Origin of the sequence: Streptomyces sp. NPDC042638 (genome assembly GCF_040647235.1) — a bacterium.
GTDB lineage: Bacteria > Actinomycetota > Actinomycetes > Streptomycetales > Streptomycetaceae > Streptomyces > Streptomyces rameus.
In genome coordinates this window covers 1-57,671 of the sequence record NZ_JBEZBT010000024.1, presented here as the reverse complement: position 1 = coordinate 57,671, position 57,671 = coordinate 1, and the positions used below count along the sequence as shown (strand labels likewise).

General features: G+C 72.5%; 41 protein-coding genes (1 of these 41 running past the window's edge). 26 read left to right on the top strand and 15 right to left on the bottom strand.

What is annotated here, in order from left to right:
- From AB0B40_RS20505 to AB0B40_RS20475, 7 genes are all read left to right on the top strand, one after another.
- A protein-coding gene (locus tag AB0B40_RS20505; RefSeq protein ID WP_362264847.1) for an FtsK/SpoIIIE domain-containing protein crosses the window boundary here: on the top strand, nt 1-1,006 show its 3' portion. It extends 3,062 nt beyond the left edge of the window; only the last 1,006 of its 4,068 coding nucleotides appear in the window; its start codon lies beyond the left edge, outside the window; its stop codon occupies nt 1,004-1,006.
- A 232-nt stretch (nt 1,007-1,238) separates the two neighbouring features.
- Nucleotides 1,239-2,615, top strand: coding sequence for an ABC transporter substrate-binding protein (locus AB0B40_RS20500; protein ID WP_362264845.1), 1,377 nt, complete (start codon nt 1,239-1,241; stop codon nt 2,613-2,615).
- 7 nt (nt 2,616-2,622) lie between these two features.
- The gene (locus tag AB0B40_RS20495; protein ID WP_345058279.1) at nt 2,623-3,966 is read left to right on the top strand and encodes a sugar ABC transporter permease; all 1,344 of its coding nucleotides are present in this window, start codon (nt 2,623-2,625) and stop codon (nt 3,964-3,966) included.
- 91 nt (nt 3,967-4,057) lie between these two features.
- Entirely contained in the window at nt 4,058-4,966 is a 909-nt protein-coding gene (locus AB0B40_RS20490) for a carbohydrate ABC transporter permease (RefSeq protein WP_345058281.1), read from the top strand.
- 154 nt (nt 4,967-5,120) lie between these two features.
- Entirely contained in the window at nt 5,121-7,334 is a 2,214-nt protein-coding gene (locus AB0B40_RS20485) for a bifunctional glycosyltransferase family 2 protein/CDP-glycerol:glycerophosphate glycerophosphotransferase (protein ID WP_362264843.1), read from the top strand.
- A gap of 125 nt (nt 7,335-7,459) precedes the next feature.
- The gene (locus AB0B40_RS20480; protein WP_362264841.1) at nt 7,460-9,661 is read left to right on the top strand and encodes a CDP-glycerol glycerophosphotransferase family protein; all 2,202 of its coding nucleotides are present in this window, start codon (nt 7,460-7,462) and stop codon (nt 9,659-9,661) included.
- 6 nt (nt 9,662-9,667) lie between these two features.
- Nucleotides 9,668-11,872: a CDP-glycerol glycerophosphotransferase family protein gene (locus AB0B40_RS20475; protein ID WP_362264839.1), complete on the top strand. Its 2,205-nt coding sequence runs from the start codon at nt 9,668-9,670 to the stop codon at nt 11,870-11,872.
- A gap of 57 nt (nt 11,873-11,929) precedes the next feature.
- Here the strand turns inward: AB0B40_RS20475 and AB0B40_RS20470 are convergent, their stop codons facing one another.
- Entirely contained in the window at nt 11,930-12,343 is a 414-nt protein-coding gene (locus AB0B40_RS20470) for an organic hydroperoxide resistance protein (RefSeq protein WP_345058289.1), read from the bottom strand.
- Nucleotides 12,344-12,467: 124 nt separating this feature from the next.
- On the opposite strand from AB0B40_RS20470, the gene AB0B40_RS20465 reads away from it, so the two are divergent.
- Nucleotides 12,468-12,950, top strand: coding sequence for a MarR family transcriptional regulator (locus AB0B40_RS20465; protein WP_345058291.1), 483 nt, complete (start codon nt 12,468-12,470; stop codon nt 12,948-12,950).
- On the opposite strand, the gene AB0B40_RS20460 is transcribed toward AB0B40_RS20465, so the two are convergent.
- Nucleotides 12,898-14,808, bottom strand: a complete 1,911-nt coding sequence (locus tag AB0B40_RS20460; RefSeq protein ID WP_362264836.1) for a glycosyltransferase family 39 protein — start codon at nt 14,806-14,808, stop codon at nt 12,898-12,900. The two genes, AB0B40_RS20465 and AB0B40_RS20460, sit on opposite strands and share 53 nt — an antisense overlap.
- A 228-nt stretch (nt 14,809-15,036) precedes the next feature.
- On the opposite strand from AB0B40_RS20460, the gene AB0B40_RS20455 reads away from it, so the two are divergent.
- The 4 genes from AB0B40_RS20455 to AB0B40_RS20440 all read left to right on the top strand — a co-directional run bounded on the left by AB0B40_RS20455 (nt 15,037) and on the right by AB0B40_RS20440 (nt 20,098).
- Complete coding sequence (locus AB0B40_RS20455) at nt 15,037-16,308, top strand: glycosyltransferase family 87 protein (RefSeq protein ID WP_345058295.1); 1,272 nt, start codon at nt 15,037-15,039, stop codon at nt 16,306-16,308.
- 44 nt (nt 16,309-16,352) lie between these two features.
- Nucleotides 16,353-17,987, top strand: a complete 1,635-nt coding sequence (locus AB0B40_RS20450) for a glycosyltransferase family 2 protein (protein WP_345058347.1) — start codon at nt 16,353-16,355, stop codon at nt 17,985-17,987.
- Nucleotides 17,988-18,070: 83 nt separating this feature from the next.
- Entirely contained in the window at nt 18,071-19,051 is a 981-nt protein-coding gene (galE, locus tag AB0B40_RS20445) for a UDP-glucose 4-epimerase GalE (RefSeq protein WP_362264834.1), read from the top strand.
- Between the two features lie 93 nt (nt 19,052-19,144).
- Nucleotides 19,145-20,098: an ADP-ribosylglycohydrolase family protein gene (locus tag AB0B40_RS20440; RefSeq protein WP_362264832.1), complete on the top strand. Its 954-nt coding sequence runs from the start codon at nt 19,145-19,147 to the stop codon at nt 20,096-20,098.
- Here AB0B40_RS20440 and AB0B40_RS20435 read toward each other — a convergent pair.
- Nucleotides 20,085-20,723, bottom strand: a complete 639-nt coding sequence (locus AB0B40_RS20435) for a TetR/AcrR family transcriptional regulator (RefSeq protein WP_345058301.1) — start codon at nt 20,721-20,723, stop codon at nt 20,085-20,087. The genes AB0B40_RS20440 and AB0B40_RS20435 overlap by 14 nt on opposite strands.
- A gap of 202 nt (nt 20,724-20,925) precedes the next feature.
- Here AB0B40_RS20435 and AB0B40_RS20430 point away from each other — a divergent pair, with 202 nt between their 5' ends.
- From AB0B40_RS20430 to AB0B40_RS20415, 4 genes are all read left to right on the top strand, one after another.
- Entirely contained in the window at nt 20,926-21,840 is a 915-nt protein-coding gene (locus AB0B40_RS20430; RefSeq protein ID WP_345058303.1) for an ABC transporter permease, read from the top strand.
- Nucleotides 21,833-22,729: an ABC transporter ATP-binding protein gene (locus tag AB0B40_RS20425; protein WP_362264830.1), complete on the top strand. Its 897-nt coding sequence runs from the start codon at nt 21,833-21,835 to the stop codon at nt 22,727-22,729. The genes AB0B40_RS20430 and AB0B40_RS20425 overlap by 8 nt, the downstream gene beginning before the upstream one ends.
- A 120-nt stretch (nt 22,730-22,849) precedes the next feature.
- On the top strand, nt 22,850-25,072 hold the full coding sequence (locus tag AB0B40_RS20420) for a CDP-glycerol glycerophosphotransferase family protein (RefSeq protein ID WP_345058307.1): 2,223 nt from the start codon (nt 22,850-22,852) through the stop codon (nt 25,070-25,072).
- The gene (locus AB0B40_RS20415) at nt 25,069-26,715 is read left to right on the top strand and encodes a glycosyltransferase family 2 protein (RefSeq protein ID WP_345058309.1); all 1,647 of its coding nucleotides are present in this window, start codon (nt 25,069-25,071) and stop codon (nt 26,713-26,715) included. Before AB0B40_RS20420 ends, AB0B40_RS20415 begins: the two co-directional genes overlap by 4 nt.
- A gap of 364 nt (nt 26,716-27,079) precedes the next feature.
- Here AB0B40_RS20415 and AB0B40_RS20410 read toward each other — a convergent pair whose 3' ends face one another.
- Together AB0B40_RS20410 and AB0B40_RS20405 are read right to left on the bottom strand one after the other, a co-directional pair.
- Nucleotides 27,080-28,549: a hypothetical protein gene (locus tag AB0B40_RS20410; RefSeq protein ID WP_345058349.1), complete on the bottom strand. Its 1,470-nt coding sequence runs from the start codon at nt 28,547-28,549 to the stop codon at nt 27,080-27,082.
- Nucleotides 28,550-28,677: 128 nt separating this feature from the next.
- Nucleotides 28,678-33,621 carry an NAD-glutamate dehydrogenase gene (locus tag AB0B40_RS20405; RefSeq protein WP_345058311.1) on the bottom strand — a complete coding sequence of 1,648 codons (4,944 nt, stop codon included), beginning with the start codon at nt 33,619-33,621 and terminating at the stop codon, nt 28,678-28,680.
- A 644-nt stretch (nt 33,622-34,265) separates the two neighbouring features.
- On the opposite strand from AB0B40_RS20405, the gene AB0B40_RS20400 reads away from it, so the two are divergent.
- Nucleotides 34,266-34,832: a DJ-1/PfpI family protein gene (locus AB0B40_RS20400; protein ID WP_345058313.1), complete on the top strand. Its 567-nt coding sequence runs from the start codon at nt 34,266-34,268 to the stop codon at nt 34,830-34,832.
- Between the two features lie 30 nt (nt 34,833-34,862).
- Here AB0B40_RS20400 and AB0B40_RS20395 read toward each other — a convergent pair whose 3' ends face one another.
- A complete protein-coding gene (locus AB0B40_RS20395) occupies nt 34,863-35,531 on the bottom strand; it encodes an HAD family hydrolase (protein WP_345058315.1) in 669 nt (222 codons plus the stop codon).
- 55 nt (nt 35,532-35,586) lie between these two features.
- Nucleotides 35,587-36,099: a hypothetical protein gene (locus tag AB0B40_RS20390; protein ID WP_345058317.1), complete on the bottom strand. Its 513-nt coding sequence runs from the start codon at nt 36,097-36,099 to the stop codon at nt 35,587-35,589.
- 332 nt (nt 36,100-36,431) lie between these two features.
- On the opposite strand from AB0B40_RS20390, the gene AB0B40_RS20385 reads away from it, so the two are divergent.
- Nucleotides 36,432-36,953 (top strand): Rv3235 family protein, encoded by a 522-nt coding sequence (locus tag AB0B40_RS20385; RefSeq protein ID WP_362264827.1) that lies wholly within the window; start codon nt 36,432-36,434, stop codon nt 36,951-36,953.
- Between the two features lie 133 nt (nt 36,954-37,086).
- Here the strand turns inward: AB0B40_RS20385 and secA are convergent, their stop codons facing one another.
- The gene (gene secA, locus AB0B40_RS20380) at nt 37,087-39,897 is read right to left on the bottom strand and encodes a preprotein translocase subunit SecA (RefSeq protein ID WP_345058321.1); all 2,811 of its coding nucleotides are present in this window, start codon (nt 39,895-39,897) and stop codon (nt 37,087-37,089) included.
- A gap of 254 nt (nt 39,898-40,151) precedes the next feature.
- Between secA and AB0B40_RS20375 the strand changes: the two genes are divergently transcribed.
- Both AB0B40_RS20375 and AB0B40_RS20370 read left to right on the top strand, forming a co-directional pair.
- Nucleotides 40,152-40,718 carry a GNAT family N-acetyltransferase gene (locus AB0B40_RS20375; protein WP_345058323.1) on the top strand — a complete coding sequence of 189 codons (567 nt, stop codon included), beginning with the start codon at nt 40,152-40,154 and terminating at the stop codon, nt 40,716-40,718.
- 220 nt (nt 40,719-40,938) lie between these two features.
- Entirely contained in the window at nt 40,939-42,114 is a 1,176-nt protein-coding gene (locus AB0B40_RS20370) for a crosslink repair DNA glycosylase YcaQ family protein (protein WP_362264824.1), read from the top strand.
- Between the two features lie 19 nt (nt 42,115-42,133).
- Here AB0B40_RS20370 and AB0B40_RS20365 read toward each other — a convergent pair whose 3' ends face one another.
- The 6 genes from AB0B40_RS20365 to mtrA form a co-directional block, all read right to left on the bottom strand.
- Nucleotides 42,134-42,880 carry a response regulator transcription factor gene (locus AB0B40_RS20365; RefSeq protein WP_345058327.1) on the bottom strand — a complete coding sequence of 249 codons (747 nt, stop codon included), beginning with the start codon at nt 42,878-42,880 and terminating at the stop codon, nt 42,134-42,136.
- Nucleotides 42,881-43,083: 203 nt separating this feature from the next.
- Nucleotides 43,084-43,809, bottom strand: coding sequence for a ribosome-associated translation inhibitor RaiA (gene raiA / locus AB0B40_RS20360; RefSeq protein WP_345058329.1), 726 nt, complete (start codon nt 43,807-43,809; stop codon nt 43,084-43,086).
- Between the two features lie 279 nt (nt 43,810-44,088).
- Nucleotides 44,089-45,009, bottom strand: a complete 921-nt coding sequence (locus AB0B40_RS20355) for a ComF family protein (protein WP_362264822.1) — start codon at nt 45,007-45,009, stop codon at nt 44,089-44,091.
- Between the two features lie 300 nt (nt 45,010-45,309).
- Nucleotides 45,310-47,142 carry an LpqB family beta-propeller domain-containing protein gene (locus tag AB0B40_RS20350; protein WP_362264820.1) on the bottom strand — a complete coding sequence of 611 codons (1,833 nt, stop codon included), beginning with the start codon at nt 47,140-47,142 and terminating at the stop codon, nt 45,310-45,312.
- Nucleotides 47,132-49,243, bottom strand: a complete 2,112-nt coding sequence (gene mtrB, locus AB0B40_RS20345; RefSeq protein WP_345058335.1) for an MtrAB system histidine kinase MtrB — start codon at nt 49,241-49,243, stop codon at nt 47,132-47,134. The genes AB0B40_RS20350 and mtrB overlap by 11 nt, the downstream gene beginning before the upstream one ends.
- A 1-nt stretch (nt 49,244) precedes the next feature.
- A complete protein-coding gene (gene mtrA, locus AB0B40_RS20340; protein ID WP_187279108.1) occupies nt 49,245-49,934 on the bottom strand; it encodes a two-component system response regulator MtrA in 690 nt (229 codons plus the stop codon).
- Nucleotides 49,935-50,177: 243 nt separating this feature from the next.
- Here mtrA and AB0B40_RS20335 point away from each other — a divergent pair, with 243 nt between their 5' ends.
- Nucleotides 50,178-50,489: a DUF6234 family protein gene (locus tag AB0B40_RS20335; RefSeq protein ID WP_345058337.1), complete on the top strand. Its 312-nt coding sequence runs from the start codon at nt 50,178-50,180 to the stop codon at nt 50,487-50,489.
- Nucleotides 50,490-50,600: 111 nt separating this feature from the next.
- Here the strand turns inward: AB0B40_RS20335 and mtnA are convergent, their stop codons facing one another.
- Nucleotides 50,601-51,743, bottom strand: a complete 1,143-nt coding sequence (mtnA, locus tag AB0B40_RS20330) for an S-methyl-5-thioribose-1-phosphate isomerase (protein WP_345058339.1) — start codon at nt 51,741-51,743, stop codon at nt 50,601-50,603.
- Nucleotides 51,744-51,883: 140 nt separating this feature from the next.
- Here mtnA and AB0B40_RS20325 point away from each other — a divergent pair, with 140 nt between their 5' ends.
- The 5 genes from AB0B40_RS20325 (at nt 51,884) to AB0B40_RS20305 (ending at nt 57,542) form a co-directional block, all read left to right on the top strand.
- Entirely contained in the window at nt 51,884-53,251 is a 1,368-nt protein-coding gene (locus AB0B40_RS20325) for a glycerophosphoryl diester phosphodiesterase membrane domain-containing protein (protein WP_345058341.1), read from the top strand.
- 73 nt (nt 53,252-53,324) lie between these two features.
- Nucleotides 53,325-54,035: a DUF4129 domain-containing protein gene (locus AB0B40_RS20320; protein WP_345058351.1), complete on the top strand. Its 711-nt coding sequence runs from the start codon at nt 53,325-53,327 to the stop codon at nt 54,033-54,035.
- Nucleotides 54,032-55,243 carry a DUF4350 domain-containing protein gene (locus AB0B40_RS20315; protein WP_345058343.1) on the top strand — a complete coding sequence of 404 codons (1,212 nt, stop codon included), beginning with the start codon at nt 54,032-54,034 and terminating at the stop codon, nt 55,241-55,243. Before AB0B40_RS20320 ends, AB0B40_RS20315 begins: the two co-directional genes overlap by 4 nt.
- Complete coding sequence (locus AB0B40_RS20310) at nt 55,243-56,232, top strand: MoxR family ATPase (protein WP_362264877.1); 990 nt, start codon at nt 55,243-55,245, stop codon at nt 56,230-56,232. Before AB0B40_RS20315 ends, AB0B40_RS20310 begins: the two co-directional genes overlap by 1 nt.
- The gene (locus AB0B40_RS20305; protein WP_362264817.1) at nt 56,232-57,542 is read left to right on the top strand and encodes a DUF58 domain-containing protein; all 1,311 of its coding nucleotides are present in this window, start codon (nt 56,232-56,234) and stop codon (nt 57,540-57,542) included. Before AB0B40_RS20310 ends, AB0B40_RS20305 begins: the two co-directional genes overlap by 1 nt.
- Nucleotides 57,543-57,671 lie beyond the last annotated feature (129 nt).

The following is a 57,671-nucleotide window of genomic DNA, read 5'->3' as shown; positions in this document are numbered from 1 at the left end:
CCTCGTGGCCGACGGGCCGCACCTGCTGATCGAGGGACCGGCCGGCAGCGGCCGGACCGAGCTGCTGCGGGCCGTGGTCGCCTCGCTCGCCGCCGCCGAGCGGCCGGACCGGCTGGCCGTGGTGCTGCTCGACGGCCGGGACGGAGTCGGCACGGGCGCCGGGCACGGTGAGGGCCTGCGCGTGTGCACGGACATACCGCATGTGACCACCCACCTGATCGCCAACGACCCGGTGCGCATGCGGGAGTTCGCCCAGTCGCTGGCGGCCGAGCTGAAGCGGCGCGCGGAGTTGCTGGGCCGCACGGACTTCGCCCGGTGGCACGCGGGGCGGGAGGTGTCCGGCCGGATGGTGGCGCAGCGTACGCCCGGCGCCGGGGACCCGCTCGCGCAGCGCGCCTCCGCTGCCGCCTCCGGTGACATAGAGACGCCGCCCAGCTCCACCCTGCGGCTGCGGCCGGGGGCGGCGGCCCGGCAGCGTGCCGGGGCGGCACCGCCGTTGCCCCGGCTCGTGGTGGTCGTCGACGACCTGGACGCGCTGGTCTCCCCCGCGCTCGGTTCGCCGGGCCGGCCCGCCGCGGGCTCGGTGATACGGGCGCTGGAGGCGGTGGCCCGGGAGGGTGAGCGGCTCGGGGTGCACCTGGTGGCGGCGACCGGGACCGGTGGCCGTACCGCGGAGTCGGAGCCGGCGCGCCTGGCGGCCCTGCGGGTCGTGCTGGACGCCCCGCAGCCGGGGCCGGAGCAGCCGGCGCCGGGGCGGGGACGGCTGGCGTCCGCGGACGGGCGGACCGTGGGCTTCCAGGGCGGCCGGGTGACCGGCCGCATCCCGCGTACCGCGACCCAGCGGCCCACGGTGGTCCCGCTGGACTGGCAGCGCATGGGCGACCCGCCGGCCCGCCGGCCCGTGCGGGAGCTGGGCAACGGCCCGACCGACCTGGCGCTGTTGGCGAGCGCGGTGGAGCGGGCGGCCCGGGAGGTCGCGGCGGCGGAGGTGCCGTCGCTCCTCTAGGCGGGCCGGTGCCAGGCGGACCGTGCCAGGCGGACGGGTGCCAGGCGGACCGGTCGTCCCCGAGCGTCGGAAACCCGCGCGCATGCAGCCCTGGTCACGAGCCGGTCACGATGCGCCGGTTGACACCGCAGGCGCTCTTGCCCGCCCGGAGCGGCCCGGCGTACACCGGACCGCACGGGACAGAGTTCTGACGTTCAACGACGTTCAACGGAGAACGACGAACGGGGAAGTGATGCACAGCAAAAGCAGCACGTTCCACAGCCACAGGGCCGTCACCACACTCGCCGCCCTGCTCGCCGGAGCCCTCGCGCTCACCGCCTGCTCCGGCAGTGACGACAAGAAGGACAACGGGGAGAAGAGCGGCGGGCCCACCGGCTCCACCGTCACCCTGCCGAAACTGAACGGCGCCCGTCTGGAGGTGGCCGCCGTCTGGACCGGCGCCGAGCAGGCCAACTTCAAGAAGGTGCTGGCCGAGTTCGAGAAGCGCACCGGCGCGCAGGTCACGTTCGTGCCCGCGCAGGACCCGATCATCAACTTCCTCGGTTCGAAGATCGCGGGTGGCCAGCCGCCGGACGTCGCGCTGCTGCCGCAGCCCGGCGCCATCAAGCAGGCCGTGCAGAAGGGCTGGGCCAAGCCGGTCGGGCCGGAGGGACAGAAGGAGCTGGCGAAGAACTACTCGCAGGGCTGGCAGGACATCGGCAAGGTCGGCGGCAAGCAGTACGGCGTCTACTACAAGGCCGCCAACAAGTCGCTGATCTGGTACAACGCCAAGGCCTTCGAGAACGCGGGCGCCAAGGAGCCGAAGACCTGGCAGGACCTGCTGACCGCGTCGCAGGCGGTGTACGACTCCGGGGTCACGCCCTTCTCGGTGGCCGGCGCGGACGGCTGGCCGCTGACCGACTGGTTCGAGAACGTCTATCTGTCCCAGGCCGGCCCGGAGAAGTACGACCAGCTCGCCCAGCACAAGATCAAGTGGACCGATCCGTCGGTGAAGCAGGCGCTGACCACACTCGCCCAGATCTGGGGCAAGAAGGACTACGTGGCGGGCGGCCAGGACGGCGCGCTGCAGACGGAGTTCCCGCAGTCGGTCACCCAGACCTTCACCGGGGGCGACCAGCCGAAGTCCGCGATGGTCTACGAGGGCGACTTCGTGCAGGTCAACATCGGTGAGACCCAGGCGAAGGTGGGCACGGACGCGAAGGTGTTCCCGTTCCCGGCCGTCGGTTCGGCCGCGCCGGTGGTCTCCGGCGGTGACGCGGCCGTGGTCCTGAAGGACTCCAAGGCGGCGCAGGCGCTGATGACCTTCCTCGCCTCCCCGGACGCGGCCACGATCCAGGCGAAGCTCGGCGGTTACCTCTCCCCGAACAAGAACGTGCCGGTGTCGGCGTACCCGAACGCGGTGCAGCAGAAGATCGCCAAGGCGCTGATCGCGTCCGGCGACGACTTCCGCTTCGACATGTCCGACCAGGCCCCGCAGGCCTTCGGCGGGACGCCCGGCAAGGGTGAGTGGAAGGACCTCCAGGACTTCCTGAAGAACCCGAAGGACATCGCGGGTGCCCAGGCGAAGCTGGAGAAGGACGCGGCGGCGGCCTACGGGAACGGGGGCTGATCCGGCCATGGCGTCGGCAGCGGCGGCCGGGGCCCCACCGGGCCCCGCCGCGCCCCGCGGTCGCAAGAGCGTGACCGGCACCCGCAAGGCCGTGGCAGCCCTGTTCCTGCTGCCCGCGCTGGTGCTGCTCGGCGCGCTCGTGGTCTACCCGATCGGGTACTCGCTCGTCCGCAGCTTCTACAACGCCTCCGGCGACGGCTTCGCCGGTATCGACAACTACAAGACGCTCTTCACCGACGACGGCATCCGGACCGCCCTGAAGAACAACGTCATCTGGGTGGTGTTCGCGCCGACCGTCTCCACCGCGCTCGGTCTGGTCTTCGCGGTGCTCACCGAACGGGTGCGCTGGGGAACGGCGTTCAAGCTGGTCGTCTTCATGCCGATGGCGATCTCGATGCTGGCCGCCGGGATCATCTTCCGGCTGGTGTACGACCAGGACCCGGACAAGGGGGTCGCGAACGCGGTGTGGGTGGGCGTGCACGACACGTTCGCCCAGGCGTCGGCGTTCCCCAAGGCCCATCCGGGCCGCCGGTCGCCGCTGGTGGCCGAGGGTGGCGGCTTCGTGACGCGGACCACCGTGCACGCCGGTCAGCCGGTCAGCCTGCCGCTCGTCGGCGTCGCCCCGGACCAGCTGCCGGACGGCGCGAAGAAGGCCGCCGCCGCGCGCCCGGAGCCGGGGAAGGTCACCGGCACCACCTGGCAGGACTTCACCCGCGGCAAGGGCGTCGGCAGGCTCGGCACGCCCGACCCGTCCGAGGTGGGCTATGCCGGGATGCGGGTGGAGGCGGTGAAGGACGGCAAGGTGGTCGCCTCGGCCGAGGCGGCCGGTGACGGCACCTTCACCCTGCCCGCGTCGGCCGACGGGGCTCGCCTCAGGCTGCCCGCGGGCAACTTCCGGGAGCCGTACAACGGGGTCGACTGGCTCGGCCCGGCCCTGGTCACCCCGGCGATCATCGGGGCGTACGTGTGGATGTGGGCGGGCTTCGCGATGGTGCTCATCGCGGCCGGCCTCGCGGGCGTGCCCCGGGAGCTGCTGGAGGCGGCGCGGGTGGACGGCGCCTCCGAGTGGCAGGTGTTCCGCAAGGTCACCGTGCCGCTGCTGGCCCCGGTCCTGGCGGTGGTCACCGTCACGCTGATGATCAACGTGCTGAAGGTGTTCGACCTGGTGTTCATCATCGCGCCGGGCTCCTCCCAGGACGACGCGAACGTGCTGGCGCTGGAGCTGTACCGCAAGGGCTTCGCGGAGAGCCAGCCGGGCGTCGCGAGCGCGATCTCGGTGTTCCTGCTGCTGCTGGTGATCCCGGTGATGCTGTTCAACATTCGTCGGCTGCGGCGGGAGGTGCGGCGATGAGGCCGGGTTCGCCTCGAAGCGGCCGGGGGTCCGGGGGTCGTCCCCCGGGACGGCACGGCAACATTCGTCGGCTGCGGCGGGAGGTGCGGCGATGACGGTGACCGCCCAAAGCGTCGGGAAGGCCGAGCCGGTCCGGACGGCCGGGGCCAGGCAGTCGGTCGGTTCCCGCATCGCCGGGAGGCTGAGCGGCGGACTGGTCCGCGTGGTGCTGATCGTCGTGGGCCTGTTCTGGCTGGTGCCGACCATCGGACTGCTCGTCTCCTCGCTGCGCGCGCCGCAGGACATGAGCGCGAGCGGCTGGTGGACGGTGTTCTCCAAGCCGTCCCAGCTCACCGTGGACAGCTACCAGAAGCTGCTGGAGAACTCCGACATCACCAGCTCCCTGCTGAACACGGTGCTGATCACGGTCCCGGCGACCGTCCTGGTCGTGGTGATCGGGGCGCTGGCCGGCTACGCGTTCGCGTGGATGGAGTTCCCGGGCCGGGACTGGTGGTTCCTGGGTGTGGTGAGCCTGCTGGTGGTGCCCGTGCAGGTGGCGCTGATCCCGATCGCCGAACTGTTCGGCAAGCTAGGGCTGTTCGGGACGATCCTCGGGGTGATCCTGTTCCACACCGGCTTCGGCCTGCCGTTCGCGGTGTTCCTGCTGCGGAACTTCTTCGCGGAGATCCCGCGCGAGCTGCTGGAGGCGGCCCGGCTGGACGGCGCGGGCGAACTGCGCCTGTTCGCACGGGTCGTGATGCCGCTGGGCGGCCCGGCGATCGCCTCGCTCGGCATCTTCCAGTTCCTGTGGGTGTGGAACGACATGCTGGTCGCCCTGGTGTTCACCAAGTCGGGCACGCAGCCGATCACGGTCGCCCTGCAGACACAGGTACGGCAGTTCGGCAACAACATCGACGTGCTGGCACCCGGCGCGTTCATCTCCATGGTGATCCCGCTGGCCGTGTTCTTCGCGTTCCAGAAGCAGTTCGTGTCCGGAGTGATGGCGGGCGCGGTCAAGTAGCGGCGAAAAGGGGAGAATTCGCGGGGCGGGTCTTCAGGGGCCCGCCCCTTCCCGTTCACCTGGAGTAGCCCGAATGCCGTACGGGCCGTAACCAAGTCACTCCGTCGGCCGTTCCCGGGCAGAACGCCCGCGCCGACCGACCCATGGATGCCCCTTGCCCAGGTTCAGTGTCATCGTCCCCGCGTACAAGGTCCAGGCGTATCTCTCCGAGTGCCTGGACTCGGTGCTCTCGCAGTCGTATCCCGATCTGGAACTGATCGCCGTGGACGACTGCTCCCCCGACGCCTGCGGCGCGATCATCGACGAGTACGCGGCCCGGGACGCGCGCGTGAAGCCCGTGCACCTCGCCGAGAACCAGGGGCTGGGCCGCGCCCGGAACGCGGGGCTCGCCGAGGCGGCCGGCGACTACCTGGTCTTCCTGGACAGCGACGACACGCTCACCCCGGACGCGCTGCGGTCGGTCGCCGACCGGCTCAAGGAGACCGGCGACCCGGACGTCCTGGTCTACGACTACGCGCGCACCTACTGGGACGGGCGCACTGTGCGCAACCAGCTCGCCGCCCAGCTCACCGAGCAGGGCCGGGCGCCGTTCCGGCTGGAGGACCGGCCGGGGCTGCTGCGGGTGCTGATGGTGGCCTGGAACAAGGCGTACCGGCGCGACTTCGTGCGGGCCCACGGGTTCACGTTCCCGCCGGGCTACTACGAGGACACCCCCTGGACCTTCCCGGTGCTGCTGACGGCCGAGTCGATCGCCACCCTGGACCGGGTGTGCGTGCACTACCGCCAGCGCCGGCAGGGCAGCATCCTGGGCACCACCAGCCGCCGGCACTTCGATCTCTTCGAGCAGTACGACCGGGTGTTCGCGTTCGTCGGCCAACGGCCCGAACTGGACCGGTGGCGCCCGGAGTTGTTCCGGCGGATGCTCGACCACTACGCGGTGGTGTTCACCCGGCGGGGCCGGCTGCCGCGCGGCAGTCACGGCGACTTCCTGCGCCGGGCCCGCGCCCACTACCGCCGCTACCACGTGCCGGGGGCCCGGGTCCGGCCGCGGCACGCCCTGCTCCGCTTCGGGCTGCACCGCACGTTCCGGGCGCTCCAGCTGGCAGCCGCCGTCCGCCGGCGCATGCTGAAGGGCGCGGTGAAGCTGGCCCGCGCCCTGCGCACCGGCGCGCTCCGGCTGCACTACCGGATCCAGCTGCGGCTGCCGCTGCGCTCGGACCGGGCGGTGTTCGCCGCCCGGGAGGGGCGCGGTGATCCGGCGGCGCTGGAGGAGGCGTTCCGGACGCACGCCCCGCACCTGGGCACGGCGTGGATCGCCCGGCCCGGCCGGGAGCAGGCGGCGCCGCCGGGTCCGCGCCGGCTGACGCCGGGCACGGCCGCCTACTGGTCGGCACTGGCCCGTTCCCGGTACCTGGTCAGCGACGGCGGCTTCGAGGGGCGGCTGCGCAAGCGGGCCGGGCAGGTCTTCGTGCAGACCCAGCAGGGCACCCCGCTCGCCCACGCGGGCCTCGATCTGCTGGAGCGCCCGGCGGCGGCCCGGGACACGGACTTCGCGGAGCTGCTGCGGGGCGTCGACCAGTGGGACTACGTCCTGTCCGGCAACCGGCACGCCACCCTGACCTGGGAACGGGTTCACCCGGGCCGCTACACCACGCTGGAGTACGGGCTGCCCCGCAACGACGTCTTCCAGCGGGCGACGACACAGGACGTGGCACGGCTGCGGGCCTCGCTGGGCGTTCCCGAGGGAGCGGTCGCGGTGCTGTACGCGCCCGCGTACCGCGATCACCTGCGCACCCAGCGCCCGCTGCTCGACCTGGAGCGGGTCCTGCGCCGCCTGGGCCCGCGCTTCGTGCTCCTGGCCCGCACCCACACCCCCGTGCACGGCGCCCGGATCATCGATGTCTGCGGCCATCCGGACCTGGCCGCCCTGTGCCTCGCCTCGGACGCGCTGCTCACCGACTACGCGCCGGTGCTGTTCGACTACGCGGGCCTCGACCGGCCGATCGTGGTGCACGCCGAGGACTGGGCGGCGTACGAGGCGGCCCGTGGCGTGTACTTCGACCTGCGGGCGTTCCCGCCGGGCGCGGTGGCGCACAGCGAGGACGAGCTGATCGACATCTTCGCCACCGGGCACTGGCGCGGCTCGCGCTCGGCGCAGCTGCGGGCGGCGTTCCGGGAGCGGTTCTGCCCGTGGGACGACGGGCGTGCCGCCGAGCGGGTGGTACGGCGGGTGGTGCTGAGCGAGACGGAGCCGGCTCCGGTGGTGCCGCTCGGGGACCGGACACCGGTGCCGGCGGCCTGCGCATGGTCCCCGCCGGCCACCGTGCCGCCACCTTCCGTCCCCCTTCCCGTCACCGAGAGCCACTGAACACCGTTGGTCCTTCCGGGAGTTCCCATGCCCCTCGGCTCGACGCGGCCCACCCCGAGCCGGCCGTCCACCTGGCGTCCGGCGGGACGGCCCGGCCGCGTCCGCACGACGACAGAAAGAACCACATGCCCCGCTTCAGCATCATCGTCCCCTCCCACGGGGTCGCCGGCCGGCTGTCCCAGGCGCTGGACTCGGTCCTCGGCCAGTCCTTCGGCGACCTCCAGCTGATCCCGGTCTGCGACGCCCCCGACGCCCCGGCCGCCGCGGTGGCCGCCCGGTATGCCGAGCGGGACTCCCGGGTGACCCCGGTCCACTCGCCGCCGTCCGCCGGTCCGAGCGGGGCGCGCAACGCCGGGATGCGGGCGGCGGCCGGCACGTATCTGCTGTTCCTGGACGGTGACGACCTGCTGCTGCCGGGTGCGCTGGACGCGCTGGACGCCCGGCTGTCGGAGCTCGCCGGCGTGGACGTGCTGTACGCCGGGCACGAGCGCGTCCCCTGGTGGGAGGGCGAGGCGACGAACCCGGTCGCGCCGCTGCTCGCGGGGGCTCCGAAGGGCGCCTTCGCCCCCGTCGAGCTGCCCGCGCTGACCGGCGTCCAGCTGCCGGCGTGGAGCGCCGTCTACCGGCGCGCCTTCCTCGTCGAGCACGAACTCGTCTTCCCCGAGGGCCACTTCACCGATCTGGGCTGGGGCGGCCTGGTCGGTGTCGCCGCCGGGCGGATCGCGGTGCTGCGCCGGACGGTCGTACGGCACCGGCTGCGCCGCCAGGGCAGCCGGCTCAATCTGCCCGGCCCGCACCAGCACGACCTGCTGGACCAGGTGGAGCGGGTGCTGACCGGGGCGGCCGAGCGCGCCCTGCCCGTCGAGCGGACCACCGCGCTGTTCGACCAGCTGTTCGCCGCGGTGCTGAAGACGGCGGCCCGGCCGGAGCGGCTGCCCAGCGGGCACCGGGCGTTCTTCCGCCGCGCGAGCCGCCTCTACCGCGAGCACCGGCCCGCCGGGCACCGAGTGCCGGAGGGCAGCCTGGGGGTGCAGCACCGGCTGCTGGCGGCGGGCGCGTACACCGCCTTCCGTGCCCTGCGCGGCGCCAACCGGGCCGCCGCAGGCGCCGCCCGGCGGCTGCCGCGCCCGCGCCTGCTGCGCACCCGGCTGCGCTACGCCCGCGACCTGCGCCGCCCGCTGGACCGGAACCTCGCCGTGTACTGCGCCTACTGGGGCCGCGGCTACGCCTGCAACCCGGCCGCGATCCATGCCAAGGCCCGCGAACTCGCCCCGCACATCCGCTCGGTGTTCCTCGTCGAGGCCGGCCAGGAGCACGCCGTACCGCAGGACGTCGAGTACGCGGTGATCGGCTCCCGCCGCTACTGGGAGGTGGTGTCCCGCGCCAAATTCCTGATCAACAACGCGAACTTCGCCGAAGGCGTCGTCAAGCGGCGCGGCAGCGTGCACCTGCAGACCCAGCACGGCACCCCGCTGAAGACCATGGGCGTGGACCAGTCGACGTACCCGGTGGTGGCCGCGCGGTCGGGCAGCTTCACCAGGCTGCTGGGCCGGGTGGACCGCTGGGACTTCAACCTCTCCGCCAACCGCCACTCCACCCAGATGTGGGAGCGCGCCTTCCCCGGCTCCTACGAGCACCTGGAGTACGGCTATCCGCGCAACGACGTCTACTACACGGCGACCGCCCGCGACGTGGACCGCATCCGGCGCGAACTGGGCGTTCCGGAGGGCATGACGGCCGTGCTGTACGCGCCGACCCACCGCGACCACCACACCGGCTTCGAGACCGGTCTGGATCTGGAGGCGTTCTGCGCGGCGGCCGGCGAGGACGTCGTCGTGCTGCTGCGCGCCCACTACTTCTACGACCGGGGCCGCTCCCGGGGCTCGGGCAGGATCATCGACGTCACCGCGCACCGCTCCTCGGAGGACGTGTGCCTGGCCGCGGACGCGCTGGTCACCGACTACTCGTCCATCATGTTCGACTACGCCAACCTGGACCGGCCGATCGTCGTGTACGCCGACGACTGGGACGTCTACCGGGAGACCCGGGGCGTCTACTTCGACCTGCTCGCCGAGCCGCCCGGGGTGGTCGCCCGGACCCCCGGGGAGCTGGCCGCGGTCTTCCGCGACGGCTCGTACCGGGGGGCGGAGGCCGGGGCGCTGCGGGCCGCGTTCCGGGAGCGGTTCTGCCAGTTCGACGACGGACGGGCCGCCGAGCGGGTGGTGCGGCGGGTGCTGCTCGGCCGGCCGCCGGAGGCGGTCCCGCCCGTCGTCCCGCTCGCGGAGCGCATCCCCGCCCCCGCCGCCGCGACCCTCGTGAGGAGCTGACCCGCCGTGCCCCGCTTCAGTCTGATCGTGCCCTGTTTCAAGGTGCAGGGCTTTCTGCGCGAGTGCCTGGACTCGGTGCTCCGGCAGTCCTTCGGCGACTTCGAGCTGATCGCCGTGGACGACTGCTCCCCGGACGGCTGCGGCGCGATCCTGGACGAGTACGCCGAGCGCGACCCGCGCGTGAAGGTGCTGCACCTGCCGGAGAACGTGGGCCTCGGCCGGGCGCGCAACGCGGGCATGCCCGAGGCCACCGGTGACTACCTGTTCTTCCTGGACAGCGACGACACGCTCACCCCGGGCGCGCTGCGGGCCGTCGCCGACCGGCTCGCCGAGGCCGACGAGCCGGACGTGCTCGTCTTCGACTACGCGCGCACCCACTGGTGGGGCGGCACCCGGCGCAACGCCCTCGCCCAGGTGCTGGCCGAGGCGGGGGCGGGCACGTTCACGGCCGCCGGGTATCCGCGGATCCTGGACCTGCTGATGGTGGTCTGGAACAAGGTCTACCGCCGGGAGTTCGTCGCGGAGCACGGCTTCGCCTTCCCGCCCGGCTACTACGAGGACACCCCCTGGACCTTCCCGGTCATGCTCAGCGCCCGCCGGATCGCCGTCCTGGACCGGATCTGCCTGAACTACCGGCAGCGCCGGCAGGGCAACATCCTGTCCACCACCAGCCGTAAGCACTTCGACATCCACGACCAGTACGAGCGGGTCTTCGCCTTCGTGGCCGAGCGGCCGGAGCTGGCCGACTGGCGGCCGTACCTGCACCGCAAGATGGGCGAGCACTGCCTGGACATCCTCGGCAAACCGGACCGGCTGCCGCCCGCCGACAAGGCCGAGTTCTTCCGGCGTACGGCGGAGATGTTCCGCCGGCACCGGCCGCAGGGCGCCCCGGTGGACGGCGAGGTCGCCGCACTGACCGGCTCCTGGGCGGGCTACCTGCTGCGACGGCAGGCGGCACGGGCGGGGCGGGAGGCGGCCCGGCGGGCGGACCGGATGCGCCGGACGGCGGCCGCGCGGGCCCGCGCCGGCTGGGCGGGGCTGCACGCGTACCGCCCGCTGGACGAGAACCTGGTGGTGTACTCGGCGTCCTCGCACCGGGGCGTGCTCGGCGACCCGGCGGCCGTGTACGCCGCGGCCCGCGAGATCGCCCCGTGGCTGCGCGGGGTGTGGGTGGTGCGGGACGCGGAGACGGCCGCGCGGCTGCCGCCCGGCGTCGAGCACGTGATCGTCGGCTCCCGGCGCCATCTCGAGGTGGCCGCGCGTGCCAAGTTCTTCGTCAACGACGTCAACTGGCCCGGCACGCCGGCCAAGCGCCCCGGCAGCGTGCACATCCACACCCACCAGGGCACCCCGCTGAAGTACCTGGGCGCCGACCTGCTGGACAAGCCGGGCGCGCGGCTCGGCTTCGACGTGCCGCGGATGCTGCGCCGGGCCGACCGCTGGGACTACAGCCTGGTCGCCAACCGGCACTCCGAGCTGGTCTGGGAGCGGGCCTACCCCTGCCACTTCACCTCGGTGCGCACCGGCAGCCCGCGCAACGACGTGCTGGTGAACGGCGGCCCCTGTGACTTCCGGGAGCGGCACGGCATCCCGGCGGACCACACGGTCGTGCTGTACGCGCCGACCCGGCGGGACTACCGCCGGGGCGGGCACGTGGACCGGATCGACCTGGCCCGGTTCGCCGCCGACCTCGGTGAGGGGCGCACGCTCGTGGTCCGGCTGCACCCGTCGCTGGCGGGCGGACCCGCACGGGGGCTGGGGCTCGCGGAGCTGGCCCGGCGCGGGATCGTGGTCGACGCGACCGACGAGCCGCGGCCGGCGGACGTGCTGCTCGCGGCGGACGCGCTGGTCACGGACTACTCGTCCATCATGTTCGACTACGCCAACCTCGACCGGCCGGTCGTGGTGCACGCCGACGACTGGCCGTCGTTCACGGCGAGCCGGGGCGCCTACCTCGACATCACCGCCGAGCCGCCGGGTCATGTCGTGCGCTCGTACCGGGAGCTGTCCTGGGTGTTCGCCTCGGGAGCCTGGCGGGACGAGGAGTCGGCGCGGCTGCGCGCGGACTTCCGGGAGCGGTTCTGCGAGTTCGACGACGGGCGGGCCGCCGAGCGGGTCGTACGGGCCCTGCTGCTGGGCGGGGCGATGCCCGGGCCGGCGGTCCGCGTCCCGGGTCAGGCGTCGGCGCCGGACGCGCTCACGTCGGCTTAGACGCACGCGGGGGCCGGTCCCGTCCGGGACCGGCCCCCGCGTGCGATCGCCCGGCGGTTACTCGATGACGAGGTCGACGTCGATGTTGCCACGGGTGGCGTTGGAGTACGGGCAGACCTGGTGGGCGGTCTCCACCAGCTTGCGGCCGGTCTCCTGGTCCACGGTGTCGGGCAGCTCGACGCGCAGGATGACCTTCAGGCCGAAGCCCTCGCCCTGCTTGCCGATGCCCACCTCGGCGGTCACGGCCGCGTCGCTGACGTCGACCTTCGCCTGGCGTCCGACCAGTCCGAGCGCGCTGCCGAAGCAGGCGGCGTAACCGGCGGCGAAGAGCTGCTCCGGGTTGGTGCCCTCGCCGTTGCCGCCCAGCTCCACCGGCGGGGCCAGCTTGAGGTCGATCTTGCCGTCGGAGGAGACGGCACGGCCCTCGCGGCCGTGGGTCGCGGTGGCGACGGCGGTGTAGAGCGCGTCCATGGAGATCATCCCTTGCCGAAGTCGGTGTTCCGGCGGCCCCTGTCCGGTCCGCCGCACGACCACAAGTAGAGCACACGATTGAGTTGTGCACAACTGAATTACTCGCAAGAGCTATCCTGGACCCATGACCGCTTCGCCGCTGCCCCCCGACGCCGACTGGCTCCGGCTCGACCGCCAGATCTGCTTCTCCCTGCACGCCGCGTCCCGCGCCTTCAACGGCGTCTACCGCGTGATCCTCAAGGACCTGGGTCTCACCTACCCGCAGTACCTGGTGATGCTGGTGCTGTGGGAACAGGGCGACCTGCCGGTCAAGGCGCTCGGCGAACAGCTGCGGCTGGACTCCGGCACGCTGTCCCCGCTGGTCAAACGGCTGGAGGCGGCCGGTCTCGTACGGCGCGAGCGCAGCGCCGAGGACGAGCGGTCGGTCCGGGTCCATCTCACCGGGGAGGGCACGGCGCTGCGCGAGCGGGCCCTGGAGGTGCCACGCCGGATCATGTCGGCGACCGGCTTCGACCTGGCGGAGGTCGGCGAGCTGCGGGCCCGGCTCGACCAGCTCACCGCCGCTCTGGACGCGGCGGCGCGGACGGAGGCCGGGGCCGGGCGCTGACCGGGCGGACGTACAGCCGTACGGTCACCCCGCCCCGCACGGCCTCCTCCCGGCCGGCGAACTCCTGCCAGAGGACGGCGACCTTGGCCCGCTCGACGGGAGGGCGGGGGGCCCAGCGGCCCGCGAGCAGCCTGCGGTCACCGACGACCCACACCCGGTCCAGCCGCGCCAGCCTCCGGCGCAGCTCGGCCACACCGGCCTCCCGCCCGTACAGCGTCCCGGTCTCGGCCGCCCCCGCCACCAGCGCGACGTCCCGGGTCCCCCGCAACGCCCCCGGGTAGGTGAGCGCCACGTTCCGCATCGACGCCGGCACGAACAGCACGGGGTCGCCGGGCCCCACTTCCCGCGCCGCCGCCCGGGAGATGGCGCCGAGGTCATCGGGCCGCCGGCCGGGGTCCCGGTCCTGCTGGAGGAGGGGGAACTGGTGGAGGAGCGACAGCCCGACGGCCAGAACCCCGGCGAGGGCGACAGCGGGCAACCCGGACAGAGGACGCCCCGCCGACCGCCCACCACCACCCCGCGAGCCGGGACGCCTGTGCAGCAGGCCGCCGTCACACCGTCCGCCTCCCGGCAGCGCGAAGCGCCCCTTCGGCCGACCGTGGTCACCCGGGCCGGCTTCCTTCGACGCGAGACGCCCAGGCAGCCGACCGTGGGCACCCGGACCGCTCTCCCCCCGCAGCGCCGAAGGCCCCTCCGACCGACCGCCGTCACCCGAGCCGCCTTCCCCCGGCACGAGACGCCCAGCCGACCGACCGCCGTCCGAGCCGCCCTCCCGCAGCACCGAGGGCCCCTCCAGCCGACCGTGGGCACCCGGACCGCCCTGCCCCCGCAGCACCGAGGGCCCCTCCAGCCGATCGCCGTCACCCGGGCCGGCTTGCTCCGGGGCCGCGTGCTCCTTCGGGCGGGCGGCCGGCCGCAGGCGTCCGGCCAGTCCCGCCATCCGCTCGGCCCCCGCGGCCACCACCAGCGGTGCCCCCGACAGCGCGTACAGCACGTACCGGTCGACGTACAGCGGCGAAACCTGCGACACCAGCATCAGAACGGCCGGCGGCACCACCATCACCGGCAGCCCCACTGCCGTACACGTCAACTCGCCCCGCCGCCCCACGAGTCCCAGCAGACCTACCAGAGCCAGCCCGAGACACACCCCGTACACCTCGTCCGTCGGCCCGAGGAAGCCCCGCAGCAGCCCTCCCGCCGTCTCCGCCGTGGGCTTTCGCAGCCACGCCACCTGCGCCGCCTGCTCCCGCGACACCAGTGCCATCGGCAGCAGCGCCAGGGCGGTCGCCGCCGCCGTACACCCCCAGCCCCGCCACGCCCGCGCCCCGGTCCGGGCCAGCGCCAGCGACACCGCGTGGGCGAGCAGCAGCAGGACGGCGAACTCGTGCAGCCAGCAGGTGAGGCCGAGCACGGCGCCGTACGGCCACCAGGAGCCGCCTCGCACGGCCCGCACGAACAGCAGGGTCGCCGCCGTGGCGCCGGCCGCGACCAGGGCGTAGGAGCGGCCCTCCTGGGCGTAGTGCCCGGCCATCGGCGTGACGGCGTAGAGCAGTCCGGCCCACAGGCCGACGCGCGGCCGGGCCAGCCGGGTGCCGAGCGCGGCCACCAGAGCCGCCGTGCCGGCCGCCGCGCACACCGACGGCAGCCGGAGGACGACCTCATCGGGGTGGACGGCGAGGACGGGGTGCAGCAGCAGGTAGTACAGGCCGTGCACCGCGTCCACCTCGTGCAGCAGCAGCCAGATCTGCGGCACGGTACGGCGCCCGACCTGGAAGCTGACCGCCTCGTCGCGCCACATGCCGCCCCGGTCCAGCCGCCAGAGCCCGAGCGCCAGCATCACCAGTGCGGGCACGCCCACGGCGGCGGCCTCGCACAGCCGCCGGACGGGCCCCCGTGCCCGAGGGGGTGGGTGGCTCGTTGCACCGGCCGGCACACCAGTGGTCGCTCCAGCCGCCCGACGCGACTGCGGTTTCGCACGAAGCCCGACGTTCACCATGGCCCGATCTCTTGCGATTAGCCAATATTTGCGGTTCTTGACGGCGTATCAGCATGGGTACACCATCCGCACCGCTTAGGCTCCCATGTGATGAACCGTCTCCGTGTCACCCCCGGCCCGGTCCTCACCCTCACCGCCTCGTGGCTCACCACCCGTGCCCTGATGCTGTGGCTGGTCACCCACAGCACGGACCGGCTGCTCGGCGGGGGATCCGTGACCCGGGAGGTGTGGCGGCTGTACTTCCACTGGTACGGCGTGCTCACGCACGGCTCCTTCCCGGCGCACGACACGCTGTGGCAGTACCCGCCGGGCGCGGGCGTGGTGCTGCTGGCGCCGGGGCTGCTGCCGTGGCTGACGTACTTCCAGGCGTTCGTCCTGCTCACCCTGGCCGTGGACGCGCTGACGGCGGCGGCGCTGGTCCGCGCGGGCACGCGGCCCGGGCGCAGCCTGCTCGGCGCGGCCCTGTGGACCGGCGGCCTGCCGCTGCTGCTGCACCTGCCGCTCGCCCGGTACGACGTCCAGGTCACCGCCCTGGCCGTGCTGTCCCTGCTGGCCTCGGCCCGCTCCCCGCGCGCGGGCGGCGTTCTCGGGGCGCTGGGCGCGCTGGTGAAGGTGTGGCCGGCACTGGTGCTGCTGGGCGTCCCCCGGGGGCGGCCGGCCCGCAGCGCGTGGGCGTGGGCGGCGTGCACCGGGGCCACGTGCCTCGCCCTGCTCGCGGCCTGCTTCGCCCACCCGTTCTCGTTCCTGCGGGGACAGGGCGGCCGGGGCGTGCAGCTCGAGTCGCTCGGCGGTACGGCGCTCAACCTGGCCCGGCACGCCGGCTGGCCCGGCCGGGCCCGCTACCGGTACGGGGCGATGGAGCTGGTCGGCCCGCACGTGCACGCCGTCGCCGCCGCCTCCCTGGCGCTGACCGCGCTCGCCTTCGGGCTGCTGGTGCTGTGGCGGGTGCGGGCGCGGCACTGGAGCGAGGCCACGCCGTACGACGCGGCGCTGAGCGCGGTGCTGCTCTTCACGGTCACCAGCCGGGTCATCAGCCCGCAGTACCTGATCTGGCTGATCGGGATGGCCGCCGTGTGCCTGACCTCGCGGCACACCGTCCAGCGGCCGGTCGCGGCGCTGGTGCTGGCGGCGGCCGCGCTGAGCACCGTGGCGTACCCGTTGTGCTACCACGAGGTGATCGCCGGCACCTGGCCCGGCTGCCTGCTGATGCTGGCCCGGAACGGACTGCTGACGGCCGGCGCCGTACTCTCTTTGGTACGGCTGTGGCGGTCCGCGCCGCCACCGGCCGAAAAGATCGCGCCGATGGCGGAACCACCGGGCGATCCCAACCGTCTTCCGAATAAAGCGCCAATCCCTTCTTAACAGAGTATTACCAAGGTTTTCTAGGCTCCCGGCTCGTGGACTCCATGCACCCAGAACAGCGAGACCCACAACCGGCCCCGGCATCCGCACCGGAGCCGGGACCTCGGGTTGCCGTCGTCGTCATCGGCTACAACGACCGCGCCCATGTGGCCGACGCCGTGCGCTCGGCCCTGGCCCAGGGGCCCGCGGTCGCCGAGGTGATCGCCGTGGACGACTGCTCCACCGACGGCAGCGACGAGCTGCTCGGCCGGCTGGCCGCCGGTGAGCCGCGGCTGCGGGTGGTGCGCCGGGACGTGAACAGCGGCGGCTGCGGCAGCCCGCGCAACACCGGCATCGACGCGGCGACCGCGCCGTACGTGATGTTCCTGGACAGCGACGACGTACTGCCGGCCGGTGCGGTGGACGCCCTGCTGGCGGCTGCGACGGAGGCGCGCGCCGAGGTCGCGAGCGGTCTGTGCGTGCGCCGGGAGCTGCCGTCGGGGAGCGAACAGTCCTGGCAGGAGGACCTCTACGCGGAGCGCACCGTCCTGGACGAGCCCTCCCGGCGCCCCCGCCTGGTCCACGACACGCTGTGCGTCAACAAGCTGTACCGCACCGACTTCCTGCGCGAGCACGGCATCCGCTTCCCCGAGGGCCGCTTCCTCTACGAGGACTTCGTCTTCGTCGCGCGCGTGCTGGCCGCCGGCCCGCGCCTCGCGCTCGTACCGGACCGGGTGTACGTGTGGCAGGTACGCCGGTCGGCCGAGCGGCTGTCGCTCTCGCTGGACCGGGGGCGCATCGCGAACTGGACGGCGCGCATCGAGGCGTGCGCGCTGGCGTACGACATTCTGCTGAGCGCCGGGCAGAAGGACCTGGCGCGGGCGGCGCGCGCGAAGTTCCTCGACCACGACGTGCGCATGTACGCGCGCGAGCTGGGGCTGCGCGACGCGGACTACCGGCACGCGTGGTGGACGCGCACCCGGGAGTACCTCGCGCGCTACGACGCGGCCGACTGGGAGCTGAGCCCCGCCGCCCCCGGCCGTCTGCTCGCCCGGGTGATACTGGCGTCCCCCGAGCCGCGCGACCTCTCCCGGCTGCGCGAACTCGCCGCCCGCCCGGCGCGCCTGCTGCCGCCCTACGCCCGCACCCCCGAGGGGGACCCGGTCTGGTCCGCGGGCCTGCCCGAGGTCTCCCTGGCCCCGCTGCTGGCCCGGCCGGCCGCCACGCTCCCGCTCGCGGTGGACGCCGAGCTGCGCCCCAGCGCGCGTGCCTCGCTGCTGCGCCTGCGGCTGCACGAGCTGTACGGGAAGGTGGCCGAGGCCGGCCCGCGCGAGGTGGACGTGGTGTGGCAGGCACGCGACGACGACCGCACCCGGGGGCGTACGACGGTGGCGCTCACGCCCTCCGGCGCGGACGTCTGGGTGGCGGAGGCGCCCGTCGACCTGGCAGGAATCGGTTCGGGCACCTGGGACCTGCTGCTGACCGTCCACTTCTCGGACGGTCAGCGGCGGGAGGTCACCGCGCACGCCCTCACGGGCGCCGGCCGGCTGCGCCGGAGTGCCGTCCCGAGCGCCGTGTACGGCGTGCTCCTGGCGCAGCCGTACGCCACGCACTCCGGCGCCCTGGCGCTGCGCCTGGCGACCGGCCTGCGCGGGGTGCTGACGGTGGCCCGCGGGCGCCTGCGCCGCCTGCTGCGCTGAGGACCCCCGGGGGGTGCCGGCCCCGGACCGGCCGGCACACCATGACAAGCTGACGAGCTGAGCTGACGAGGAGACGGCCGCACATGACCTGGCTGATCACCGGCGGCGCCGGATACATCGGGGCGCACGTCGTACGGGCGATGACCGAGGCGGGCGAGCGCACCGTCGTGTACGACGACCTGTCCACCGGGGTCGCCGAGCGCGTACCGGCCGAGGTCCCGCTGGTGCGCGGTTCGGTCCTGGACGCGGACCTGCTGGCCCGGACCCTCGCCGGACACGGGATCACCGGGGTCGTCCACCTGGCGGCGAAGAAGCAGGTGGGCGAGTCGGTGGAGCGGCCCCTGCACTACTACCGGGAGAACGTCGAGGGTCTGCGGGTCCTCCTGGAGGAGGTGACGAGGGCGCAGGTCCCCTCGTTCCTCTTCTCCTCGTCCGCGGCCGTGTACGGCATGCCGGACGTCGACCTGGTGACGGAGGAGACCCCCTGCCGCCCGCTGTCCCCGTACGGCGAGACGAAGCTGGCCGGCGAGTGGCTCGTCCGTGCCACGGCCCGGGCGACCGGCCTCGCCACGGCGTCGCTGCGCTACTTCAACGTGGCGGGCGCCGCCGCCCCCGAGCTGGCCGACACCGGCGTGTACAACCTGGTCCCGATGGTCTTCGAGCGCCTCACGCAGGGCGCGGCGCCACGCGTCTTCGGCGACGACTACCCGACCGCCGACGGCACCTGTGTCCGTGACTACATCCACGTGGTCGACCTGGCCGAGGCCCATGTGACCGTCGCCCGCGCCCTCGCCTCCTCCCCCGGCGCCGACCTGACCCTGAACATCGGGCGGGGCGAGGGCGTCTCCGTCCGCGAGATGGTCGACCGCATCAACTCGGTGACGGGCTACGACCGCCCGCCGACGGTCACCCCCCGCCGCCCCGGCGATCCGGCCCGCGTCGTCGCCTCGGCCGCCCGCATCGCCACGGAACTGGGCTGGCAGGCCAAGTACGACGTGCAGGACATGATCAGCTCGGCGTGGGAGGGCTGGGTACGACGGCATCCGGAGGCGGCACGCTCGTAGCGGTCCGGCCGAGCCGGCACCTCCCCCGTGGAGGTCCACGGAAACCCCGGCCCCCGTCGGGCCGCGACGCGGGGTGCGTACTACGCTCGCCGCGTGCCTCCGCTCTCACTGCTCGACCGTGCCGCCGGTGCCCTCGTCGGGTCCGCCGTCGGTGACGCCCTCGGCGCGCCGTTCGAGTTCGGCCCCGAAGGGGCTTACTCGGCCCGCTTCCCCCGCCCCGGCCACGGCGGCGAGATGTGCGGAGGGGGCGGCTGGGACCCGGGCGAGGCGACCGACGACACGCAGATGGCGATCCTGGTCGGCGAGTCACTGCTGGAGCGCGGCGGCCTCGACCCGGCGGACGTCTTCCGTCGTTTCCAGCGCTGGGCCGCGGCCGACCCCAAGGACATCGGGCTGCAGACGGAGGCGGTCCTGGGCAGCGGCGATCCCTGGGACACGGCCGCCGACCTGCACTTCCGGACCGGCGGACGCGCCGCCGGGAACGGGGCGCTGATGCGGGCGGCCCCGTCGGCCGTGTACTTCGCGCGAGCGGGCCGCGAGGCCACGATGGAGGCCGGCCGCCGCCTCTCCGCGCTGACGCACGGCGACCCCGCGGCCTGGGAGGGCACGGCCGCGCTGCACGAACTGATCCGGGTCGCGCTGGCCGGAGGCGATCCGCTCACCGCCGTACCGGACACGCTCGCCGCCCTCCGGCCGGAGCACCGGGACCGCTACGCGACCGTCCTCGACCCCGGCTGGCACCCGGACCTGGCGACCGAGTTCAACGGCGCCGTCTGGCCCTGCCTGGGCTCGGCGGTGTGGGCCGTGCGGACCACGCCGGGCTACGAGGACGCCGTCCGGGCGGCCGTCGACCTCGGCGGCGACACCGACACGGTCGCCGCGGTCACCGGGGCGCTGGCCGGAGCGGTGTACGGGCTCGGCGCCGTACCGGAGCGGTGGACCGAGGCCCTGCACGTGCCCCTGCCCGGCTTCGGCGGACGGGTGCTGCGCGCGCCGGAGCTGGCCGGTCTGGCCCGGCGGCTGGCCGGCAACCTCACAGCGCCTTGAGCGCCCCCGCCGTGGCCCGCGCCAGTCTCTCCAGGTAGCCCTTCGGCAGTTTCGGGGAGCGGATCACCACCGAGCGCCAGTACAGGGGGCCCGAGATGAGGTCCAGCGCCAGGTCGGGATCGACGCCCGCCCGGACCTCGCCCCGCTCCTCGGCCGCCGCCACGATCCTGCTGGCCACGCCCTCCTGACCGTCCCGCAGGGCCTTCTGGAACGCCTCCGCGATGTCGGGGTTGCGGGCCGCCTCGGCCTGGAGGTCGGGGATGATCTGCGAGGCGACGGGGTGGCGCAGGGCACGGGACGTCAGCTCGTAGAGGAGGCGCAGGTCGCCCTCCAGGGAGCCCGTGTCCGGGACCGGGAAGCCGGTCACGGCCATCGCGGAGACGACGTCCAGGACCAGGTGGAGCTTGGAACGCCAGCGCCGGTACACCGCCGTCTTGCCGACCCCGGCCCGGCGGGCGATCCCCTCGATGGACATGCGCGCGTAACCGGCGACCGCCAGTTCCTCGAAGACGGCCGCCCGGATGGCCTCGGTCACGTCCTCCCGGAGCACGGCCGCCCCGGCGGGCACCCGGCGGCGCGGACGCGCCGACGGTTCGTCGGCGGGCTCGGCGGCGTTCGTCGTCATACCTCACAGCATAGGGCGTGACGACGATACGGTTGCGTTCCGACGTCCGTTGGGCCTACTCTCGCGTTGCGACGATACGGTCCCGTCCCGACGTAAGAGAACGTGAAGAGAAGCGTAAGGAAACGCCGGACGACGGGCACGCAGCGGCGACCCCGGCGAGAGCCGGGCGCAGGACCCCACCCCCCGAGCGAAAGCAGCGGATGTGAGCCAGGTTCTCCACACACCGCCCCCCACCCGGGCCCCGGCCGCCGACGATCTCTCGGCCCTCGCGGCCCGGCACGGCCTGTCGGTCAGCGGCGCCCGCCCCTCCCTGCCGGAGTACGTCCACCAGCTGTGGGCCCGGCGCCACTTCATCAGCGCCTTCGCCACCGCCAAGCTCACCGCCCAGTACAGCCAGGCGAAGCTCGGCCAGGTCTGGCAGGTCATGACCCCGCTGCTGAACGCGGCGGTCTACTACTTCATCTTCGGCGTGCTGCTCGGCACCAAGCACAACGTGCCGGACTACGTCCCCTTCCTGGTCACGGGCGTGTTCATCTGGACGTTCACGCAGAGCTCGATCATGGCCGGCACCCGGGCGATCTCCGGCAACCTCGGCCTGGTCCGCGCCCTGCACTTCCCGCGCGCCGCCCTGCCGATCTCGTTCGCGCTCCAGCAGCTCCAGCAGCTGCTGTTCTCGATGGCCGCGCTGGTCGTCATCCTGCTCTGCTTCGGCGTGCCGGTCGCCTTCTCCTGGGTACTGGCCCTCCCGGCCCTGGTGCTCCAGTTCACGTTCAACGCCGGCGTGTCGATGATCGTGGCGCGGCTGGGCGCGAAGACCCCGGACATCGCGCAGCTGATGCCCTTCGTGCTGCGCACCTGGATGTACGTGTCCGGCGTGATGTGGAGCATCGACAAGATCACCAACAAGGACGGCCTGCCGCACCTGGTCACCGTCCTGCTCCAGCTCAACCCCGCCGCCGTGTACATCGACCTGATGCGGTTCGCGCTGATCGACAGCTTCCATGCCAAGGCGCTGCCCCCGCACGTGTGGGCGGCTGCCACCGGGTGGGCCCTGCTCGCCGGCATCGGCGGCTTCATCTACTTCTGGAAGGCTGAGGAGACGTACGGCCGTGGCTGAGCAGACCCAGAGCGAGAAGACGCAGACCGAGAAGATCCCCACCGTCATCGCCGACGACGTCGACATCGTCTACCGGGTCAACGGCACCGGCGCCGGCCGTGGCACCGCCACCGCCGCCCTCAACCGCATCCTGCGCCGCAAGCAGACCGAGAAGGCGGCCGGGGTACGCAAGGTGCACGCGGTGAAGAAGGTGTCGTTCATCGCCTACAAGGGCGAGGCGGTCGGACTCATCGGCACCAACGGTTCCGGCAAGTCGACGCTGCTCAAGGCCGTGGCCGGGCTGCTCCCGGTGGAGAGCGGGCACATCTACACCAACGGCCAGCCGTCCCTGCTGGGCGTCAACGCCGCCCTGATGAACGACCTCACGGGCGAGCGGAACATCTTCCTCGGCGGTCTCGCCATGGGCATGACCCGGGAGCAGATCAAGGAGCGCTACCAGGACATCGTCGACTTCTCCGGCATCAACGAGAAGGGCGACTTCATCACCCTGCCGATGCGCACCTACTCCTCCGGCATGGCCGCCCGGCTGCGCTTCTCCATCGCCGCGGCCAAGGACCACGACGTCCTGCTGATCGACGAGGCGCTGGCCACCGGCGACCGCTCCTTCCAGAAGCGCTCCGAGGCGCGGATCCGTGAGCTGCGGCAGCACGCGGGTACGGTCTTCCTCGTCAGCCACAACAACAAGTCGATCCGCGACACCTGCGAGCGGGTCCTGTGGCTGGAGCGTGGCGAGCTGCGCATGGACGGGCCGACCGAAGAGGTCATGAAGGAGTACGAGGCGTTCACCGGCGACAAGAAGCCGGCACCGAAGAAGCCCGCACCGAAGGTGAACTCCGCGAAGACGGACCCCCCGCAACCGGTTGCGCCGAAAATCCCTCTTCCTTCCTGAGCTGCCCCGCGCCCCTCACCCCCCTCTCACCCTCCAGGGCGACCATCCCTTTCATCGTCTTAGTAACGGTATGTTATGAAAGGAAAGCCCGGAGCCGTCCATCCCAAGGAGAACAGTGCAATGCCCCAGCTGAGCGTGATCCTCTACGGGCCGAACGCACAGGGGCATCTGACCGAGCTGCTGGACTCCCTGGCGGCCCACCCCCGCACCGACGCCGAGGTCATCGTCGCCGCGGTCGGGGACTGGGCCCGGGAGACGGCCGAGGGCCATGCCCCCGAGACGATCGTCGTACCCCTGCCGGACGGCACCGGTGACGCCGCGGCGCGGGCCGCCGGAGCCGCCCGCGCGTCCGGCCGCTGGCTGCACTTCGTCCACGCCAAGGACGGCCTGCCCGCCGGCGCGCCCCGCCTGATCGCCGAACGGACCGCCGAGCTGGACGAGGCGGGCGCCCCGGAATCCGGCGCCGCCCCCGTGGACGTCCTCCTCTTCGACCACGTCACCACCACCTGGCAGACCGCGGCCGCCCCCTCCCCCGACGGCCGCCACCTCGCCGCCGTCGGCCGCGCCGCCCTGCCCCTGGCCGACGCCGCCGACCTGCTGCGGCTCACCCCGCTGCTCGGCAACCGCGCCCTGCGCACCGCGTTCTGGCAGGCCCACGAGGAGCAGCTGACCACCGACGACGAGCCGCGCGCCGCCCACGCGGCCCTGCTGCACGCCGGCCGCGTCGCCTGCCTGAACCAGACGGCGTACGAACACCGCGTGCTGCGCCCCGAGAGCCTGCCGCCGCGCGCCCCCGAGGACCGGCTGGCGCTCATCGACCGGTACGAGTCCCTGCTCCCGCTCACCCGGGACCGCCGCGCCCCCCACACGGTGCTGTACGACCTGATGGTGCGCGACCTGGTGCGCACCTTCGCCCGCGAGGACCTGCCCGACCAGGTGGCCCGCGAGTTCTTCCGCCGCGCCTCCCTGGCCACGGTCCGCTGGCGCCCCGAGGGCCACCGTCGCCCGGCGGGCCTGGAGGGCGTACGGCACGCGCTGCTGGAGGAGGGCGCGTACGCCAAGTACCGCGCGTTCCAGACCGCCAACCGCACCCGCCGCGCCGCCCGCAAGGCCGTACGCACCCGCAAGCGCGAGCTGGGCGCCAAGGTCCGCGACCACCAGTACCACCGCGCCCTGACCCGCCCGCTGGACCCGAACCTCGCCGTGTTCTCGGCCTACTGGGACCGCGGGGTGTCCTGCAACCCGGCCGCGATCGCCGCGAAGCTCGCCGAACTCGCCCCGCACATCCACCCGGTGTGGGTGGTGAGCAAGCAGAACACGGCCCTGCTGCCGCCCGGCACCGACCACGTCGTCCCCGGCACCCGCCGCTACTGGGAGACCCTGGCCACCGCCAAGTACCTGACGAACAACGTCAACTTCCCGAACGGTGTGGTCAAGCGCCCGGACGCGATCCACCTCCAGACCCACCACGGAACCCCGCTCAAACGCATGGGCCTGGACCAGATGGACCACCCGGCCGCCGCCAAGGGCCTGGACTTCGCCGCCCTGCTGGCCCGCATCGACAAGTGGGACTACAGCGTCAGCGCCAACAGCCACTCCACCCGCATGTGGGAGCGCGCCTACCCGTCCCGCTACACCTCGCTCGACCACGGCTACCCGCGCAACGACGTCTACTACGGCAGCGACGCCGGGACGGTGCGCGCCGCCCGCGAGCGCCTGGGCATCCCCCCGGGCCGGACGGCCGTCCTGTACGCCCCCACCCACCGCGACTACGAGGCCGGCTTCACCCCCCGCCTCGACCTCGCCGCCCTCGCCGACCGCCTCGGCGAGAACACCGTGCTCCTCGTGCGCGCCCACTACTTCTACGGCGGCGCCGCCTCCCCGCTGACCGGCCTGCGCCGCTCCGGCCGGATCATCGACGTCTCCTCCTACGACCCCGTCGAGGAACTGTGCCTGGCCGCCGACGCGCTGGTCACGGACTACTCGTCGATCATGTTCGACTACGCCAATCTGGACCGCCCGATCGTGATCTACGCCGACGACTGGGAGACCTACCGCACCACCCGCGGCGTCTACTTCGACCTCATGGCCGAGCACCCCGGCCAGGTCGCCCGCACCCAGGAGGAACTCGCGGAGATCTTCACCTCCGGCGCCTGGCGCGACGAGAGCGCGGCCAAGGCCCGGGCCGCGTTCCGGCGCCGGTTCTGCGAGTACGACGACGGACACGCCGCCGAACGGATCGTACGGCGGGTGTTCCTGGGCGAACCGGAAGAGTCACTGCCACCGGTCCTCCCGATCGAGGACCGCACCCCCGCCCCGACCCCCGAGGAGGCCTCGGCATGACCAGCCCCGACGTCACGGTCACGGTCATCGTCTACAACGACGCGGCCCGCCTCCCGCGCGCGGTGGCATCCCTGCGCGCACAGACCCACGCGAACATCGAGATCGTCATCAGCGACGACCACTCGACGGACGACACGCCCACGGTCGCCCGGCAGTTGGCCGCCCAGGACCCGCGTGTCCGCTACATCCGCCTGCCGGAGAACAGCGGCGGCTGCAGCGCCCCGCGCAACCGGGCCATCGAGATCGCCCGGGCGCCGTACCTGATGTTCCTGGACAGCGACGACGAACTGCCGCCGCGCGCGGTGGAACTGCTGCTCGCCGCCCACCGGGAGCGCGAGGTGGACTTCACCATGGGCGCGGTGCGCCGGGTCCGGGTGGACAACGGGCGCCGCACGACCTGGATGCCGCACGTGGTCGCCGAACGCCGCACCGTGGAGGGCATCGAGGCGGACCCGAGGCTGCTGTTCGAGCACCTGTCGACCAGCAAGATGTACGCCCGCGCCTTCCTCGACCGCCACCAGCTCCGCTTCCCCGAGGGCATCCACTACGAGGACCAGCTGTTCTCGGCGCAGGCGTACTGCCTGGCGAAGGCGTTCACGATCATCCCGGACCCGGTGTACATCTGGTACATCGAGCCGTTCGCCGCCGCGGCCTCCGCCTCCATCTCCAACCAGCGGCACAAGATCTCCAACGTCCGCGACCGGGTGCACGTCCAGCGGTTGATCGACGACTTCCTGGTCAGCAGCGGGCACGCGACGCTGCGGGAGGACAAGGACTACAAGTTCCTCAAGCACGACTTCCGGATGTACGCCGGCGACCTGCCGTACCGGGACGAGGAGTGGCTCGCGTCCTTCGCGGACATCATGATCCCGTACCTGGACACGCTGTCCCCCGGCGCGTACGACAGGCTGCCGCGGCCCGAGCGGGTGGTGCTGGAACTGCTGCGGGACGGCCGCACGGCCGACGCCCAGGTGGCGGCGCGCGGACTGGGCCACGGGGTGTCGCCGCGACAGGTGACGACCGACGACACGGGCGCGACGTACTGGGGCGACAGCGTCCCGGCCTCGGACCGCGCCCGGCGTGAACTGGACGTGTCCGACCTGGAGCTGGAGACCCGGCCCTTCCCGACCGCCCAGTTCCGCCACGAGATCACGGACCTCACCGCCGGCGCGGGAGCGACTCTGACCCTCGCGATCCGGACGTACGACCCCGGTCTGCGTCTGCCCGTGGGCCCGCAGCGAGCGTCCCTGCTCCTGAGTCCCGGCAGGCGCCGGATGACGGTCCCCTTCCGTCTCGACCCGGTCCGCCCCGGCGTCTTCGAAGGCACCGTCCAGCTCGACCTGGCCACGGCCTCGCTCCCCGTCCACGGCTTCGAGGGCGTACGCCATCCCGTGATCCGCCTGGCCCAGCAGGGCCTGTCCAACGCCGCCCTGCTCCTGGCCCCCCTCGACTTCCCGACCCGCACGGTCCGCGTCGGCGACCACCGGCTCACCGTCGAACCGGAGGGCCGCAACCCCGGCCGCCTGCAGATCCGCTGGCAGCCGGTGGGGATGACGGCACGGGTGATCCGTCCGATGATCCGCCGGGTCGACCGGCCCCGGGTCCGCAACGTCGTGCGGCTGGTGTCGAGTGTGCTGAGGTAAGGGCGGCGGCTCTTCGGAGCGCCGTGGTGGTGCGTGTGCGTGTGTGTGAGCGGCTACGGCTTCGTCGTGGCCGCTCACGCCGTTCCCGGGCCCTCCGGAGCCCTCTCGGCCCTTCCCGAGCTCCTCCGCAGCCCTCTCGGCCCTTCCCGGGCTCGCCGGGGCCCTCTCGGCCCTTCCCGGGCTCGCCGGGGCCGGGGCCCTCTCGCCGTTCCCGGGCCCTCACGCCGTTCCCGGGCCCTCACGCCGTTCCCGGGCCCTCCGGGGCTCCTCTCGCCCTTCCCGGGCTCTCCGGGCTCCTCTCGCCCTTCCCGGGCCCTTCCGGGGCCTCGCGCCGCTCCCGAGCCCGTCGCGGCGCTCTCGCGGGTCAGGGCAGCACGCGGTACAGGACCTGTCCGCCCGGGCCCGCGGCCGTCTTCTCGAGCCACGGCGCCGCCTCCGACCGGCCCGCCACGACCCACGTCACGCGGTACTCCCGCAGAATGCCCCGCCGCTGCGCCGCCGCCGTCCCCGGCGCGAAATACCGCTCCACCGCCGCCTCGCGCCGTCCCGCGTCCTTCAGGAACACATCCGGATAGCCGGGCGCCACGGTGTACGGCCCGTACGCGGGGATCTGCCGGGCCGGGAACGTACGGGCCATCACCACGTCCCCGTACCGCACCCCCGCCCGCATGATCCACTGATACCCCACCCACGGCGTCCGGTACTTCTCCGCGACCGCCCCGGGCAGCGCGTCCCGCCCCAGCACGTACCCGAGCGTCCCGACCTGCGTCCACGCGCCCACCGCCAGCGCGACCAGCAGCACGCACGCCCACCCCCTGCGCACCGCCCGCCGTCCCGCCGACACGGCCTCCAGCGCGGCCGCGAGCTGCGCCGGGATCAGCGCGGCGGGCAGGGCGCGGCCCCAGGAGTAGTGCCCGCTCAGGCCTCCCGCCGCGAACACCAGCGCGCCGAGGACGAAGAAGAGGACCAACGGGTCCCGGCGGTCCCGGCGCCACCGCAGGACCAGCGCCACCACCCCGAGCAGTACCAGCCCGAACCGCGCGGCCAGGTCCTGGTACAGCGGCCGGTGGATGGCCTCCAGGTCCGCGCCCGCGGAGAACAGGGCGAAGAAGTCGTAGTACGGCCAGAGCCACAGCACCAGCAGCCCCAGCACCAGCCCGGCACCGAGCCGCGGCAGCACCGTCCGGGCCGGCCGGGCCGCGAGCAGTGTGGCGAGGGCGCCGAGGGACGCCACGACCCCGGTGAACTGGTGGCACAGCAGGATCAGCGCCCACAGCGCCCCCAGCCCGAGCGACGCCCCCCAGCCGGCCTGCCCGCGCAGCGTCCGCGTCAGCCAGGCCCAGAAGTGGAAGGCGAGGCCGAGCGCGACCACGCTGGGGTACGCCACCGTCAGCGCGAGGGAGTTCAGCCCGAGGAAGCCGCTCCAGTTGAACAGCAGCGGCCCCCAGAGGAAGAGCAGGCTCAGCAGCGCCAGGGCGGGGGCGGCACGATGGGTGCTCAGCGTACGGACGTACCGCAGGACACCGGTCACCAGCAGCCCCAGCCCGGCGTACGCCGCCAGGCGCAGGACCACGAACACCGACAGGCCCGTCAGCTTGGCTACGACGCCGAGCAGCAGCATCCACGGTGAGTAGTACGGGCTCGGTGTGTCGGCGTCGACCAGCGGGTTGCCGGGGTGCGCCAGGTTGTGGCGCAGGCGTTGCACGGTGGCCGCGTGCATGCCCAGGTCGCCCGCCCACGGCAGGCGGACGACGACGAGGCACAGCAGCACGACGACGAGCACGGCGGCGGCCTGCGCCGACACCCGGCCGGCGCGGGCCGCGGAGCCGCGCACCGGTGCCGTACGGCGCTTCGGTTCGGTTTCGGACGGCACGGTCTGCATGATCCGTCGACCCTACAGCCCGGGCGCACGCAAAGCGCCCCGGGCCCTGATGTGCCCGGGGCGCCCTTGGTGCCGTACGGCTACGAGTGCGTGCGCAGCAGCGTCCGCATCGTGCGCATCGCCACCGACAGGTTGGCGAGGTCGAAGGAGTCCGAACTGCGGATCTCGTCCAGGGTGGTGCGCGCCCGGCCCAGGATCGCGCTGTTCTTCCGCTCCCACGCCTCGAACCGCTGCTCCGGCGTCGAGGTGCCGTTGCCGGCGGCGAAGACGTCCGCGGTGAGCGCCGCGTGGGCCGCGTACAGGTCCTCGCGGATGGAGGCGCGGGCCATGGACTGCCAGCGGTCGGCGCGGGGCAGCTCGATGATGCGGTCCATCAGCTGGGTGATGTTGAGCCGGTCGGCGAGGTCGTAGTAGATCTCGGCGACGTCCAGCGGCTCCTTGCCCAGGCGGTCGGCGACCGAGACGATGTCGAGCGCCGGGAAGGCGGAGGAGAAACCGGCCACGCGGGTGGCCAGCTCGTCCGGGACACCGGCCGCGGACAGCTCGTCGTACACGTGCTGGTACCACTCCAGGTCCGCGCCGCGCAGCAGCTTCGGCAGCTCCTGCCAGACCCGCTCGACGCGCTCGGCGAAGAACTCCACCGTCTCGGCGAGCTGGACCGGCTGCGGCCGGTTGTTGAGCAGCCAGCGCGTGCCGCGCTCGATGAGGCGGCGCGAGTGCAGCCGGATACGGGTCTGGACGCCCGCGTCGACCGTGTTGTCCAGGGCCTCGACCGCGTCCCACACCGGGGCCGAGCAGAAGATCGCGCGGGCCGCGGTCTGGGCCCGGACGATCTCCTCCAGGGAGGCCCCGGTCTCCTCGCGCAGGCGGTGCAGGTACGTCGTACCGCCGGTGTTGACCGTGTCGTTGACCAGCACGGTGGTGGTGATCTCGCGGCGCAGCGGGTGGCCGTCGATGGCCTCGGCGAAGCGCTCGCGCAGGGCCGTCGGGAAGTACGCGTGCAGCAGGGTGCGCAGGTACGGGTCGTCCGGCAGCGAGGTGTGCAGCAGCTCCTCGGCCACCGTGATCTTCGTGTACGCCAGGACCACGGCCGTCTCCGGGCCGGTCAGGCCCTGGGTCTGGGCGAGGCGCTCGCGGATCTGCCGGTCGGTCGGCAGGAACTCCAGCGCCCGGTCCAGGTGGCCCTCGCGCACCAGGTGGCGGATGAACCGCTGCTGGGCGTGGAGCATGTCCTTGGCCTGGAACAGGGCGTTGGCCAGGGCGGTGTTCTGCGCGTAGTTGTTGCGCAGGACCAGCGCGCCGACCTCGTCGGTCATCTCGGCGAGCAGCTTGTTGCGCTGCTTGATGGTCATGTCGCCGTCCGTGACCAGGCCGTTCAGCAGGATCTTGATGTTCACCTCGTGGTCGGAGGTGTCCACGCCGGCGCTGTTGTCGATCGCGTCGGTGTTGATCTTGCCGCCGTGCGTGGCGAACTCGATCCGGCCGAGCTGGGTGAGACCCAGGTTGCCGCCCTCGCCGACGACCTTGACGCGCAGGTCGGCGCCGTCGACGCGGATGGCGTCGTTGGCCTTGTCGCCGACGTCCGCGTTCGACTCCGAGGACGCCTTCACGTACGTGCCGATGCCGCCGTTCCACAGCAGGTCGACCGGCGCCTTGAGGATCGTCTTCATCAGGTCGGCCGGGGTCATCTTGGCGACCTTGCCCTCGATGCCGAGGGCCTCGCGGATGTGGCTGTTGAGCGTGATCGACTTGGCGCTGCGCGGGAAGATCCCGCCGCCCGCCGACAGCAGCTCGGTGTTGTAGTCGGCCCAGCTGGACCGGGGCAGCTCGAACAGGCGGCGGCGCTCGGCGTAGGAGGTGGCCGCGTCCGGGGTGGGGTCGATGAAGATGTGCCGGTGGTCGAAGGCGGCGACCAGACGGATGTGCTCGGAGAGCAGCATGCCGTTGCCGAACACGTCACCGGACATGTCACCGATGCCGACGACCGTGAAGTCCTCGCTCTGCGTGTCCACGCCCAGCTCACGGAAGTGCCGCTTCACGGACTCCCAGGCGCCGCGCGCGGTGATGCCCATGCCCTTGTGGTCGTAGCCGGCCGAGCCGCCGGAGGCGAAGGCGTCGCCGAGCCAGAAGTTGTACTTCTCGGCGACCCCGTTGGCGATGTCCGAGAAGGTCGCGGTGCCCTTGTCGGCGGCGACCACCAGGTAGGTGTCGTCGCCGTCGTGCCGGACCACGTCCTTCGGCGGCACGACCTCGCCGGCCACCATGTTGTCCGTGATGTCGAGCAGCGCCGAGATGAAGGTCTTGTAGCTGGCGACGCCCTCGGCCAGCCAGGCGTCGCGGTCCACGCTCGGGTCCGGCAGCTGCTTGGCGACGAAGCCGCCCTTGGCGCCGACCGGCACGATCACGGTGTTCTTCACCATCTGCGCCTTGACCAGGCCGAGGATCTCCGTACGGAAGTCCTCACGCCGGTCGGACCAGCGCAGGCCGCCTCGGGCGACCTTGCCGAAGCGCAGGTGCACGCCCTCCACACGCGGCGAGTACACCCAGATCTCGTACGCCGGGCGCGGCGCGGGCAGGTCCGGGATGGCCTGCGGGTCGAACTTCATGGAGACGTAGGCGTGCGGCGTGCCGCCGCGCGTCTCCTGGAAGAAGTTCGTGCGCAGGGTCGCCTTGATGACGGTCAGGAACGACCGCAGGATGCGGTCCTCGTCCAGGCTGGCCACCTGCTCCAGGGCCGCGTCCAGCTCCTCCAGCAGGGCGTCGGTGATCTCGACCCCGGCCTTCTGCCGGTCCGGGGACATCCGCGCCTCGAACAGGGAGACGAGGAGCCGGGTGGTGTGGACGTTGTTGCGGAGGGTGTCCTCCATGTAGTCCTGCGAGAAGGTCGAGCCGGCCTGCCGCAGGTACTTGGCGTAGGCACGCAGCACCATCGCCTGCCGCCAGGTCAGCCCGGCACTGAGCACGAGGGCGTTGAAGCCGTCGTTCTCGGCCTTGCCGGTCCAGGTCGCGGCGAACGCCTCCTGGAACCGCTCACGGCCGTCGTCGCCCAGGTAGTCGCCGTTTCCGCCGCCGAGCGACTTCGGCATGCGCAGACCGAAGTCGTAGATCCAGGCGGTGGTGCGGTCCGCGCAGCGCAGCTCGTAGGGCCGCTCGTCCGTCACCTCGACGCCGAGGCGGCTCAGCACGGGCAGCACCTTGGAGAGGGAGACGGTGCCGCCCTTCTGGTAGATCTTGAAGCGGCGCTCCTCGGGCGCGGCGCCCACCGGCTCGTACAGGCTCAGCGAGAAGGCCTTGTCCTCGCTGAGCTGTTCCAGGTGGACCAGGTCGGCGACCGCGGCCCGCGGGCTGTGATCGGCCTTGTAGCCCTCGGGGAAGGCCTGGCTGTAGCGGCGCAGCACCTCGGCCGCGCGCTCCTCGCCGCACTCGGCGGTCAGCGCCTCGGCGAACGCGTCGGCCCAGGAGCGGGCCGCCTCCACCAGGCGCGCCTCGATGCGCTCCTTGTCGGCGTCCGACAGCTCGGGCAGCTCGGTGCCCTGCGGGACCCGGACGACGAAGTGCAGCCGGGACAGGATCGACTCGGTGTTCCAGGCGGTGAAGTCGACGCTGGTGCCGCCGAGCTCCTCCTTCAGGATGTCGATGATCCGCAGGCGGACGCCGGTGGTGTAGCGGTCGCGCGGGAGGTAGACGAGGGCCGAGTAGTAGCGGCCGTACTCGTCCTGGCGCAGGTACAGCCGCAGCCGGCGGCGCTCCTGGAGGTACAGGACGCTCGTGACGATCGACTGCAGTTCGGCGGGCGGCGTCTGGAACAGCTCGTCGCGCGGGTAGGTCTCCATGATCTGGAGCAGGTCGCGGCCGTCGTGGCTGTTGGGCGAGAACCCGGCCAGTTTCAGGACCTCGTCGACCTTGCGGCGGATGACCGGAACGCGGCGGACGGACTCGGTGTAGGCGGCGGAGGAGAACAGGCCGAGGAAACGGCGCTCACCGATGACGTTGCCGTCCGCGTCGAACTTCTTGACGCCGATGTAGTCCAGGTACGACGGCCGGTGCACGGTGGCCCGGCTGTTGGCCTTGGTCAGCACGAGCAGCTTGTGCTCGCGCGCCTTGGCCCGGGCGTCGGCCGGGAGGCGTTCGAAGGAGGGGCTGACCGGGTGCTGGTCGTCCTCGGCGTGGTGCGGGTCCGAGCGCAGTATGCCCAGACCGGTGCCGGGCACGGCGGCGAGCGTGTCGTCGTCGCGCAGCTGGTACTCGCGGAAGCCGAGGAAGGTGAAGTGGTCCGAGGACAGCCAGTGCAGCAGCTCGCGCGCCTCCGCGACCTCGGGCCGGGGCATGTCGGCGGGGACGGGCTCGCTCTCCAGGCCGTCGGCGATCCGGCTCGCCGCCTCCCGCATCTTCTCCCAGTCCTCGACGGCCTCCCGGACGTCGGACAGGACGCGCAGCAGGTCGGCGGTGATCTGCTTCAGATCGGCGCGGTCGGTCTCCCGGTCGATCTCCACGTGGATCCAGGACTCGACGTGCGCGTCGTGCGGGAGGTCGCCGGTGGGCGGGGTCGGCAGCACCTCGATCAGCTTGCCGGTGAGATCACGCCGGACGACGAACTGCGGGTGGATGACGACGTGGATGCCACGCCCCTGCCGGGTCAGCTCGTTGGTCACGGAGTCGACGAGGAAGGGCATGTCGTCGGTGACGACCTCCACGACGGTGTGGCTGCAGGTCCACCCGTTCTCTTCCACGGTCGGCGTGTACACCCGGACGTTCGCGGTGCCCTGGGGGCGGATCTCGGCGAGACGGTAGTGCGAGACCGCGGCGCCGAAGGCGTCGACCGGGTCGCGGTCGGCGAGGTCTTCCGGGGCGGTGTGCAGGTAGTAGCGCTGGAGGAACGCGAGCACCGATTCGTTGTCCGGGGTGCCGGAGGTGCCCTCGCTCGTCGTCCCGGTCGGTAGGTGCCCCCCGACCGGGCTGTTCTCAGCTACCCGGGCGGCCCTCTCGAGCAGCTCGGCCTTGGCTTCGTCCAGCTTGGTCTGCATTGTCCTCTGGCTCCTGTCGCGCGCCGTTGCGTGACGTAGAAGGAAGTACGGTCTCTTCCCTTGCGACACAACGCCACGGCCCGGGGTGTCCGGTCGGTTCCGACGGTATGCCGCGAGGAGAGATGAGCGGGGGGAATTCGGCCATTGTCGGGACGTCCGTCGGGTGTGACGCTGCTCTCCGCACCGCCGCGACCCCGACCGTCCTCGGCGCCCCGGGGGCTTCCGCGCCCCCGCCCCGCCCGCGAAGACCAGCGACCGCCGCCCGGTCACGGAGGTGTTCCGTGCAACCCGGGCGCAGGGCAGGAGCGGCATCGCCCCCGCGAGATATCGCGCTGATCACGCCACAAGGCTATCGCCCCGCACCCCGGGTCCGTCATGAGCCGTATGTGTACAAAACCAAGGGGTGAAGTTTGACGTTCTGCACAGCGGCGGGCCGGGGGTCCCTGACGTATCCGGTCGCGCCCGCGCGCCCCCGGACGCACTCTGAAAACCACCGGGCCCTCTTGGCAGGCGCGCCCGGCCGGGGCACGGTGCCCGCACGTGCCATCCGCGCGCCCTCGGCGTCACGGCACACGGCCCAGCGTCCCACCCGCACGGCCCAGCGTCCTGTCCGCAGAGCCCGGAGTCTGCCCCGAGGAGCCGACATGCCCACGAAGATCCTCATCGTCACCGGCGACGCAGCGGAGTCCCTGGAGGTCCTCTACCCGTACCAGCGGCTGCGCGAGGAGGGCTACGAGGTCCACATCGCGGCCCCCACCCGCAAGACGCTCCGCTTCGTCGTCCACGACTTCGAACCCGGCTACGACACCTACACCGAGAAGCCCGGCTACACCTGGCCCGCCGACCTGGCCTTCGCCGAGGTCGACCCGGGTGCGTACGCGGCGCTGGTCATCCCCGGCGGCCGGGCCCCCGAGTACCTGCGCAACGATCCCGAGCTGCGCAAGATCCTCAAGGCGTTCTTCGACGCGGACAAGCCCGTCGCCCAGATCTGCCACGGCCCGCTGCTCACCGCCGCCATCGACTCGCTGCGGGGGCGCCGGGTCACGGCCTATCCCGCGCTGGAGCCGGACATGCAGGCGGCCGGGGCGGGCTTCCAGGACGCCGAGACGGTCGTCGACGGAACCCTGGTCTCGGCCCGGGCGTGGCCGGACCATCCGGCGTGGATGCGGGAGTTCATCAACGTGCTGCGCTCCGAGGCACCGGTGGACTGACCGCGCCCCGCCGGGGGCTCGGCTATGCGGCTATGCGGCTATGCGGCGAGCCTCCGCCACGGCCTCGGTCAACGTGTCCACCACCGGCACGCCCGCGTTCTCCAGACTGGCCCGGCTGTGCGAACCGCCGGTGTACAGCACGGCCCGGGCCCCCACGTGCAGCGCGGCGAGCGCGTCGTCCGCCGCGTCCCCGATCACCACCGTCCGCGCCGGCTCCACCAGCCCCGCCAGCGCCTGCAGATGCCGCACCATGTGCTCGGCCTTGCTGCCGCCGGACGGCCCGGTGCGCCCGTCGACACGTATGAAGTGCGCCTCGATGCCGAAGCCCCGGACCAGCGGCACCAGCTCCTCGTGCCCGTACATGCTCAGCAGCGACTGGCTGTGTCCCGCCGACCGCCACCCCGCGAGCAGTTCCTCCGCCCCCTGCGTGAGCCGGCACCGCACCCGGTGCTCGGTGTAGTGCCGGTGGAAGACCCCGTCCATCAGCTCCCACTCGACGTCGGTCGGCAGCCGGCCGAGCAGGCGCTCGTAGAACTTCGGCACCGGCACGCAGTACAGCGACCGGTACTGCTCCAGCGTGATCGGTGCGAGCCCCAGCTCGGCGAAGGCCGCGTTCGTCGCCCCGATGATGGCGTCGTTGTCGTGGAACAGCGTCCCGTTCCAGTCCCAGACGATGTGCGCCTTTCCGTGCATCCCCATGTCCAAGACCGTACCCGCCCCCACTGACAGTCAGCGCCGTGCGGGCGGCCCGGGGTCAGCCCCGGCCGACCAGGTTGGGGATCTCCTGCGTGGCGAACCACAGCAGCTCGTGGTCGTCCGCCCCGTCGACGACGAACTGCGCGTCGTCGTCCCCGCCGTCCGCCGCCCCGAGCGCGTCCGCCGCGGCGGTCACGTCCGGCTCCGCGTCCTCGGCGTCGACGTGCACGGAGGCCGCCTTGGCGAGCGGCACCGACACCGTCACGGTCACCTCGCCGAGGGCGGACGGTTCGAGACCGCGGTCCGGGTCGACGCTCGCGGCGCCGTCGGGCACGTCCACGGCGACCACGGCCCGGCGCCGCACCGCCCCCGGGTCCGCCGCCAGCAGCCGCAGCGAAGCCAGCGCGGCCCGGCTGAGCGCCGCGTACTCCAGCTCCTCGATGTCCTCGGAGAGGTACCACTCGCGCAGGGCGGGCGTGACGGCGTACGCGACGAACGGGCCGCTCCCCAGCTCGCCCGTCCTGTGCGCCTCGGCGAGAGCGGGGAGGGTGAGAGGGACGTAGACGCGCATACTGGCCGCTCTTTCCTGGTCAAAGGCTCCGCTGGGGCTCCGGGGAGAGCGGCTGGCGCGTCTCCCGCCGGAGGGCCTTCAGGATACGTGCGGCCGTCCCCTTTCGGGCCCCCGCCCGGCCCCGTGGAGGCGTCCACTCCGGTCCCGCGGTTCACCCTGTCCCGCGGCCTGCCCAGGGGGCCCGGAGGCTCCGGTGTCCCACTGATAGGTGAACATCGCGGGCCGTGCCCCGGCCGCGGTCCGTTCCTTGCCAGCCCCTCCCGCGGCCCGTACAAGATCCCCACCAGCGAGTTACCGCCCGGTATTCCCGGGCCCGCCGAACGGGGACTCCCATGAACAAGGTCATGAGCCGCACCATCCGGACCCGCCCGCGGCACCGTCCGCCGACCCGCCGGGACTCCCGCCGCCCCGGCGGCGCGCCGCCCCGCACGCCCAGCCGCCCGGCGGCCACACACTCCGAGAGGACCCTCGCAGCGCCCGAGAAGAGCCGCACAGCGCCGGAGAGGACCCGCACAGCGCCCGCGACGGCCGTACGGCAGCCTCGCCCGACCGACCTCTTCGCGGACCGTCTGCTGGCCGTCCTGAGCGGCCGGCGCCCCGTCCACTGGATGCTCCGGCACACCGCGGGCCGCGCCTACGACGACCTGGCACGCCTGGCGGAACGCAGCCCGCTGCGGACCCACGGCACCCGCCCGGTCGTCCACGACATCGGCTACTACGTCCCCAGCGAAGGCGCCCTGGAGGTCTTCGCCCGTATCGCCGCCGGAGACCGGCTGCGGGCCATGGCATTCCGCCTCGAACTGGGCAAGGACCTCCGCTGGCGCTGCACGGCGGTGGAAACGGGCACGACGTAGCCGGGGGGACACCCGCTGCCTTGCCGTGGGCGGTCTGGGCGGTCGCGCAGCCCCGCGAAGCCCACCCGACGGCGAACACGCAGGGCCGGGCCCCCGGAAGGGGGCCCGGCCCTGCGGAAACCGCCTGCGGCGCCTACTTCTTGCGGCGCCGCCCGCCCTTGGCCTGCCGACGCCGCTCCGCCCGCGTCAGACCGTCCGACTCGGAGCGCACCGGCTCCTCGTCCTCCAGGTCCCGCTCGACGATGCCGCCCTCACCGTCCACCGACGGTGCGGAGAAGTGCAGATCCCGTCGCTGCGGAACGTCCAGCCCCTTCGCGCGGATCTCCGGACGCGCGCCCGCCTGCGCCGGCACCGTGTCCTGCACGCCCTCGCCGACCGGCTGGGCCTCCTCGACCGGGACCTCCTCGACCTGCTGCTCGACCTGGACCTCCAGGTTGAACAGGTAGCCGACGGACTCCTCCTTGATGCCGTCCATCATCGCGGTGAACATGTCGAAGCCCTCGCGCTGGTACTCCACCAGCGGGTCCTTCTGCGCCATCGCGCGCAGGCCGATGCCCTCCTGGAGGTAGTCCATCTCGTAGAGGTGCTCGCGCCACTTGCGGTCCAGGACCGACAGCACGACCCGGCGCTCCAGCTCACGCATGATCTCGGAGCCGAGCTGGGCCTCACGGGCCTCGTACTGCTGGTGGATGTCCTCCTTGATGGACTCCGAGATGAACTCGGCGGTCAGACCGGCCCGGTCGCCGGCCGCCTCCTCCAGCTCCTCGACGGTGACCTTCACCGGGTAGAGCTGCCTGAAGGCGCCCCACAGCCGGTCCAGGTCCCAGTCCTCGGGGAATCCCTCGGAGGTCTCGGCGTGGATGTACGCGTCGATCGTGTCGTCCATGAAGTGCTGCACCTGCTCGTGCAGGTCCTCGCCCTCCAGGACGCGGCGGCGCTCGCCGTAGATGACCTCGCGCTGCCGGTTGAGCACCTCGTCGTACTTCAGGACGTTCTTGCGGGTCTCGAAGTTCTGCGTCTCCACCTGGCCCTGCGCGGACGCGATCGCGCGCGTGACCATCTTGTTCTCGATCGGCACGTCGTCCGGCACGTTGGCCATGGACATCACGCGCTCGACCATCTGGGCCTTGAACAGCCGCATCAGGTCGTCGCCGAGGGAGAGGTAGAAGCGGGACTCGCCCGGGTCGCCCTGACGGCCGGAACGGCCGCGCAGCTGGTTGTCGATGCGCCGCGACTCGTGCCGCTCGGTGCCGAGGACGTAGAGGCCGCCGAGCTCCTTGACCTCCTCGAACTCGGCCTTGACCGCCTGCTCGGCCTTCTCCAGGGCGGCGGGCAGGGCCGCGGCCCACTCCTCGATGTGCTCCTCGGGGTCGAGGCCGCGCTGGCGCAGCTCGGCCTCGGCGAGGTCGTCGGGGTTGCCGCCGAGCTTGATGTCCGTACCACGGCCGGCCATGTTGGTGGCCACGGTCACAGCGCCCTTGCGGCCGGCCTGCGCGACGATCGACGCCTCACGCTCGTGGTGCTTGGCGTTCAGCACCTCGTGCTGGATGCCGCGCTTGCTGAGCTGCTGCGAGAGGTACTCCGACTTCTCGACGGAGGTCGTGCCGACGAGGATCGGCTGGCCCTTCTCGTGCTTCTCGGCGATGTCGTCGACGACCGCCTCGAACTTGGCCACCTCGGTGCGGTAGATCAGGTCCGACTGGTCGTTGCGGACCATCGGCCTGTTCGTCGGGATGGGGACCACGCCGAGCTTGTAGATCTGGTGGAACTCGGCGGCCTCGGTCATCGCCGTACCGGTCATGCCGGAGAGCTTGTTGTAGAGGCGGAAGAAGTTCTGCAGGGTGATCGTGGCGAGCGTCTGGTTCTCGTCCTTGATGTCCACCCCTTCCTTCGCCTCGATCGCCTGGTGCATGCCCTCGTTGTAGCGGCGGCCGGCGAGGATACGGCCGGTGTGCTCGTCGACGATCATGACTTCGCCGTCGATGACGACGTAGTCCTTGTCGCGCTTGAACAGCTCCTTGGCCTTGATCGCGTTGTTCAGGTAACCCACGAGGGGGGTGTTCACCGACTCGTAGAGGTTGTCGATGCCCAGCCAGTCCTCGACCTTGCTGACGCCGGACTCGTGGATGGCGACCGTGCGCTTCTTCTCGTCGACGTCGTAGTCGCCGGTCTCCTCGACGCCCTTGAGCGGGTTGCCGGCCTCGCCGCGCTTGAGGCGCGTGACCAGCTTGGCGAAGTCGCCGTACCACTTGGTGGCCTGGTCGGCGGGCCCGGAGATGATCAGCGGCGTACGGGCCTCGTCGATGAGGATGGAGTCGACCTCGTCGACGATGGCGAAGTTGTGGCCGCGCTGCACCAGCTCGTCCTTCGACCACGCCATGTTGTCGCGCAGGTAGTCGAAGCCGAACTCGTTGTTCGTGCCGTAGGTGATGTCGCACGCGTACTGCTCGCGGCGCTGGGCCGGGGTCATGCTGGCGAGGATGCAGCCGACCTCCAGGCCCAGGAACTTGTGGACGCGGCCCATCATCTCGGAGTCGCGCTCGGCCAGGTAGTCGTTGACCGTGACGATGTGGACGCCGTCGCCGGACAGGGCGTTCAGATACGCGGGCAGGGTGCCGACGAGGGTCTTGCCCTCACCGGTCTTCATCTCGGCCACGTAGCCGAGGTGGAGCGCGGCGCCGCCCATCATCTGCACGTCGTAGTGACGCTGGCCGAGGACGCGCTTGGCGGCCTCGCGCACGGTGGCGAAGGCCTCGGGGAGCAGGTCGTCCAGGCTCTCACCATCGGCGTACCGCTGCTTGTACTCATCGGTGAGGGCCCGCAGCTCGGCGTCGGAGAGGTCGACGAAGTCCTCTTCGATGGAGTTGACCTGGTCCGCGATGCGGTGCAGCTTGCGCAGGATCTTGCCTTCGCCTGCACGCATGATCTTCGAGAGGACGGACACGGGGGCTGGTCTCCTTGCCGGTCGGGCCTGGGACGGTCGGTTTTCCATGTGACGTACTGAGCAACGGCCATCGTATGCGAGGACCCGGCCGCGCCGGGAGGGCCTGGCGGCCCGACGGCTGCTTCACCCGGGACAACGGGCCGGGAAGCCGGATGGTGCCGCATCGGCGCGAGGAATTGAGCGAAATGTGATCACCCGCTCACTCATCGCGAAAAGGCATGGCCCCGGGCGGGCCGTCCGAGCAGAATCGGGCGATGGAACCCGTCACGCTCACCACGGACCGTCTCCTGCTGCGCCCGGTCGGCCCCGGCGACACCGACGCGGTGTACGAGGCCGTGCAGGACCCCGACATCCAGCGCTGGACCACGGTCCCCTCGCCCTATCTCCCCGAGCATGCGATCAGCTTCACGGAGCAGCTCGTCCCCGAGGGATGGTCGCAGGGGTCGATGTTCACCTTCGGCGTCTTCGCGGGCGGGGAGCTGGTCGCCATGCTCGCCCTCACCATGCGCTCGCTGGGCACGGCCGAGGTCGGCTTCTGGACGGCCAAGGAGCACCGCGGCCGCGGGTACGTCGTGGAGGCCACGCTCACCGCCTGCCGGTGGATCTTCACCGAGGTCGGCGTCGACCGGGTCGAATGGCGGGCCGAGGTCGGCAACCACGCCTCCCGCGCGGTGGCCGAACGCGCGGGCTTCACCGTCGAGGGCACCCTGCGCTCCGGCATCAACAACAAGGGGGTGCGCCGGGACTGCTGGGTCGGCTCCCTGCTCCCCTCGGACCTGAGCCTGCCCTCCACTGCCCCGTACCTGCCCGCACGCGCCTGACGCCCGCTGCGCGGAAGAGAGCGGCCCTCGTCTCTCTGTTGTGAGGACGCAGCCCGTCCTGCCGCGAAGGCGCAGCCCGTCCTGCCGCGAAGGCGCAGCCCGTCCTGCCGCGAAGGCGCAGCTCGTCCTGCCGCGAAGGCGCAGCTCGTCCTGCCGCGAAGGCGAAGCTCGTCGCGGGCTGTCGGTGGCACTGTCAGTGGCACCCTCTATCGTCCGACGCATGACGACCCTTCCGCGCCCCGCCACCACCCTCACCGCGGACGACGCCCGCCGCATCGCGCTGCGGGCCCAGGGCCTCCTCGGCGCGCCCGACCGGCGCGCGGGTGTCCGAGGGGTGCTGCGCCACCTCGGCGCGGTCCAGCTCGACACGATCTCGGTCCTCGCCCGTTCCCACGAGCTCGTGCCGTACGCCAGGCTGGGCGCGGTCGGCCGCGAGGCCGTGCAGGCCGCGTACTGGACGGACACGCACTCCTTCGAGTACTGGTCGCACGCGGCCTGCATCCTGCCCATCGAGGAGTGGCCGCACTTCGCCTTCCGGCGCCGCGCCTACCGCGACCGCCCGCACTGGCACCACGAACTCCCCGAGGGCGCCTACGAGCAGGTCATCAAGCAGCTGCGCACCGAGGGCCCGCTGACCGCCACGGAACTGGGCGGCGCGAAGAGGACGAGCGACTGGTGGGACTGGTCGGGCACGAAGGTCGCCGTGGAGCGGGCGCTGATGTACGGCGAGGTGGTGTGCGTGGAGCGGCGCGGCTGGAAGCGGGTGTACGACCTTGCCGAGCGCGCCGTCCCGGCCGCGCTGCTGCACGACGAGCTGGACGACGCCGAGTGCCTGCGCCGTCTGGTCCGGCTGGCGGGCGAGTCGCTCGGCGTCGGCACGCGCGCCGACATCGCCGACTACCACCGCCTCAAGGGCGAGCAGGTCGACGCGGTGATCGCGGATTCGGGACTGGTGCCGGTCGAGGTCGAGGGCTGGTCCAAGCCGGCCTGGGCCGACCCGGTCGCGCTGGCGACGCCGCCGCGCGGCCGGCACCGCACCACGCTGCTGTCGCCCTTCGACTCCCTGATCTGGGAGCGGGCGCGCACGGAGCGGATCTTCGGCTTCACCCACCGGCTGGAGGCGTACGTCCCCAAGCCCAAGCGGGTCCACGGCTACTTCGCGATGCCGGTGCTCGCCGGTGGCCGGCTGGTCGGTCGGGTCGACCCGGCGCGCGAGGGCCGCACACTGGTGGCCAGGCAGGTCACCCTGGACGGTCCGAAGGCGGTCCCGGCGGTCGCCCAGGCGTTGGTGGAGGCGGCGTCATGGGTGAACTGCACGGACGTCCGCGTCGAGCGCACGGACGCACCCGGACTGCGCGAGGCCCTCACCAGGGAACTCGCCGGCCTCCTCGGGTAGACCGTGACGGGCGCGGGCGCTAGCGGATCTCCAGGATCTTCTCCCGCATCGCGTAGACCACGGCTTCCATCCGGGAGTGCAGCTGCAGTTTCTCCAGGATGTTGCGGACGTGGTTCTTCACGGTGTTCTCGGAGATGAACAGTTCCTTGGCGATGTCCCGGTTGTTCATGCCCGTGGCGACGAGTTTGAGGACCTCCAGCTCCCGGTCGGTCAGCCGGGGCGCGGGCACCAGCCGGCGCTCGTCGGTGCGCTGGATCATCGACTTGAACTCGGTGAGGAGTTTGGACGCCATCGACGGGCTGATCTGTGACTGCCCGTCGGCCACCGCGCGAATGGCGGTGGCCACCTCGTCGGTCGAGATCTCCTTGAGGAGGTACCCGGTCGCGCCCGCCTTGATCGCGTCGTAGAGGTCGGCCTCCTCGTCGCTGATCGTCAGCATGATGATCTTCGCGCTGGGGGCGACCTCCTTGATGGAGGTGCAGGCCTCGATCCCGCCGCGCTTGGGCATGCGCACGTCCATCAGCACGATGTCGGGGAGCAGGTCGGCGGCCTTGTCGACGGCCTCGGCCCCGTCGCCCGCCTCACCGACGACCTGGATGTCCTCCTCGGCCGCGAGCACGATCTCCAGGCCGCGCCGGAAGAGGGCGTGGTCGTCCACGACCAGGACTCTGATCGGCTCCCTGCGTGAGGCGCCCGCGTCCGGGCCCATGCCGATGACATCGTCGCCGGCCTCCCCGTCCCGCATCGGTCCGAAGGTGTCCGCCATCGTTCCTCCCCCTGAAGGCTGTGGCCTGTGGTTCTGTGCCATCGCCAACCCAAGGCAGCGGCCCACCGGTTGGGCCGGTGCGGCCATGATTCCATGCCTGGACGACACCGGGGTGACGCGCGGGGCGCGAAGTGGTCGCACACCGGTGCCCCTGGGGGCGCACACACGCTCCAGGGGCACCGGCTCAGCTTCGGCCGGGCGGGTCAGCCGCCCAGCGTGCCACCCGCCGCGGGGGCCTGCGCCTCAGTGACCATGGGGTCCGTGCTGAGGTGGATCACGCCGTAGTCGTAGGCGTGTCGCCGGTAGACGACGCTCGGCTCCTTCGTCTCGGAGTCGACGAACAAGTAGAAGTCGTGGCCGACCAGTTCCATCTCGTAGAGGGCCTGGTCGAGGCTCATCGGGGAGGCGACGTGGGTCTTCTCGCGGACGACGAGGGGCCCTTCGCCCTTGACCTCCAGCGAGCCGATCTTCTTGGTCGGCACTCCGTCCGCGTCCTCGTCGTGGACGGGGACGCCGTTGCCGTTGAGTGTCGCCGCGTCCGGGACGTGGTCGGCGACCTCCGCCGCCGGGATCCGACGCGCCCCTCGGCGCGAGAACCGCTTGTCGTGCTGCTTGCGCAGCCGGGCATCCAGCTTTTCCGCCGCCATGTCGAGTGCGGCGTACGGGTCACTGGCCGCTGCCTCCGCCCGGATCACCGGACCGCGGGAGCGGAGCGTGATCTCCACTCGGTCGCAGCGGTCGGCCTGTCGGGGGTTCGGCTCCTTGGACACCTCGACGTCGAGGCTGATCACCTTGGCATCGAGCCTCTGGATCTTCTCCAGCTTCAGCTTCTCGGCCACGTGCTTGCGGAACCGCTCAGGCACCTCGGTCTTGCGGCCCTTGACGACGATGTCCACGCAGAACTCCGTTCCCGGATCGCTCCGCTGCATCGGCGGAGCGTCTCCCTTTCGCACCCGGTCCGGTGATCACCGGACCTCGGACTCGGTGACTTCCACCTCCTCCTCCCCCATGGGCGAGATCTCCACCCCACCGGCGCGGGTGATTGCACAAACCCGCAGCACGGCATTCGGATATGTGAGGTGTGGCCTGCGCCTTTTCCTCACAACCGAACATATCTCGCCCGGACGGATGTCGTCACCCTCTACTGCGGCGTACCTCCGTTCAAGTGAATTTCCCCTCTCACCACCTGCAACGATGCAGGTCGGCGGTCAGTTCCTGTCTATTTCGAAAGAATCGCGAGGAGCGGCGATCACAGCGGCTTGGAGCATCCGCCCGTGCGCGTTCGGGGCCCTCTTTTCCGATGCACCATGCATCCACTCCTTCCCCTCCGGCCGTACGCCGATCCTTCGTTCCTCCCTACCTTCCCGGGTTATGGCCCGATACACGACCGTTCTGTGATCACGACGGGATACCGCCGCTTCCCGCAGGGCCCGCGCCGCCTCCGCGAGGCTGGCACCCGTCGTCATGAGGTCGTCGACCAGCACCACGCGGCCCGTGCCGAGCAGCCGGCCGCCTGCCTCGGTCACCTCCAACGCCCCGGCGAGGTTCTCCCGGCGCCGCCGCGCGTCCAGCCCAGCCTGGTCCGCCACGGCCCGCCGTTGACGCAGCACGGCCGCCACCCGGGCCGGCGTCCCGGTGCGCCGCAACTCCCCGGCCGCCGCGAGCGCCATCCGCCGCACCGGATCGTGCCCACGCGCCCGCACGGCCCATCGGGCGGAGGGGACGGGAACCAGCAGCACGGGCCCCCGCCACGACCACCCGGCCACCCCGGCACCGGCACCGGCACCGGCACCGGCACGGGTGTCGCGAGCGGGACCGACGCCGACACCGCCGCCCGCGCCCAGGCCCGCCCGCACGGCTCCTGCCAGCGCCGTGCCCAGCGTTCCCGCGAGTGCCAGCGCGCCCCGCTCCTTGTGGGCGAGCAGCAGGGCACGTACCTCCGCCGCGTACGGAGCCACCGCGTGCACCACCGGCAGCCCGGCCGGCTCCGGCTCCGGCCGCGCCCGCCGCGGCACGCTCCCGTCCAGCGTGGCCCGGCACCGCGGGCAGAGCGCCGTACGAGGTGCGCCGCAGCCCGCGCAGTCGGCCGGAAGCACCAGGTCGGTGAGGTCCTGCCACCACCCCCGCATGACCACCACTGTGCCCCTGCGCCCGCCGACCGGCCACCCCTGTGGACAACGGCCTGTGGACAACGGCCTGTCGAACCCGGAGCACCCCGCACGAACCCGGAGCACCCCGCACGACGCGCGGCTCCCAACTGGGCAGGGCGGCCCCCGGCCGGGCACGGGAGAGCACGGGAACGGGCGGCCGGCGCGGGCACAGGCAGCCGCCGAGAGCGCAGGCGGGCCGAGGAGAGCACAGGCGGGCCGGGGAGGCACAGGCGGCGCGCGGCCGCGCCGTCGCAGAGGGGACCGACGGCCCGCCCGCGGTCAGCCCGGATAGACCGGCGCCGTCCCGTCCTTGTCGACCTTCTGCCACTGCGCCCCGGACGGCAGCCGTACGATCCCGTCCTCCGAGTAGGCCACCAGCGGCGCCCGCTCGTCCTCGGACGCGGCGATCGCCTTGACGCTCGTGAGCGCGCCCGGTGCGGGACCGTCCAGCGTGGATCCGTCGACCTGGACGTACCGCATCTGCTGCACGCCCCCCTGCTCCTGGCCCCCGACCAGCAGCCTGCTGTCCCCGGCCCAGGAGATGGCGCTGACCTTCTCCAGGTCCGGTGTGGCCGACCTGAGTCCGTCCACCGAGATGCCCTGCCCGGTCCCGTCGTCGCGCTGGATCCTGCCGATGAACAGGGACTGCTTGCCGTCCTTCTCGACGACCAGCGCGATCCGCGCCCCGTCGGCGGCCACTCGCGCGTCCTTGATCTGGCCGGACAGGTCCGGGACGGCGACCCGCTCCGGTTTGCCGACCCCCTGCTGCAGAACGAACAGGCGGGTGCGGTGCGGGTCGCTGTCAGCCACCCACAGGTCGCCACGGGCGTCCCAGCTCGGGGTGGTCAGCCGGTCGGCGGGGGTCGCGCCGGCGCTGGTCACCAGCGGCTCGTCGAAGGAACCACCCGACGCCAGCGAGGTCACGTACAGCGATCTGCCCTCGTCACCGACCCCGGCCGCGGTGTGCTCGTCCCGCGACACCGCCACCGACCGCAGCCCCTTGCCGCCCTCGCCCAGCGGACCGGGCACCGGCACGGAGCCGGTTCCGGTGCTCGCGGTCGGCATCCGTACCACCCGGCGCTTGCCGTCGATGAAGTACACGTACTCGGGACGCTTGGACGACCCGTGCCAGGCCTCGGACTCGGCGCGTTCGTCGGTCAGTTCGCACAGCCGGTCGTCGCCGGTGCCCAGCAGCTCGACGGACTCCAGCGTCGGCGCGAGGTTCCGCAGGGTGAACAGCATCTGCGTCGCCATCTCGGTGCACTTGCCCGCCGCGACCCGGGACGCCTTGAGGTTCAGCGGGACGGTCAGCCTGTTCTGGTCGTCCGGAGCGAGCCCGGACACGCCCTTCCGCAGCGCCGTACCGGTCGGGAAACTGGACCTGACCACCGGTCCGAGCCAGGCGGTGGGCCCCTTCAGCAGCGAACGGACCATCTGGGTCATCGCGTCCACCTTGCCGCGCACGAACACCGGGTCGGCGACCGTCACCGGCTGACCGCTCGCCCCGACCGCCGTGTCGGAGGCGAAGTAGTACTTGTCGACCGGCGTGTAGTTCCGCTGGAAGTCCGACTTGCCCATGACGACGCCGTCGGGCAGTCCGTCGATGCGCCACTGCCCGCTCTTGTGGTCCTTCGTGAGGTGCAGCTTCTCGCGGTAGGAACCCCCCGCGGGCTGGTACGCCTGCTGCGCGTCGACCGTGGCGACCCGGCTGCCGGCCAGCACACAGGTGACGCTGTTGGTCTCCTCCCGGCCGCCCGGGCCGCAGTCCGTCTCGATGCTCGGCCCGTTCGCGAGGACGGTGGTCGACCGCTCCGGCCGCCAGGTGCGCGCCGCGTCCGTCGTCAGGTACTTGCGGGCCGTGTCGTACTGCGGATCGTCGCTGGTCAGCGCCTCGAGGAAGCCTTGCATGATCTCCCCCGGGCCGGCACCGTCGGCCGGCGGCATGGCGAACACCCGGACGCCGGTGTCCTGCCGCGGCGTGGACACCACATCCCGCAGGTCCCCGCTGTCGGGCATCGAGGCGCAACCGGCCAGCAGTACGGCGCCCAAGGCGGCGTACGCCACCGCGCGCCCCGGCCGCCGCCGTGCGTCCCCCGTGCGGTCAGCGGCCACGAAATGCCTCCCCTGGCTCGGTCGAGCCCTCCGGCGAGCCGGCCTCCGGCCGGTCCTCGTTCGTCTCGGACGCCGGACGCCCGGCCGGCCCCTCCCCCGGACGCGGTACGCCACCGGCGGGCCGGGACACCACGCGCGCGCCGTTGCCGTTGCCGGGCAGGGCGGTCGGATCGGCGGCCGGGCTCGCGGCGGGCAGCCGCGGCGCGATCTGCGCCCGCGACGGCAGCGCGGACGCCTGAGCACCGGCCTGCTGGACCGGAACGGTGGCCCGCTTCTCCTCATCCCCCCCGCGCGGCAGCCCGGCGTCCTCCAGGCCGCGGTTGCGGCGCGAGTCCTTGGGCTCCAGCGGTATGGGCGAGCCCCGCAGCGGCTCGTCCGCGGTCCTGGGCAGCGTCAGGCGGAACTGGGAACCGCCGCCCGGCTCACCCCACGCCTGCAGCCAGCCGCCGTGCAGCCGCGCGTCCTCCAGGGCGATCGACAGCCCGAGGCCGGTACCTCCCGTGGTCCGCGCGCGTGCCGGGTCGGCCCGCCAGAAGCGGCTGAAGACCCGGGTGGCCTCACCGGGCTTCAGGCCGACGCCGTAGTCCCGCACCGCGACGGCCACGGCCCCGCCCGCGGCGGCCAGCTTGACGACGACGTCCTTGCCCTCGCCGTGCTCGACGGCGTTGACGACGAGGTTGCGCAGCACGCGCTCCACACGCCGGGCGTCCGCCTCGGCCACGACGGGCTGCTGGTCCCCGACCACGCGCAGGTGCGTGCCCTTGCGCTCGGCGAGCGGCTCGGCACCGCTCACCACCCGCCGGACGACCTCCCTGAGGTCTATCGGCTCCGCCTCCAGCGCCGCGGCGCCGGCGTCGAAACGGCTGATCTCCAGCAGGTCCGCGAGCAGCGACTCGAACCGGTCCAGCTGGTCGGCGAGCAGTTCGGCCGACCGCGCGGTCACCGGGTCGAAGTCCTCGCGCGCCTCGTGGATGACGTCCGCGGCCATCCGGACGGTGGTCAGCGGGGTGCGCAGCTCGTGCGAGACGTCGGAGACGAACCGCCGCTGCATCCGCGACAGGTCCTCCATCTGCTGGATCTTCACCTGGAGGTTCTGCGCCATCTTGTTGAAGGCCTCGCCCAGGCGCGCGATGTCGTCCTCGCCGGTGACCTTCATCCGCTCCTGCAGCCGCCCGGCGGACAGCCGCTCCGCGATCCCGGCCGCCATCCGCACCGGTGTGACGACCTGCCGCACCACCAGCCAGGCGATGGCGCCGAGCAGGACCACGACGAACAGTCCCGCGGTGGCGAGGGTGCCCTTGACCAGGCTCAGGGACTTCTCCTCCTGCGTGAGCGGGAAGAGGTAGTACAACTCGTACGGCCGGCCGTTGGGGTCGTTGACCTGCTTGCCGATGACCAGGCCCGGCTGCGACTCCTTGCCGCCGAAGTAGCTGATCCGCGTGTTGCTCTGCACGGCCGTCGTCCCGCTGTTGACCCGCTCGCGCAGGTCGGCGGGCACGCTGGAGGTCGGGTTGACGTTGCCGGAGCCACGCGGACTGCGTCCGCCGCCGCTGTCGTCGCCCACGGGCAGCGTCACCACGTCGAAGGCGCCCGCGCCACCGCTGGACAACGACTCCACGAGGTCACTCATCCACTGGATGACGTTCTGCGACTGCCGCCCGTCCACGGTCGCCGTGCCGTCACCGGGACCTGCCCCGCCGGCGGCGCCCGTCCCGGAGGCCGCCTCGTCGGCCCGCTGCTTGGCCACCGCGAAGCCGCCCGTGGCCTGGCTCTGCGACGCCCTCACCTTCGCGTCCAGCAGGCCGTTGCGCACCTGCCCGATCACGACGAAGCCCAGCAGCAGAACGACACCCAGCGACATCACCAGCGTGGTGGCGACGACCCTGAGCTGGATGTTGCGCCGCCACAACCGCATCACCGGCAGCAGCGGACGGCGCACCCAGCGCAGGAACAGCCTCAGGACCGGACTGCCCTGGACCCCGCCCCGCAGCAGCCCACCCTCGGCCAGCCTCCTCAAGCGCGCGCCCGCCGCCCGGCCGACAGGCCGCCCCGACCGGGTCCCGGGCCCGCCGGAAGCCGAAGCGGCGCTGTCCCCGGACATGTCAGCTCGGTCCTGCCTTGTAACCGACACCACGGACGGTCACCACGATCTCCGGCCGCTCCGGGTCCTTCTCGACCTTGGAGCGCAACCGCTGGACGTGCACGTTGACCAGGCGCGTGTCAGCCGCGTGCCGGTAGCCCCACACCTGCTCCAGCAGCACCTCGCGCGTGAAAACCTGCCAGGGCTTGCGCGCGAGGGCGACCAGCAGGTCGAACTCCAGCGGCGTCAGCGCGATCGACTGACCGTCCCGCTTCACCGAGTGCCCGGCGACGTCGATGACCAGGTCACCGATGGTGAGCTGCTCCGGCGCCGGCTCCTCCGACCTGCGCAGCCGCGCCCGGATCCGCGCCACCAGCTCCTTCGGCTTGAACGGCTTGACGATGTAGTCGTCCGCGCCCGACTCCAGGCCCACGACGACATCGACGGTGTCGCTCTTGGCCGTGAGCATCACGATCGGCACCCCGGACTCCGCCCGGATCAGCCGGCACACCTCGATGCCGTCCCGCCCGGGCAGCATCAGGTCGAGCAGCACCAGGTCGGGCTTGCTCTCACGGAAAGCGGCCAGCGCCTTGTCGCCGTCGGCTACGAAAGACGGCTCAAAACCTTCACCACGCAACACGATGCCGAGCATCTCGGCCAGTGCGGTGTCGTCGTCGACGACAAGGACTCGTCCCTTCATAAACGACATCATCCCATTCTCGTAACGACGACAGAGGCCCAGGTGAGGCACCTCACTGGCCCGTGACGATAGTCGTACGGAGCCGTCACTGTCTGCCCCCGTCCGCCGACGTCGATGCCGACGTGGGTGTCGAGGCCAGTGACGGACACCGGCCCTGGCCCGTCTGAGTAGCCGTGCTCATGTGCGGTGCCCGCCGGAACAGCATGCTGGGCGGCAGCGCGGGACGCTCGCCCGCTCACGGGAACGGTGGTGGACATGGAGCGCGGCAACAGACCGTCGACCGGCCGGCAGGTGGGGGTCGCCTTCGCCCTGGCCGTCCTCGACCTGATGGTCATCGCCTGGCTGGCGCTCAGCTACGGCATGTCGAGCTGGGCCGACGCCTACGACAGCGGCAATCCACCCGGTGCGCCCGAGGTGGCGCTGCAAGGGACGTGGCTTCTGGCCGGCGGCGCGATCGTCACAGGCGGCGGCCTCCTCGCCCTGCGCTGGCGGATCCCGGGCATCGTGCAGCTGGTCGTCCTGGGCGCCGGAGCCGGGCTCCTCGCCCACTCCGCGTCCGGCGGCTGAGGCACCCGCGCACGGGGCCGGGCCCCGGCCCACCGCGGTCCGGCGGCCCCTCCCCGGCGCGTCACCGCGAGGAGAGAGGCCGTCTGCGGCGGCCGAGCCCGACCCCGCCCGTCAGCTGGTCGCCACCTGGCCCGTCCTGGCACACAGCTGGGCGAGAGCCTCAGCAGTCACCGGGGAAACAACTCCCTCCTCGGTGACGATGGCCGTCACCAGCTCGGGCGGCGTCACGTCGAACGCCGGGTTGTACGCCTGGGTCCCCAGCGGTGCCACCGGCATCCCGCCGCCGGCCCCCGCCACCGGACCCTGGACAGCCATGAGCTCGGTCACCTCATAGCCGGGGCGCTGTTCGACCTCGATGGACGCCCCGTCCGGGGTGTCAGGGTCGACCGTCGTCACCGGCGCCACCACGATGAACGGCACGTGGTGGTACCGGGCGAGCACGGCGAGCGGATAGCTCCCCACCTTGTTCGCCACCGAACCGTCCGCCGCGATCCGGTCCGCCCCGACCAGCACCGCGTCCACCTCACCCGCCGCGAACAGCGAACCCGCCGCGTTGTCGGTGAGCAGCGTGTACGCCATGCCGGTACGGGCCGCCTCGTACGCCGTCAGGCGAGCGCCCTGGAGCAGCGGACGTGTCTCGTCCACCCACAGCCGCCGCAGCCGCCCCACCCGGTGCGCGGCGAGAGCCACCGCGAAGGCCGTGCCCTCACCCCCCGAGACCAGCGATCCGGAATTGCAGTGGGTCAGGATCCGGTGCCCGCCACCGGGCAGCAGCTCGTCCAGAAGCGCCAGACCATGGGCCGCCATGCGTGTGCTGGCCTCGGCATCCTCCCGGTGCAGCGCCCGCGCCGCGGCCAGTGCCGCCACCGCGGCGGCGGCCGGGTCGCCGGTCCTGACGAGCTCCGCCTGATGCGCGGCCTCGGCACGGCGCACCCCGACGGACAGGTTCACCGCGGTGGGCCTGGCCCCTTCGAGCGCCCGCGCCGCCTCTGACACCTCGAAGCCCCGCGCGGCGGCGAGCGCGACGCCGTACGCCCCCGCGATCCCGAGCAACGGTGCCCCGCGCACGGCGAGCGAACGGATCGCCTCCACCAGCGCCGACGCGTCCGTGCACACCAACTCGACCTCTTCGGCCGGGAGTCTCGTCTGATCAAGAAGGACCAGTACCGGGCCTTCTGGTGGTTCCTCCCATCGGATCGCCGGTATCTCGGTCGGCCGCTTGTCCCCACCGGTTCGCGCCTGCTGGTCAGCCATGCCGTCAGTCTGCCCCGGATCCGGCGGACAATTGAAGGAGTCGGGCCGTCACCGTGGCCAGTCCCCGGGTGACCAGCACATGGCACGATGGCTGCCAACCTGCCGCCGCGACCGCGGACGGGCACCGAGAAGGAGCTTCGATGACAGACACTCCGGGCTGGGCCTCGCCCGGATCCTCCCCGTCGTCCGAGGGGCGGGAACCCGGTACGTCCGGACCCGCCGAGCCCGCCGACCGCCCCGGCCCCGCCGAGCCCGCGCCGCAACCGGGCGCGGACACACAGGGCCCAGGCGTGAAGTGGTCCAAGGAGCAGCCGCCACCCGGCCAGTGGCCGGCGCCCACCGGTGCCCCCAGCCCCGACCTGACCCCACCGCCCCCGCCGCCCGGCCCGGGCTGGGGCGGCCACCCCGGCGGACCGGGCCCCGGCGGATACGGCGGCGGATACGCCGGGCCGCCGCCCACCGGTCACGGCGGTTACCCGGCCTGGGGCGGCGGCTGGGGCGGTCCGCCGCCCGCCGCCAAACCCGGTGTCATCCCCTTGCGGCCGCTCGGCGTCGGCGAAATCCTCGACGGCGCCGTCTCCACCATGCGCACCTACTGGCGCTCGGTCCTCGGTATCTCGCTGGCAGTCGCCCTGCTCACCGAGATCAGCCTGGTCCTCCTGCAGGGCCTCGTCCTCAACGACGCGCTCGGCCGGACTGCTCTCGACGGCAAGACCGCCACACCCGCCGAGGTGTTCCGTGCGCTGCGCGACACCATGATCGGCACCGGACTCGTCACGGTGATCTCCGCAGCCGCCATCATCGTCACCACCGCCCTGATCACCACCATCACCAGCCGCGCCGTGCTCGGCAAGCCGGTCAGCACCGGTGAAGCCTGGCGTGAGGCCCGCCCGCAGCTCCCGAAGCTGTGCGGCCTGCTCCTCCTGCTCGGACTGATCGTCGTCGGAACGATCGTCGCCGGGACGCTGCCCGGCCTCCTGATCCTGCTCAGCGGGGGCCACGACGCCGCCGGGTCCGCGCTGTTCGCCCTGGGCATCCTCGCCGGCACCGTCGTCGCGGTATGGCTCGGCGTCCGCTACTACCTGGCGGCCCCCGCCCTGATGCTGGAACGACAGGGCATCGGAAAGTCCATGAGCCGCTCCGCCAAACTGGTGCGCGGCTCCTGGTGGCGCATCTTCGGCATCCAACTGCTCGCCGCGCTCATCACGAGCGTCGTCTCGGCGGTCGTGACCATCCCGTTCGCCGTCATCGGCGCCGCCATGAGCGGCGACGGCATGGCCGACTTCCTCGCCACCAACAACGGACACGTCGGCTGGACGTTCCTGATCATCCGGGGGATCGGCTCCGTGGTCGGCACCACGCTGACCCTTCCGATCAGCGCCGGCGTGACCGTGCTCCTCTACATCGACCAGCGCATCCGCCGCGAGGCCCTCGACCTCGAACTGGCCCGCGCAGCCGGCGTCCACGGCTACGGCACCGGCGCCCCCGGTCCCGTCCCCGGGAGCTGATGCGGTGATCCTCGCGGGGGCAGTTCTCACGGCCGCCGCCCCGTCGGGCGGCGCCGCCACGGTCGTACGACGGCTGACGCGTGCGACGGGCCGGGCCGTCCTGGCGTCCGGCGGCTCGGGCGACGAGCCGCCGGTGACCATCCCGCGCGATCCCGCGCGGGACGCGGCCCGGCGCGAGCTGTCCAAGCGGATGTACCACGAGAACGATCCGAGCCTGTTCCAGCGCGCCCTGAACGCGTTCTGGGACTGGCTCGACCGGTTGTTCGACACGGCAGCCTCGGCCACTCCCGGCGGCACGGTGGGACTGGTCGTCGTGATGCTGTTCGTCGTCGCCGTGCCGGCCGCCCTCTGGTGGCGCCTCGGCACCCCCGGACGCCGGCCCGGCTCCGTCGCGGCCCTGTTCGACGAGCGGCCCCGCAGCGCCGCCGAACACCGCGCGGCCAGCGAGGCACACGCGGCCCAGGGCCACTGGAACCAGGCCGTCCAGGAGCGCATGCGCGCCATCGTCCGCTCCCTGGAGGAACGGGCCCTGCTCGACACACGCCCCGGCCGCACCGCCGACGAAGCAGCCGCCGAGGGCGGCCGTGCCCTCCCCGCGCACTCGGACCGGCTGCGCGCTGCGGCCCGTGACTTCGACGAGGTCACATACGGTGGGCGGCGGGCCGGTGAGCAGTCGTACCACCGCCTTGCCGACCTTGACCGCAACCTGGAACGCACCACGCCGGCCCTCGCCGACAGCACCGCCCACACGCCCCGGAGCGGCCGCCAGGGGGCAGCCGAGTGACCACCGAGGCCACGCCCACGACCCCATCCACGGCACCCACCTCCACCGCGCCCACCGGCCGCCACGTGTGGACCCGGACGCGAGGCCTCGCACTCGCCGTCGTCCTGATCCTGGCCGCGGCCGTCGCCATGGCCGCCGTACGCTCCACCGCCCGCCACGGCGCACTGGACCCGCGCTCCGCCGACCCCTACGGAAGCCGCGCCGTCGCCGAACTCCTCGACGAACGGGGAGTCTCCACGCGCGTGGTCACCACTCTCGGCGGGGCACGCGCCGCCGCCGGCCCGGACACCACCCTGCTGGTCGCCGTACCCGACCTGCTGACCCACCGTCAGCAGACCCAGCTGAACGCGGCGACCGCGGCCTCCGGCGGACGTACCGTCCTGGTCGCAGCCGGCAGCTGGTCCGTCGAACGGCTCGCCCCCGGGGTCACCGCGGACCCCGCCACCAGCAACGACTCCACGCTCGCCCCGGACTGCGCCCTGCCCGAGGCCCGGCGCGCGGGCACCGCCGAAACCGGCGGCCTCCGCTACACCACCACCCACCTCGACGCCGACTCCTGCTACCCCAGCGAGCGCCTCGCCACCCTGCTGCGCATCCCCGCGGCCTCCGGAGGCGGCGACACCGTCGTACTCGGCGCGCCCGACATCCTCCGCAACGACCGCCTCGACGAGCAGGGCAACGCCTCCCTCGCCCTTCAGCTTCTCGGTTCCCGCCCCCATCTGGTCTGGTACCTCCCCTCGCTCTCGGACGCCTCCGCCGCCGGAACCAGCGAGCGGAAGAGCCTCTTCGACCTGCTCCCCTCGGGATGGCTCTGGGCCACCCTGCAACTCTTCATCGCGGCAGTTCTCGCCGCCTTCTGGCGGGCGCGCCGCTTCGGCCCGCTCGTGGCGGAGAAACTTCCCGTCGCGATCCGCGCCTCCGAGACCACCGAGGGCCGCGCCCGCCTCTACCGCAAGGCCGACGCCCGCGACCGCGCGGCAGCCGCTCTTCGCGCCGCCACCCGCACCCGCCTCGCCCCCCTGGCCGGCGTCCCCCTCGCCCAGGCACACACGCCCGAGGCCCTGCTCCCCGCCCTGTCCGGCCGCCTCCCGGACGACGGACGGAGCCTGCACCCCCTCCTCTTCGGACCGCCGCCCGGCGACGACGCGGCCCTCATCGCCCTCACCGACCAACTCGACGCCCTCGAAAGAGAGGTACGCCATTCATGATGGACCCGACCACTGACAACGCCGGGCGGAGCGGGGACGCGGGCACCGCCCGAGCCTCCCTGGAAGCCCTGCGCGCCGAGATCGCCAAAGCCGTGGTCGGCCAGGACCCCGCCGTGACCGGACTCGTCGTCGCCCTCCTCTGCCGCGGACACGTACTACTTGAAGGAGTCCCTGGAGTCGCGAAAACGTTGCTCGTCCGCACCCTCGCTTCCGCACTCGAACTCGACACCAAGCGTATCCAGTTCACTCCGGACCTGATGCCGAGCGACGTCACCGGCTCCCTCGTCTACGACACCCGCACCGCCGAGTTCTCCTTCCAGCCCGGCCCGGTCTTCACCAACCTCCTTCTCGCGGACGAGATCAACCGCACTCCGCCCAAGACCCAGTCCTCGCTGCTGGAAGCCATGGAGGAACGCCAGGTCACGGTCGACGGCACGCCTCGCCCACTCCCCGAACCGTTCCTGGTCGCCGCGACCCAGAACCCGGTCGAGTACGAGGGCACCTACCCCCTCCCCGAAGCCCAACTGGACCGCTTCCTGCTCAAACTGACGATCCCTCTGCCGTCCCGGCAGGACGAGATCGACGTCCTCACCCGGCACGCCTCGGGCTTCGACCCACGCGACCTGCGCGCCGCCGGCGTACGCCCCGTCGCCGGCGCCTCCGACCTGGAGGCGGCCCGTACCGCGGTGGCCGGGACGACCGTGTCCCCCGAGATCACCGCCTACGTCGTGGACATCTGCCGCGCCACCCGGGAGTCGCCCTCCCTCACTCTGGGGGTCTCCCCCCGCGGGGCCACCGCCCTGCTCGCCACCGCACGCGCCTGGGCCTGGCTGACGGGCCGCGACTACGTCATCCCCGACGACGTGAAGGCCCTGGCCCTGCCCACGCTGCGGCATCGCGTCCAGCTGCGCCCCGAGGCCGAGATGGAGGGCGTAACCGCCGACTCGGTCATCAACGCCATCCTCGCCCACGTCCCGGTACCGCGCTGATGGCGCTCACCGGACGCGCCGCTCTCCTCGCGGCCCTCGGCTCCATCCCCGTCGGCATCCTGGAACCAGGCTGGACGGGCATCCTCGCGGTCAACGGCCCCCTGGCCCTGGCCTGTGCCTGCGACTACGCGCTGGCCGCGCCGGTACGCCGTCTGCTGCTCACCCGCTCCGGCGACACCTCCGTTCGTCTGGGTGACACCGCGGACATCACACTCACGATCACGAACCCGTCCCGCCGCTCCTTGCGGGCCCAGCTGCGGGACGCCTGGCCGCCGAGCAGCTGGCAGACGGGCACCGGAACCGGGGCGTCCCGGCACCGGATCGCCGTGCCCCCGGGCGAACGCCGACGCGTGACCACCCGACTGCGCCCCACCCGCCGCGGCGACCGTCAGGCCGACCGCGTGACCATCCGCTCCTACGGCCCCCTCGGACTGCTCGCCCGCCAGGGCACCCACAGGGTTCCCTGGACGGTACGGGTCCTGCCCCCGTTCACCAGCCGCAAGCACCTTCCGTCGAAGCTCGCACGCTTGCGTGAACTCGACGGCCGCACGAGCGTGCTGACCCGGGGTGAGGGCACGGAATTCGACAGCCTGCGCGAGTACGTCCCCGGAGACGACACCCGATCGATCGACTGGCGCGCCACGGCCCGGCAGTCCGCCGTCGCCGTTCGCACGTGGCGTCCCGAACGCGACCGGCACATCCTGCTCGTCCTGGACACCGGCCGTACCTCGGCCGGCCGCGTCGGCGACGCCCCACGTCTGGACGCTTCCCTGGACGCGGCCCTGCTGCTCGCGGCCCTGGCTTCCCGTGCCGGCGACCGTGTGGCCCTGCTGGCCTACGACCGCCGGGTACGTGCCCTGGTCCAGGGCCGCTCGGCCGGCGATGTGCTGCCTTCTCTGGTCGACGCGGTGGCGGCACTCGAACCGGAACTCGTCGAGACCGACGCCCGTGGCCTCACCGCCACCGCCCTGCGCACCGCACCTCGGCGTTCCCTGATCGTGCTTTTCACGACGCTGGACGCGGCACCGGTGGAACAGGGCCTGCTTCCCGTGCTTCCCCAGCTCACTCAGCGCCACACGGTTCTGATCGCATCGGTGGCGGATCCGCACATCGCGCGTATGGCTCAGTGCCGGGGCGACGCGGAGGCCGTGTATGAGGCGGCGGCAGCGGCTCAGGCACAGAGCGAGCGGGGTCGCACCGCTGAACAGCTTCGCCGTCATGGGGTGACGGTGGTGGACGCGACTCCGGAGGATCTGGCGCCGGCGCTTGCGGATGCGTATCTGGCATTGAAAGCGGCGGGCCGGCTCTGAGGAGCTGCAGCGGGAGCCTCTCCGGTCCCTTTTGGGGGCTGCCGGGAGATTGTGAGGAGGAGGATTGAAAGGGGCCGGAACGCAGAAAACCCCCGCATCAGCCCGATGCGGGGGTTTTCCCAAAAATTG

Bases quoted from the DNA above. Each gene is read 5' to 3' on its own strand.
- AB0B40_RS20500 (WP_362264845.1), top strand. From the start codon at position 1,239: ATGCACAGCAAAAGCAGCACGTTCCACAGCCACAGGGCCGTCACCACA.
- AB0B40_RS20495 (WP_345058279.1), top strand. From the start codon at position 2,623: ATGGCGTCGGCAGCGGCGGCCGGGGCCCCACCGGGCCCCGCCGCGCCC.
- AB0B40_RS20490 (WP_345058281.1), top strand. From the start codon at position 4,058: ATGACGGTGACCGCCCAAAGCGTCGGGAAGGCCGAGCCGGTCCGGACG.
- AB0B40_RS20480 (WP_362264841.1), top strand. From the start codon at position 7,460: ATGCCCCGCTTCAGCATCATCGTCCCCTCCCACGGGGTCGCCGGCCGG.
- AB0B40_RS20470 (WP_345058289.1), bottom strand. From the start codon at position 12,343: ATGGACGCGCTCTACACCGCCGTCGCCACCGCGACCCACGGCCGCGAG.
- AB0B40_RS20465 (WP_345058291.1), top strand. From the start codon at position 12,468: ATGACCGCTTCGCCGCTGCCCCCCGACGCCGACTGGCTCCGGCTCGAC.
- AB0B40_RS20455 (WP_345058295.1), top strand. From the start codon at position 15,037: ATGAACCGTCTCCGTGTCACCCCCGGCCCGGTCCTCACCCTCACCGCC.
- AB0B40_RS20450 (WP_345058347.1), top strand. From the start codon at position 16,353: ATGCACCCAGAACAGCGAGACCCACAACCGGCCCCGGCATCCGCACCG.
- galE (WP_362264834.1), top strand. From the start codon at position 18,071: ATGACCTGGCTGATCACCGGCGGCGCCGGATACATCGGGGCGCACGTC.
- AB0B40_RS20435 (WP_345058301.1), bottom strand. From the start codon at position 20,723: ATGACGACGAACGCCGCCGAGCCCGCCGACGAACCGTCGGCGCGTCCG.
- AB0B40_RS20420 (WP_345058307.1), top strand. From the start codon at position 22,850: ATGCCCCAGCTGAGCGTGATCCTCTACGGGCCGAACGCACAGGGGCAT.
- AB0B40_RS20415 (WP_345058309.1), top strand. From the start codon at position 25,069: ATGACCAGCCCCGACGTCACGGTCACGGTCATCGTCTACAACGACGCG.
- AB0B40_RS20405 (WP_345058311.1), bottom strand. From the start codon at position 33,621: ATGCAGACCAAGCTGGACGAAGCCAAGGCCGAGCTGCTCGAGAGGGCC.
- AB0B40_RS20400 (WP_345058313.1), top strand. From the start codon at position 34,266: ATGCCCACGAAGATCCTCATCGTCACCGGCGACGCAGCGGAGTCCCTG.
- AB0B40_RS20395 (WP_345058315.1), bottom strand. From the start codon at position 35,531: ATGGGGATGCACGGAAAGGCGCACATCGTCTGGGACTGGAACGGGACG.
- AB0B40_RS20390 (WP_345058317.1), bottom strand. From the start codon at position 36,099: ATGCGCGTCTACGTCCCTCTCACCCTCCCCGCTCTCGCCGAGGCGCAC.
- AB0B40_RS20385 (WP_362264827.1), top strand. From the start codon at position 36,432: ATGAACAAGGTCATGAGCCGCACCATCCGGACCCGCCCGCGGCACCGT.
- AB0B40_RS20375 (WP_345058323.1), top strand. From the start codon at position 40,152: ATGGAACCCGTCACGCTCACCACGGACCGTCTCCTGCTGCGCCCGGTC.
- AB0B40_RS20370 (WP_362264824.1), top strand. From the start codon at position 40,939: ATGACGACCCTTCCGCGCCCCGCCACCACCCTCACCGCGGACGACGCC.
- AB0B40_RS20365 (WP_345058327.1), bottom strand. From the start codon at position 42,880: ATGGCGGACACCTTCGGACCGATGCGGGACGGGGAGGCCGGCGACGAT.
- raiA (WP_345058329.1), bottom strand. From the start codon at position 43,809: ATGCAGCGGAGCGATCCGGGAACGGAGTTCTGCGTGGACATCGTCGTC.
- AB0B40_RS20355 (WP_362264822.1), bottom strand. From the start codon at position 45,009: ATGCGGGGGTGGTGGCAGGACCTCACCGACCTGGTGCTTCCGGCCGAC.
- mtrB (WP_345058335.1), bottom strand. From the start codon at position 49,243: ATGTCCGGGGACAGCGCCGCTTCGGCTTCCGGCGGGCCCGGGACCCGG.
- mtrA (WP_187279108.1), bottom strand. From the start codon at position 49,934: ATGATGTCGTTTATGAAGGGACGAGTCCTTGTCGTCGACGACGACACC.
- AB0B40_RS20335 (WP_345058337.1), top strand. From the start codon at position 50,178: ATGGAGCGCGGCAACAGACCGTCGACCGGCCGGCAGGTGGGGGTCGCC.
- mtnA (WP_345058339.1), bottom strand. From the start codon at position 51,743: ATGGCTGACCAGCAGGCGCGAACCGGTGGGGACAAGCGGCCGACCGAG.
- AB0B40_RS20325 (WP_345058341.1), top strand. From the start codon at position 51,884: ATGACAGACACTCCGGGCTGGGCCTCGCCCGGATCCTCCCCGTCGTCC.
- AB0B40_RS20310 (WP_362264877.1), top strand. From the start codon at position 55,243: ATGGACCCGACCACTGACAACGCCGGGCGGAGCGGGGACGCGGGCACC.
- AB0B40_RS20305 (WP_362264817.1), top strand. From the start codon at position 56,232: ATGGCGCTCACCGGACGCGCCGCTCTCCTCGCGGCCCTCGGCTCCATC.